This window comes from Phenylobacterium sp. (assembly GCF_030693405.1).
In the GTDB taxonomy this organism is placed as follows: Bacteria; Pseudomonadota; Alphaproteobacteria; order Caulobacterales; family Caulobacteraceae; genus Phenylobacterium.
This window is the reverse complement of sequence record NZ_JAUYAW010000046.1, coordinates 1-54,117: the sequence shown is the minus strand read 5'-3', so window position 1 is coordinate 54,117 and position 54,117 is coordinate 1. Positions and strand designations below refer to the sequence as shown.

Sequence of the window (54,117 nt, the reverse complement as noted above, 5' to 3'; positions counted from 1 at the left end):
CCAGATGCGGCGGTAGCTCGCATAGAGCAGGCCGGCGAAGATCACGAGATAGATCATCGCGCCGAACCCGAAGGCCTTGCGCTCTTCCATCTTGGGCTCAGCCGCCCAGTACAGGAAGGCGGCCACGTCCTTGGCTTGCTGGTCGATGGTCGACGGCGTGCCGTCGTCGAAGGTCACCTTGTCGGGCGCCAGCTGCGGCGGCATGGCGATGAAGCCGCCCTCCGGCGCATGGCCTTCACCCGTCCAGAACGGGGTCGTGTCCCCGGCCATGTAGGGGTTGTAGTACTGGCCCGGCGCCACGGTCAGGCCGGCCGGCGGTTCGCGATAGCCTGCCAGCAGGGCGTGGATGTAGTCCGGCCCATATTTGCGGGCCTTGGCCATCACCGAGAGATCCGGCGGCAGGGCGCCGCCATTGCCAGCCCGGGCCGCCGCCTCGTTGGGATAGGGGCTCGGGAAGGCGTCGGCGGAGGTGCCGGGACGCTGGATGATGTCGCCGGTCTCGGAGTCGATGTCGTTGACCTGATACTCCGCCGCGATGGTCTTCACGTACGGATTGTCGTTCGGATTGCTGTAGTCCGGGTCGTAGAAGGGCCCGCCCTTCTGGCCGAGGTTCCGGAACGAGAGCAGCTCCATGCCGTGGCAGGCCGCGCAGACCTCCCGATAGACCTTGTAGCCGCGCTGCAGCTGGGCCTGGTCGAACTTGCCGAACGGGCCCTTGAAGCTGAAGTCGACGGGCTCGGGGGTCTTGGCGTCCCCGGCGGCGAGCGCCGGGCCGCCCACAAGGGCCAGCCCAAGCGCCGCCAGAGCGATACCTTTACGCAGCATCTGGGCTCAACCCTTCTTTTCAGGCGCAGCGACTGCGCCGGCCGGCATACCCGCCGGATGGGACAGGACAGGCGTGGAGATGGATTCCGGCTGGGCTGTCGGCGTCTCGGTCAGCCCAAGAAGCGGCAGGATCACCAGGAAGTAGCCAAAGTAGTAGAGGGTGGCCAGGCGCGAGAGCCAGACCATGCTGTTCAGGTCCGCATCGATCAGGATGAAGGTCGACAGGCCCGGGATGACGTGATTGTCGGGCAGCTGGCCGCCGCAATAGCCGAGCACCAGGCAGGCCACCACGAAGATCATGAAGTAGAGCTTGCCGGTGGGGCGATAGCGCATGGACCGCACCTTGGAGGTGTCGAGCCAGGGCAGGACGAACAGCACCGCGATGGCGCCGAACATCAGGATCACGCCGCCCAGCTTGTCCGGCACCGCCCGCAGGATCGCGTAGAAGGGCAGGAAGTACCATTCGGGCACGATATGGGCCGGCGTCACCAGCGGGTTGGCGGGAATGTAGTTGTCCGCATGGCCCAGCGCGTTCGGATTGAAGAACAGGAAGGTGGCGAAGAGGATCAGGAACAGCACGATCGCGAAGCCGTCCTTCACCGTATAGTACGGGTGGAAGGGCACGGTATCGGCCTTGGACTTAACGTTCACGCCGGTCGGGTTGTTGTTCCCCGGCACATGCAGGGCCCAGATGTGCAGGCCCACGACGCCGGCGATCATGAACGGCAGCAGGAAGTGCAGCGAGAAGAAGCGGTTCAGGGTGGCGTTATCCACCGCGAAGCCGCCCCAAAGCCAGGTGGTGATGGCTTCACCGACGATCGGCAGGGCGCCGAACAGGTTGGTGATCACGACCGCGCCGTGGAAGCTCATCTGACCCCAGGGCAGGACGTAGCCCATGAAGGCCGTCGCCATCATCAGCAGGTAGATGATGCAGCCGAGGATCCACAGCACCTCGCGGGGCGCCTTGTAGGACCCGTAATAGAGGCCGCGGAACATGTGGATGTAGACCGCGATGAAGAACATCGAGGCCCCGTTGGCGTGCATGTAGCGCACCAGCCAGCCGTAGTTCACGTCGCGCATGATGCGCTCGACCGACGCGAAGGCGTGGTCCACGTGCGGCACATAGTGCATGGCCAGCACGACGCCGGTGACGATCTGGATGCCCAGGCAGACGGCCAGGATGCCCCCGAAGGTCCACCAGTAGTTCAGGTTCTTCGGCGTCGGATAGTCGACGATGCTGTCCCAGCCCAGCCGAACGATCGGCAGGCGGGTGTCGAGCCAGCGCTCGATCCCAGTCTTGGGTTCGTAAGTGGAATGTCCGCTCATGGTTCTCAGCCCACCTTCACAGTCGTGTCGGAGAGGAACTCATATTCCGGCACCGGCAGGTTGAGGGGCGCAGGACCCCGACGGATCCGGCCGGACGTATCATAGTGCGAGCCGTGGCAGGGGCAGAACCAGCCGCCATAGTCGCCGCCGGCGAAGGTCGGCACGCAGCCCAGATGGGTGCAGGCGCCGATCAGGATCATCCACTCGGCCTTGCCGGGCTTGTGACGAACCTCGTCGGCTTCTGGATCGGGCATGTTCGCGCCGTCATCGGCGACCGCCGCGGCGATCTCCGCCTCGGTGCGCTTGCGGATGAACAGGGGCTTGCCGCGCCACTTGATCGTGACCTGCTGGCCCAGCGCGACCTTGGACAGGTCGAACTCGACCGAGGCCAGGGCCAGGGTGTCGGCCGATGGGTTCATCTGGTCGATGAACGGCCAGGCCAGCGCGCCCACGGCGCCCACGGCCGCCGCACCTGCGGCGATGTGAATGAAGTCGCGCCGGTTCGGGTCTTCACCCGCGGCATGCGGATCGGGATTTTCGCCCACGACGGTGTCAGCCACCTTTAAGCTACCCTTCGGTTTTGAGGCCGCTGCTCCGGAAGGAGCCGCCGCCCGTTCGGACGCTCACGAAAAATGCCGCGACGCCCCGTCTGTCGGCCTAGCAGAAGCTCTGCATCAGGCCTGCTCTGGAACCCATATAGGGCCGAGAGAAAAGTCGCACTAGCCAAGCCGCCCATGTGCGGCGACAAGCCTCGCGATTCGTCCCACGCCCCAGCTAATTCCGTCGGTGGATCGCTTAGAATGCGTTTGGCCCTTTTTCAACCGGACATTCCGCAAAACGTCGGCGCGGCGCTTCGTCTTGCCGCCTGCCTCGATGTCGACCTCGAGGTGATCGAGCCCTGCGGGTTCCCGCTATCCGATAAGGCGGTGAAGCGCGCAGCCCTGGATTATGGCCGCCTCGCCCGCTGGACAAGGCGCGAGAGCTTCGAAGCCTTCATGGCCGCGCCGGAGCGCCAGGAGGGTCGGCTGGTGCTGTTCACCACCCGCGGGGCCCAGCCGCTGCACAGCTTCGCCTTCCAGCCGGGCGACACCCTGCTGTTTGGCCGGGAGAGCTCGGGCGTACCCGACGAGGTGCACGCGGTCGCCCAGGCGCGGCTCCTGATCCCGCTTGCGCCAGAGGCCAGGTCCCTCAACCTCACCGTTTCGGCGGCCATCGGTCTTTCGGAAGCGTTGCGCCAGACCGACGGATTCCCTAAGCCCCTTGTCCCATGACAGACGCCGCCACCCTCGCCGATCGCAACAGCCGGGCCCGGGCCTGGTTCGATTCCCTTCGCGACCAGATCGTCGCCGCCTTCGAGGCCCTGGAAGATGAGGCGCCCGCCGACCTCTATCCGGGCGCGCCGGGCCGGTTCGAGCTCACCCCCTGGGACCGCCCGGCCGGCGGCGGCGGGGTGATGGGCTTCATGAAGGGCGGCCGCTTCTTCGAGAAATGCGGCGTCCATATCAGCCTGGTGCATGGGACCTTCACCCCGGAAATGGCCGCGACCATGCCCGGCGCGGACGAAGATCCGTCCTTCACCGCAACCGGGATCAGCCTGATCGCCCACATGCGAAATCCGCATGTCCCGGCCGTGCACATGAACACCCGCTTCCTGGCCACCCGGCAGAGCTGGTTCGGCGGCGGGGCGGACCTGACGCCCACCCAGGACTATCAGCGGACCCAGGAAAACCCTGACGCCATGGCGTTTCACGCCGCCATGCAGGCCGCCTGCGACGCCCACGACCCGGCCTGGTACGCCCCCTACAAGGCCCGTTGCGACGAGTACTTCTTCCTGCCCCACCGCAATGAGCCGCGGGGCATCGGCGGCATCTTCTATGACCACCACAATTCCGGGGACTGGGAGCGGGACTTCGCCTTCACCCAGGATGTGGGCAAGGCCTTCGCCGAAGTCTATCCGGCGATCGCCCGGGGCCGCATGGCCACCCCCTGGACCGAGGCCGACCGGCAGGAGCAGCTGGTGCGGCGAGGCCGCTATGTGGAGTTCAACCTTCTCTACGACCGGGGCACCATGTTCGGCCTGAAGACCGGCGGCAACATCACCTCGATCCTCTCGTCTATGCCCCCCATGGTAAGCTGGCCCTGAGGGGGTCCGCGTCGATTTGCCTTATGCGGCTTGGCTGTGCGAGGGTCCCGCCATGCGAGCCCTGTTGAGTACCTTCGCGGCCGTCCTCCTCCTGGCGGGCTGTGGCCAGGAGACGTCAGAACCCCCGTCGCCAGCGCCATCGGCCCCGGCCGAGCGGCCGAAAAGTCCGGCCCTGGTCGGGCCGATCCTGATCACCTTCAACGAGACCGGCGCGGGCGAGATCAATGGCCAGACCCGTTTGAACGTCCGCAGCATCGGCGACGTCTTCCCGGGCGCCACGGTCGAACGGGCGTCCGAGGGCGAGGCCAAAGCGAAGGTCATCACCGTGCGCCGACCCGATGGCCTGATCCTCGATCTTCAGGCGGGGGTCGATCCGGAACGGGTCGGGCGGATCATTGGCCGGGGCGGACCGGTGACCGGCCCGATGGGCGAAGAGATCGGCGCCGGCTGGCAAGCCGCGGGCTTTGCATCGACCGAGTGTCGCCGGGGTCAGGACGATATGTCGCACACCCTGATCTGCCATCGGCCCGGGGCGCCGCTGCTGGGCTATGTGTTCGATCTGCCTGGGTTCGAAGGACCCGACGACCTGCTTCCGGAGGACGAGGTGCTTGAGCAGACCGCCCGGCTCAGCGCCTTCGTGTGGGTCGCCCAAGCGATCTGAAGGCGCCGGATCAGGTGAGATCGTCGAGCATGGCGACGAAGATCTCCGGCGACAGGGGCTCAGGATTTGCCGCCTGGGTCTCAACGCCCGCCACCATCAGGGCGGCGGCGGCGCTGGCCGCGACGATCATCAGCCGCAAGGACGTCATGGGCTTTCAGGCTCCCTGTTGAGCGGGCTGGGCACAGACCTAACCTCTGGCGGCCGGAAGTGTTGCGAGAAATGACGATATCCAGGCGCCCAGGGCGGCCCGGTCGTCAGGCGCCGCATAACTGGCCACTGCCTGGTCGGCCTGCTCGTCGGCATAGCGGCTGCCCCGGCGGGCCTCGATCAGGGCCTTGGCGTAGTCCGGCTCGAACTCCGGATGCAGCTGAATGGAGATGGCCGGCTGGTCGTCATAGGCGAGCATGCCAAACGGCGTGAAGTCGCTGGCCGCGAGAACCCGGGCGCCCGGCGGCAGAGCCACCACCTGATCCTGGTGCGAGGCCGGCGCGGCCAGGCGCGTCTGGTCCGTCAGGCCCGGCACAGACTCCCTGAGCGCGTAGGCGTGCAGCCCGACACCCCAGCCCTTCGGGGACTTGATCACCTGGCCGCCGAAGGCCTGGGCCATCGCCTGATGGCCGAAGCAGACGCCGACAAGTCCCGCCCGGCCCCTGGCGGCCTGCAGGAAGGCGATCAGGTCCGCGATCCACGGGTCGGCCTCATAGACGCCGGCCGAGGAGCCGGTGACCAGATAGGCGTCGCAGGCCTCAGGACTGGCCGGCCCCTCCCCGGCCGCCACATCGAAGACCGCATAGTCATAGGCGTCCTGCCCCAGCAGACGCTTGAACATGTCGGGATAGGAGCCGAACTGCGCCTCCAGCGGCGCCGGCGGCGCGCCGGTCTTCAGGATGCCGAGCTTCATCGGGCTCTAGTAGGCCAGGCCCTGGGCCACCGCCTTGAGCTTCTCGATGGCCGAGAACTTGTCCTCGAGGAAGTCGTGGTCAACCCACCAGTCCTCCACCTCCCGCAGCACCTGGCCGACCATGGGGCCCTTGGGCACCCCGGCATAAACCACCTCCTCCCCGCTCAAGGGGAAGGGCGGCGGCGTCCAGCTGTCGCAGAGCGCCAGCAGGCCGCGCCACTGGGCGGCTGTCGCCGTGCGGTTGGACTTGGCCCAGGCAAGCTTGATCCGGTCATGGAAGGTGGGCGCAGAGAGCGCATAGACCGCCCGGCGGGACTCCCGCGGGCTCATCCAGCTGGTGATGCGCGGGGTCTGTCCCTTGGCGGCGACCAGCCGGTCGCGCTCGGCGTTCGACAGGCGAAGGCGTTCAGCGGCCTGGGCGACCCCGATCTGGTCGGCCGGCAGCAGGCAGGCCAGGCGCAGGATGGGATCGCATTCGAAGAGCATCTCGCTCTCGATCTCCACGAGGGCCCCGAAGTCGTGAAGATCGCCGACAGGGGGCAGAATCACATCGAGAATTCCGGCGGACGCCATCTGGCGGATGCTGCCCCGCGGATCATCGGCGGCCAGCAGCTTGAGCAGCTCCTTGGAGACCCGCTCGCCCGGCCGGTCGGCCAGGGTGTCGCGCAGGGCCTCGCAGGCGGCCAGGGCCTCGGGATCGGCCTCGCCCCGGCCATACCAGGCCTGGAAGCGGAAGAAGCGCAGGATGCGCAGATAGTCCTCGGCGATCCGCGTGCGGGCCTCGCCGACGAAGACGATCCGCCGCGCCCTGGCGTCGGCCAGGCCCGTTCCCAGGGGATCGTGCAACGTCCCGTCGCGGTCGGCATAGAGGGCGTTGAGGGTGAAGTCCCGACGCTGGGCGTCTTCGGTCCAATCGGTGGTGAAGGCCACCACCGCGCGCCGCCCGTCGGTCTCCACGTCCCGCCGCAGGGTGGTGATCTCGAAGGTCTGGCCGTGGGCGAGCGCGGTGACCGTGCCGTGCTCCACGCCGGTGGGAATCGCCTTGAGGCCGGCGGCCTGCAGGGCCTCGGTGACCGCGTCAGGCGTGAGCTGGGTGGCGATGTCGATATCGCCCACCGGCGCGCCGATCACCGCATTGCGCACCGCCCCGCCGACGACCCGGGCGCAGCCTGCGCCGCCCTTGGCTTCCAGGGCGTCGAACACCGCCGCAGTGGCCGGCGCATTCAACCAGGGGCGTGATCCGAGGCTCTCGCTCATGGGGCGGGCGTTTCCTTTTCCTGGAAGCGACCTGGGGAGACCCGGCCGCCCTCTGTGACTTCCGCGGGCACATAGACCTCGCCGCGGTTGTCCGATTGGAACACGACCATGAACATCAGAGAAAGGCCAAACAGCACAGCTGAGGCCGTGGCCAGCCAGGCCCACGGGGTCGCCCCCATGGGGCGGCCATTGCGCTTGGCCCATTCAGCCCAGGCGAACCAGATTATGAAGGGCAGCGCGATCAGGATCGAGCGGATGAGAATGACCCTAAGCAACTGCGCCTCCATATAGCCGGTCGTACAGGGACCGGAGCATGCCGGCCGTGGCGCCCCAGATGAATCTGTTCTCGTGAGTCATGGCATAGAACCGACGTAGCTGACCCGCGAATTCCCGCTCATGTTCCTCGTGATTGGTGGGATCCATGAGAAAGCCGAACGGGGTCTCGAACACGTCGGCGACCTCGGCGGGGTTGGGCGTGAGCGTGAAGTCCGGCGCGATGAAGCCCACCACCGGCGTCACCAGAAAGCCCGTGCCGGTCCGATAGGGGGTCGAGAGCCCGCCCAGGGTGACCAGGCTGCGGGAGATGCCCACCTCTTCCTCGGTCTCCCGAAGGGCCGTCTCCCAGATGGTCTCGCCCGGATCACGGCGGCCACCGGGAAAGGCGATCTGACCGGTGTGACGGCGCAATGTGTCGGCCCGCCGCGTCAGCAGCACCGAATAGCCATGCTCGCGCTCCACCAGCCCCACCAGCACAGCCGCTGGGGTCAGGGGGGCAGGCTCGGCGGCAAGATCGGCGGTTCGCGGTCCGAAGTCGGATTCCACAAGACCATCAGCGGGCTCGCGGTCTTCAAGGGGATCCAGGCGCTGGGTGATCCATTCGCGCAAGGCCGTCATCGGCGCGTTGGGACTCACGAGACCGGCGCCTCCACAGGCCCGATGGCGAACCACGTCCCGCCCGACTCGACCCCCAGGGTCCCGTCCCGCTCCTGGGCCATCTCCACCAGCTCATAGAAGACCGGCCGACTGATCAGGGCCTCCAGCCCGCGGCGGACATGCAGATATGGACGCGGCTCGTCGGTGGCCGGGTCGATCTCCACCCGGATCAGGTGCTCTGGTCCCGCCTCGACCTCGTCGCCCACATTGGTGTTGAAGCGCAGGACCGGACGGCCCTCGGCGTCGGCGCCGGCGTCCAGGGCGGTGGCGATGAAGGGGGCGTCTTCGACGGTGATCTTCATCTTCTCCACCGGCGTCACCAGCCAGTAGCCGTCCGGGTCGCGGCGCAGGACGGTGGAGAACAGGCGCACCAGGGGGGCGCGATTTATGGTCGCCCCTTCATGGACCCAGCGGCCATCGGCGGTGATGACGATGTCGATTTCGCCGGAATGGGCGGGGTTCCACAGGTGCACCGGGGGCAGTCCGCGGCCGGGCGCCTGCTTGGCCGCAGCGATCACCCCGTCCAGACCGGGTTTGGAGTCGAGCTCTGTCATCGCCAGAAGGTAGGCGCGTGCGCGGGGCGCCTCAAGGCGCCGTTACGGCGCCCTGCAGGATGTTGGTTCCACCAGACTGACCCAGCCGCTTGAGCAGCAGGCGGCGGGGATCGACAGGGCCAGGCATCACAATCTGGCCGGTGGCCTCGGCGGAAAAGCCCAGCCGTCCGAAAAAGGGCGGATCGCCCACCAGCAGGACCTCGCCATAGCCAGCCGCCTCAGCCGCTGCAGAGGCGACCTCCACCAGCCGGGCGCCGGCTCCCAGGCGACGGGCGGCGGCGTCCACCGCCAGGGGACCGAGGAAGATCAGCCTGCGGCCGCCCACGGCGATCTCGGACTGACGCACCACCCCCACCAGCCGCTCGCCCTCCCAGATGCAGAAGGACAGGTCCAGGCGCAGGGGCGCGACCTCCCGCACCCGTTCGGAGGCCTTGGCGAAACGGCCAGGGCCAAAGGCGTGGTCCAGCAGGGCCTCGATGGCGCCTGCGTCCTGCGGCGTCTCGGGGCGGATGTCAGGGGCCGGACTCGCGACGGAGTCCGCACAGGATGCGACGGCGGCGGTCATTGAGGGAACTTTGCAGGCTGCGGGACAGACGGGCCCAGGCCCGCGAGGCTGCGGGGCCGGGAGGCTCTAGAGGGCGCGGATCACGCGCCCGGTTCGTCGCAGCGCGCACATGAGCGCCCCTCGCAGTCGGCCTCGACGATCATGTCGCCGAAAACGCGCCGATAAGGCGCAAGCTCCGCCAGGTCAATGGAAACCGAAACGGGCGTTGCGGGTCGCCGCCGCGCGGGCCAAGTTCGCCGCCCATGTCCCAGGTCCCCGACTCAGAGCCTCTCCCCTCCGCCCGCGCTCTGTTGAGCCAGCGGAGCTATCTGCTGTTCTGGGGGTCCCGGTGGGCCGGATCGCTGGCGGTGCAAATCCAGAGTGTGGCGCTCGGCTGGCACATCTATGAGCTCGCCCGCCAGACCATGAGCGTGGCCGAGGCCGCCTTTGTGGTCGGCATGGTGGGCCTGGTCACCTTCATCCCGGTCTTCCTGCTGACCCTGCCGGCCGGCGAGGCCGTCGACCGCTATGACCGGCGCAAGATCCTGATGATCTGCTACGGCGTCGAGATGACCAGCGCCGGCGTGCTAGCCGTGGCCACCTGGCAGGGCTTCGCCTCGGTGACCCTGCTGCTCTGTGTGGCCGCGGTCTTCGGCGCCGGCCGGGCCTTCATGTCGCCGGCCGGCACGGCGCTCGGGCCCATGCTAGTGCCCCGCAGCCTGCTGCCCCGGGCCATCGCCTGGAATTCGCTCGCCTGGCAGACCGCCTCCATCATCGGCCCGGCCATCGGCGGCCTGCTGCTCGCCCGCTCCACCGCACTCGCCTACGAGACCGCCTTCTGTCTTTACCTGGCCGGCGCCACCCTGACCTTCTTCATCAACGGACGGACCAAGCCCGATCTGCAGCCAGGCTCGCGCCTGGCCCTGATCAAGGAGGGGCTGGTCTATGTGTGGCGCCAGAAGATCGTCTTCGGGGCCATTTCGCTCGATCTGTTCGCCGTGCTGCTGGGGGGCGCGACGGCCCTGCTGCCGGTCTTTGCCCGGGACATCCTGCATGTGGGCGAGGAGGGCTTTGGCCTGCTGCGCGCCGCCCCGGCCGCCGGCGCCACAGTCATCGCCCTGATCCTGGCGGCCCGCCCGATCCGCCACAACGCCGGCATGACCATGTTCGCGGGCGTCGCGGTCTTTGGCCTGGCGACCATCGTCTTCGGCGTCTCCCAGTCGCTCTGGCTGTCGGTGGCCGCGCTCTCCATCCTCGGCGGAGCCGACATGCTCAGCGTCTATGTGCGCCAGACCCTGATCCAGCTGGTCATCCCAGACAATATGCGCGGCCGGGTGGCGGCGGTCTCGACCCTGTTCATCGGCGCCTCCAACGAACTGGGGGAGTTCAGGGCCGGAGTCTTCGCCCGCTTCATGGGGGTGGTGGCCGCCGCCGTGGTGGGCGGGGTCGGCACGTTGATCGTGACCGGCCTTTGGGCCAAGCTCTTTCCCGACTTGCGCAAGGCTGACCGCCTCGAATAACAATCCGCGCAATATTCTTTTAGGGAGATAGATCCATGGGCGTATTGGAAGGCAAGGTTGTCCTCGTCACCGGCGGCGGCAACGGCATTGGACGTGAGTGCGCGCTGATTGCGGCGCAACAGGGCGCCAAGGTCCTGGTCAACGACCTGGGCGGCGGCCTGAAGGGTGAGGACGAAGGTTCCGCCGGTCCGGCCGAGCAGGTCGCCCAGGAAATCCGCGCCGCCGGCGGCGAAGCGGCGTCGAACTCCGAGAGCGTCACCAGCTACAAGGCGGTCGAGGGCATGGTCGAGCAGGCCATGGACACCTTCGGCGGCCTGCATGCGGTGATCAATCCGGCCGGCATCCTGCGTGACGTGATGTTCCACAAGATGTCGGAAGACGACTGGGACAAGGTCATCGACGTGCACATGCGCGGCTCGTTCAATGTGGCCCGGGCCACGATCGAGCTGTTCCGCAACCAGAACGACGGCGCCTACATGTTCTTCACCTCGACCTCGGGGCTGCTGGGCAATATCGGCCAGGCCAATTACGGCGCGGCCAAGATGGGGATCGCTGGCCTGTCGCGCATCATCGCCATGGAAGGCGAGCGTAACAACGTCCGCTCCAACTGCCTGGCGCCCGTCGCCTGGACCCGCATGACCCAGTCGGTTCCGGTGAAAGACGAAGCCGCCGCCAAGCGCCGCGAGGCCATGGCCGCCGCCATCCGCCCCGACCAGCCGGCCCGTCTGTCGGTCGCCCTGGTCTCGCCGGCTGCGGCCCACGTCTCGGGCCAGGTCTTCGGCGCCTCGGGTGAGAACATCATCCTCTACTCGCAGCCCCGTCCGATCTCGACCCAGACCAAGGAAGAGGGCTGGAGCGTCGACACCATCCTGTCCGAAGCCGTCCCGGCCATGAGCGACAAGTTCTTCCCGCTCTCGCGCCCGCCGCTCGCCAGCCAGGGCGCCGCCCCGGCCAAGGGCGCCTAAGCCCTAGCGGGGCGACCTGACTAGAACGACGAGGCCCCGGTTCGAAAGCGCCGGGGCCTTTTCGCATTTTTGGAGGGAGTCGGATGGTTCTCGCACCGGCGAACCCCAACGGCGATTGGACCTTCTACAACCAGCCCAACCGGATCCACAGTCCTCGCGTTTTCCGAAGCTTAGAGACTGGTCGCGTCTCCTCGGCGTGACCGCCATGCCTCCTGATTGAGCCGCCAGAACGCCGTCTCTCTGACACCCTCGACATACTCGCCGACGCTCATATAGAGGAGGATGAAGCCTTGCTTCTCCTTGATGCGTTGAGACGCCCGGTTGGCGCTGTTCGTGGCCACCTCGATGAAGGGCCAGTCCAGCACCTCAAACGCATAGGCGTTCACCGCGTCGGCCGCTTCCGTCATCAGGCCGCGGCCCCAGTATTCCTGAGCCAGCCAGAAGCCACGCATGGCGCCGACGTCGGCGTCTGGCCGCAGGTCGATGCGGCCAATCAGCTCGTCGTCTCCGTCCTTGAACGTAATCGCCCAGTAGAACTGCTCGCCGCGGGCGCGTTTCTCCAGGCACGCGCGGACATGGGTTTCCGCCCCATCGGCTGGGTATGGCCAAGGCGTTTTCGCCACGAGGTGGCGCACCATCGCCCAGTGCGGGAAATGACGCTGAACAGCCGGAATGTCTTCGACCTTCAAGGGCCGGAGGACTAGTCGGTCCGTCTCCAGACGGGGCGTTTCGGGAAGAGGCAGCAGGAAGGGCATGTCGAAGGTCTCTCGAGTTGGGAGGCCGGGATACATGCTTTCAAAGAACAAGCCCCAGCCGTCCTCGGCGGGGCTTGGATCGACGGCTAGGTGTCGCGCACGCAGCCGGCTCCACGCCCCGCAAGGGGGATGCAATTGGTCGCGGCTGAAGTCATGGCGAAACGAACCATGCCTTCGCAAATACCAAGGCCAAGCCTTGAGATCTATGGAAAATCCGCGTTGGGTCGACGGCGATAAGCAGTGCGTCTCGGGCTGGCGCGGTTCTTGCTTAACGGCGGGAGCCTCAACAGCCCCGGAGCGCTCCCATGGTCGCCAGCATCGGCGCGTCGAACCCCTTCGCAGCTCTGGCGGCGTCGAACCCCTTCACCCGCGACAAGGCCCGCGCGGACCAGCCTCAGGGGCCCAGCTTCACGACCGAGATCGGTCAGGCTGGCGGCTTCTATGAGTGGCAGAAGAAGGTGAAGCGCGAGAAGCTGGAAGCCATGGTCCGGGCCCAGGTGGAGGCCGAGTTCGCCGCCCGCGGCGGCGACCCGCAGGCGCTGAAATCGGCCATCGCAGACGAGATCGCCAGACGCCTGCGCGAGGCCATCGAGCAGGAAGCCAAGGCGGCCGCCCAGTCCGGCGAGGCCAAGGGCGCCATCATCGACATCGCGGTCTAGGCGAGGTTCCGCGCCTCCCCCTCCGTCATGGTCGGGCTTGACCCGACCATCCATGAACACCGGCACGTCCAGTGTGCATGGGCCCTCGGATCAAGTCCGAGGGCGACGGCGACTGAGGTTGGGGGTGAAGGTTGAGCGCTCAGCCCTCGCGCCCGGCCCGCCAAGCCTCCCGGGTCAGCTCCCAATAGAGGCTCCGCCGCACCGACCCATCGGGCCGCACCGTCTCCCGCTCGCCCATGCGCACGAAGCCGGCCCCGTCGATCGCGGCGATGGAGCGGACATTGTCCAGGGCCGCGGTCAGGCCGATCAGGCGCACGCCCAGGGTCTCGAACATGAAGGTCGCGGCGTTCGACACCCCGCCGCGCCCCCGGCCGGCGTTCTGGCGGTCGGCCCGGGCGCCGCCGGCGATCTCGGCCGAAGACCGGTCGGGCCAGACGCTGATGCGGGAATAGCCCGCCACCTCTCCGGCCTCGTCCAGGGTCACCGACAGGATGCACTCCCCGCGATCATGGGCGCCCCGGCTGTCAGCCACCCATTGGGCGACGCTGTCGTGGGTGAACGGTCGCGGCAGGTCATAGATCGGGTCCGACACCCGGGGATCGAGGAAGAGGGCCAGCAGCCCCTCCACATGCTCCGGTCCCGCCAGCACCCGGTCGTTCACCGCCCGCACGGCTGCGCGGATGGCGGCTTCTTCCTCCGGGCTCGCCTGCAGCACGGTGACGGGCGGGGCGCTCATGGCCCTGCGCCCTAGCCGATCTTCACGCCCGGCGGCGGAACGGAGTCCTCCGGCACGAAGAAGTCCGGCATCAGGGGGGCGGTGGGGTCGACCCGGTACTTGTCGAAGTCCCGCTCGCCCTCGCCATAGAGGAAGGTGTCGTCGATCAGGAAATTGCCGCTGAAATCGCGGGAGCGCTTGTTGAAGATGGCATAGGCCGCATCGGCCATGATGTCGGTGGTGCGGCAGCTCTTCATGCCCTCTTCGCCGGCCAGGGCGAACTGGATGGCGGCGGTGGCGATACCGGTGCGCGGCCAGAGCGCATTGAAGGCGATGCCGTCCTCGCGGAACTCCTCGGCCATGCCCAGCACGCACATGCTCATGCCGAACTTGGCCATGGTGTAGGCCACATGGCCCTTGAACCAGCGGGGGTTCATGTCCAGCGGCGGCGACAGCATCAGGACGTGCGGGTTGGCGCTGCGTTTCAGGTGCGGGATGCAGGCCTTGGAGGTGAGGTAGGTCCCTCGCGCATTGACCTGGTTCATCAGGTCATAGCGCTTCATGTCGGTGGCCAGCGTACCGGTCAGTTGGATGGCCGAGGCGTTGTTCACGCAGATGTCGATGCCGCCGAACTTCGCCGCCGCCTGCTCGACGGCGTCCATCACATTGGCCTCGTCGCGGACATCGACGATCAGCGGCAGGGCCTGGCCGCCGGCCTTCTCGATCTCCTCAGCCGCCGAATAGATGGTGCCGGGCAGGTGCTTGTGGGCCTCGGCGGTCTTGGCGGCGATGGCCACATTGGCGCCGTCGCGGGCGGCGCGGAGCGCGATGGCCAGGCCGATGCCGCGGCTGGCGCCGGTGACGAAAAGGGTCTTGCCTTGCAGGCTCATAGGGTCGCTCCCACGGTTTCTTCTGACAGGATCCACAGGCGTTCAGCGGCTTCGGGATCCAGGGCGTGATCCATCACGCCGTGATTGGGCTTGTCCTTGGTCCAGGGCATGGCGACGGAGCAGTCCTCCAGATAGAGGCCGCCTTCGCCTTCCAGCTCCTCGGCCACCGCGGCCCAGACGCTGGTGGACGCGCCCTGTTCCGGGGTCTTGAAGCCCTCGACGGGCTTGCCGTCCTCGTCCAGCCAGCCCATGGCCGCCATCTCCTCGAGGGAGAGGTAGCGCTGCAGCGGCGTCATGATGCCGCCGGGCATGACCGCATTGGCGTTGATCCCGTGCTCGGCGAACCGCTCGTCAAAGGCCACGGCGAACAGGGCGTTGGCGGTCTTGGACTGACCATAGGCCTCCCACTTGTCGTAGGGGCGGTTGCGATAATGGATGTCGTCGAAGTGGATCGGGCTGCGCCGGTGGCCGATGGAGGACAGGGCCACGACCCGGGCGGCGCGGTCCTCGTCGGCGGCGTTCATCAGCGCCCGGGCCAGGCCCACGTTCAACAGGAAGTGGCCAAAGTGGTTGACCCCGATCTGCATCTCCAGCTCGTCGGAGGTGTAGGCCTGCGGACAGGCCATGACGCCGGCATTGTTGATCAGCACGTCCAGGGGCGCGTCCCCCCAGGCGTCGACGAAGGAACTGACCGAGGACAGGCTGGCCAGATCAAGGGTCCCGGCCACCACCTTGTCGGCGCCGATGCTCTCATTGATCTGGACCGCGGCCCGCTCGCCGGCGGAGCGGTCCCGGACGGCCAGCATGACATCGGCGCCGGCCCCGGCGAGCGCCCGGGCGGTCTCCAGGCCGATGCCGCTGGCGCCGCCGGTGACGATGATGTTGCGGCCGTTCAGGTCATGCTCGCCGGCCACGATACGGGCGGGGGTGAAGGCGCCGAACTTCACCGGCCGCCAACCTTGGCGAAGTCGGGCGTCCGCTTTTCGGCGAAGGCGGAAAAGGCCTCCTTGGCCTCGGGCGACTTGAGCTGGTCGGAGAAGTGACGGCCCTCCCGGTCCATGCGCTCGGCCAGCGCCACCGGATCGCGCATCAGGGCCTTGGTGATGGTGACGGCGGCCGGCGGCCGGGCGGCCACGGCCAGCGCCGCCGCTCGCGCCCGGGCGCGCAGCTCGCTCCGGGGCAGAACCTCGTTGGCGATGCCCCAGGCGAGCGCTTTCTGGGCGTCGACAGCCTCGCCCAGCACGAACATGGAGAAGGCCCTGGCATGGCCGATGCGGTCGGGCAGGGTCAGGCTGGAGGCGGCCTCTGGCACCAGGGCCAGGTTGACGAATGGCGTGGTCAGCACCGAATCCTCGGTCAGATACACAAGGTCGCAATGCAGCAGCATGGTGACGCCGACGCCCACGGCCCGGCCGTTGACCGCGGCCACCAGGGGCGTCTTGGCCCGGGCGAGCGCGGCCAGCAGGGGATTGCCGCCGCGGCGGGCCTCATTGGCCGGCGCCTCGCCGGCGTTGACCGCGGCGAAGTCGGCCAGGTCGTTGCCGGCGGTGAACATGTCGCCCTCGGCCTGGATCAGGACGCAGCGGACGTCCTTGTCGAATTCCGCCCCATCGATGGCGTCCCCCAGGGCCTGATACATGTCCCGGGTGAGCGCGTTCTTCTTTTCCGGACGGTTCAAGGTCAGGGTCAGGACCCCATCGGACGTCTCGGCGATGACATGCTGGCTCATGTCGGTCCTCCCAATTTGTCTTACTCCGTAAATTCTAGGCCGGTCTGCGACGAGCGTCGACGGGCGAATGCGGATTCCGCTCGCGCCCATGGGGCTCCCGACACCTTGCGCGAAGACAGGGCCGAGCCCAGTCAGTCGCCGTTCATCTGGCAAGGTCGATGGTGAGTTCAGACCAAACGACTGGCGAATTCTATATAGTGAAGCTTGCAACCAAGCCGTTCGCCGGGGCGCCACAGTTCGGTCGTCAAAAGACGCGACCTTGACCCCAATGGTTCGCGGAGGCTTATCTCCGCGCAGAGGAACCACCCCCAGGAGATGAGCTTATCATGAGGCGCAAGACAATCGGGCTCGCCGCAGCCCTGGCCCTGGTCGCCCTGGCGCCGGCCGCTGTGATGTCGCAGTCCCGCGACGCCGGCGTCACCGAAAAGGCGCGCACCCAGGGCATGGCCGAGGCCCCGGCCGTGGCCCAGGCCGCCGGCCTGAACTGCCAGGTCGTCGACGCCCGCCTGATCGGCAAGAACGAGGATCGCCGGGCCAAGACCTCGACCTCGTACTACGAAGTCGACTGCCAGGAAGGCATGGGCTTCGTGATCGAGGCCGTGACCGGCGGGGCCACCAACCTCTACACCTGCATCGAGGCCGCCGCCCCGACCGCCGACGGCAAGCCCTCGGCGCTCGCCTGCCAACTGCCCGGCAACCAGAACCCGCAGGCTGAGCTGGCCAAGCTGGCCGCCAAGGACGGGGTGACCTGCCCCATCGTCAACAGCCGCTCCATCGGCCGTTCGGCCACCAACACCTTCTTCGAAGTGGCCTGCGAGGATGGCGTCTCCGGCTACATCCTGAACACCGGCTATCCGGCCACCGCCGACACCAAGGTCGACGCCACCAACTGCCTTGTCTACGACCAGGCCGAGACCAACATCCGCTGCGAGCTCGGCGACGCCGCCTCGCGCCTGCGGATCGTGGACCAGATGGCGACCGCCGACGCCAAGAGCTGCGCGGTCAGCCAGCGTCGCTTCGTGGGCGCCACCACCGATGGCTCCAACTACTTCGAAGCCGCCTGCGAGGACGGCAAGGGCTACATCTACAAGGTGGCCAGCACCGGCCAGCTGGCGGAATCCTGGGACTGCGCCCGCGCCCTCGGCGTCCTGGGCGGCTGCACCCTGACCGACGCCCGTGAGGCGGCCACCGAGCAGGCTGCCCTCTACACCCGTCTGTCCAAGGCCGCGGGCTTCGACTGCGACGTCGACAAGTATGCGGTCTTCCCGGCTTCCGGCGGCAAGGACGTGGTCGAGCTGGTCTGCAAGGACGGCAAGCCCGGCGGCGTCGGCGTCTTCGAACTCAACAAGAGCGCCGTCTACAACTGCGCCTATGCGCCGATCGTCGGCTATCGCTGCGGCCTGAACCCCGAGAACAGCGCCTATGCCGCCCTGACCGGCGACCTGAAGAAGCTTGGCCGTGACAGCTGCGTCGTCTCGGGCCAGCGCCTGGTGGGCAAGACCGCCGACGGCTCGGCCTATGTCGAGGTCGCCTGCGCCGACGGCCTGGCCGGCTACATGATCGAGTACAAGCAGAACCCGATCAATGCGGTGGAAGCCATGGGCTGCGCCTTCGCCAAGGGCATCGCCGGCGGCTGCAAGCTGCCGGGCAACACCTGATCGCCTCGATCAGACGGCACGAAGAAGGGCCCGCGGCGCAAGCCGCGGGCCCTTTGCTTTGCGCGGCGTACTGATGGCTCAGGCGATGGCGGCCTCGATGAACATCGGCCCGGTCTGGCGCATGGCCGAGGCGAAGACGGTCTCGAAGGACTCGGCGGTTTCGCAGCGCACCGCCGGCAGGCCCATGGCCTTGGCCATGGACACCCAGTCGATCTTCGGATCGCCCAGGTCCAGCAGCTTGGCGGCGGACGGCCCCGCCGCCCCTGCGCCGGTCCGGCCAAGCTCGATACCCAGGATCCGATAGGCGTGGTTGGCGAAGACCACCACGGTGACGTCGAGATTTTCCCGGGCGATCGTCCACAGGCCCTGGACGGTGTACATGGCCGCCCCGTCGCCGTTCAGCGACAGGACCTTGCGGTCAGGACAGGCGACGGCCGCACCAATGGACAGCGGGATCGCCTGGCCGATGGCGCCGCCGGTCAGCGCCAGCACCTCGTGCGGCGCCGCCGTGCCGGTCTGGCTGGCCACGCCGCCGCCAGACGTCACCGAGTCATCGCAGATGATGGCGCCCTCCGGCAGGTGTCGGGCGATGGAGACCCCGGCCGCCTGGGGGGTCATCGCACCGGTGGGCGCAGCCTCCGGCCGCTTGAGCGGCTGGACGGGGCCGGACGCCGGGGCGCCCAGCGCATCGGCCAGGGCGCGCAGGCCCGCCACCGCGTCCTCGGCCCGGCTGACCAGGGTCATCAGGTCGCAGCCCTCCGGCACCAGCAGGCTTGGCCGGTCCGGATAGGCGAAGAAGGCCACCGGCTGGGTCGTGCCCGCCAGCAGCATCAGGTCGGTCCCGTCGAGGTCGGCCAGGGCCGCCTCGCCGAAATACTGCATGCGTCCCGGCTGGAAGAGGCCCGCGCCCCGACCCTGCCGGGCGACGAAGGTGTCGGCCAGGACGCGCACCCCGTGGGCCGAGAGCCGGGCGGCCTGGACCATGGCCTCGGCTCGACAGGCCTGACCGCCGATCAGCAGGACGGGTTTCTTCGCCCCGCGGACAGCCCGGGCCGCGGCGTCCACCGCCGCCCCCGAAGGGGCCGGCCGCTCAGGTTTCTTCGCCTTCACCGCGCCGGCCGTCGTCTCGGTCCAGGCGGAGTCGGCGGGCAGGATCAGACTGACCGGGCCGCCCGGGGGACCATAGCTGGCGGCGACCGCCTCTGCGGTCAGCGCAGCCACGTCGTGGGCGCGGTCGGCCGACTTCACCCACAGGGAGTTTGGCCCCACGATGGTCGGGATGTCGGAGTTCAGCGGTGCGTCGTACTGCCGGTGATAGGTGGCGTGATCGCCCACCACATTGACCAGCGGCGTATAGGCCCGGCGCGCATTGTGCAGATTGGCCAGGCCGTTGCCGTAGCCTGGGCCCAGGTGCAGCAGGGTGCAGGCTGGCCGGTCGGCCATGCGGCCGAAGCCGTCGGCGGCGCCGGTGGCCACGCCTTCGAACAGACAGAGCACCGGCCGCATCTTCGGCTGCCCGTCCAGGGCGGCGACGAACTGCATCTCGCTGGTGCCGGGATTGGCGAAGCAGGCGTCGACCCCATTGGCCAACAGGGTCTCGATCAGGGCGTCGGCGCCATTCATTGGTCAAACACCATCACGTCAGGGGGGACAGGTCGGGCGAAGAGGCGGGTGAGCGCCTCTGCGCGGCGGGTGCGGGCCAGGGCCTGGGCGATATAACCCTTGTCGGTGATCTCGCCGGACGCGCCGTCCGGTCCGTCAGGCAAGACCAGGGCGCGAGCGATGCGGCCGCCGCCGCGAGCCCTGGCGTTGTAGGCGGCGAGACCCGTGCGGACGGCAGCGTCCACCTCTTCTCGGGGCCGGCGCGGATCGGGATAGAACATCAGGCCGAGCGACGCCTGGCCCTCACCGCAAACCACCGCGTCGGTGACCGCGCCACCGACCGCCGACAGGGCCGCGATCCGCACCTCGCCGACGGCGACGAAGGTGCCGCTGGCCAGCTTGAAGTTCTCCGAGATGCGGCCGTCGAAGGCGAGCCCAGCCTCTGGCCGATCGGCCTCCACCAGGCGCGCCGCATCACCGAGGATGTAGAAACCGTCCTCGTCGAAGGACTGGGCCGAGAGTTCGGGACGGCCCAGATAGCCCGGGGTGATCTGCGGCCCCTTAACCCGGAACTCCAGCTTGCCGGCCACAGGAACCAGCTTCACCGCCGTGCCGGGCACGGGCAGGCCGATGAGGCCCATGCGGTCATTGGGCCAGTGGACATTGCAGGCGGTAGGGCCGGTCTCGGTGGCGCCATAGCCGCTGGCGAAGCTGATCCTCTCGCCCACCGTGCGAACGGCCACGGCCTGGATCCGGTCGCTGATGTCCTGGCCGAGGCTTGCGCCGCCATACTGCATCAGCCGCACCCGGGAGAAGAAGGTGCGCGCCAGCGCCTCGTCCTTCTCCAGCTCGTCCACCAGCAGCATCCAGCCGGCCGGCACCATGTTGTGATAGGTCGGCGCGACCTCGCGCAGGTTCCGAACGGTCTCGGCAAACCGCGCCGCCGTGGGCTGGCCGGCGTCGATATAGAGCGTGCCGCCCCGGGTGGCGGCCATGTGCAGGATGGAATTGGCCCCCAGGCTGTGGCTCCAGGGGGCGGAATTGACCATCACCGGCGGCTCGTCATCTTCGAAACAGGCCGCGATCTGGGCCGAGTTCAGAGCCAGAGCCTGCTGGGTGATGATCACCGCCTTGGGCAGGCCGGTGGAGCCGGAGGTCAGCAGATACTTGGCGTGATGTTCGGGCCTGGCCGTGGGCGACGTCGCCGCCCCATAGAGCTCGGCCGGGGTGATGTGGCCGGGCCGGCCGTGGCTGGCGGCGATCACCGGCAGGCCCGCCAGGATTTCCGCAGAGAGGCCGCTGGCGAAGCGTTCGGCGTCCTCGGTAAAGACCACCGCCGGCTTCAGAACCTCGCAGGCGTGGGTCAGCCGCGCGAGATTGGCCCCGGCCAGGCCATACTGGGGCGAGACCGGCGCCACCGGCGTTCCCTGGCTCATGGCCGCATACATCAACAGCGCGTGGTCGATGCCGTTGTGGGCCAGGATCAGGATCGGCCGCGGACCGGTCAGGCCCCGGGCGACCAGGCCGCCGGCCAGATGGGTCACCGCATGCCACGCCTCGCCATAGGTGAGCGTGCGCCAGCCCGCCCCGGCCCGCTCGGCCAGCCAGACCCGGTCAGGCGCGGCGGCCCGCCAGTAGTCTAGGGCGTCTAGCGCGGTCTGGAAGCCCTGGGAAAACGGGGTGGGATTGGCGAGCACCAGGGTCCCGTCAGGCCGCCGGTCCACCTCAAGTCGCTTGGGGGCGTAGCGGGGATCCCGGAAGGGGGCCGTCTCGATGCGAAGCTCTGCGTCCATGCAACTTTATGGACGCGAGCGACGGCGCCTGGAAAGGGGGCGCCGAAGGCGGCCGGTCGGAAAGGTCCCTCAGCCCGCCAGGGTCTCGGCGAAGCGGGCCGGCTCCCCGATCCCCTCGGCCACCACCTCGTCATCGCGCATGACCACCCGGCCGCGGATGATGGTGGCCATGGGCCAGCCCTTGGCCTCCATGCCGTCAAAGGGCGTCCAGCCGGCCCGGTTGGCCTGGGCGGCGTGGGTGATGGTCCGCCGGGCCTTCAGATCGACGATGGTGAGGTCGGCGTCATAGCCCACCGCCAGTCGGCCCTTGTCGGCCAGGCCAAACAGCCGGTTGGCGCCGTGGCTGGTCAGGTCCACGAACCGCTCCAGGGACAGACGCCCGTCGGCCACATGGGTCAGCATGACCGGCACCAGGGTCTGCACGCCGGGCATGCCCGAGGGCGAGGCGGGATAGGGCCTGGCCTTCTCCTCGCGGGTGTGGGGGGCATGGTCGGAGCCAATCACGTCGGTGACCCCGGCGGCCATGCCGCGCCAGAGGCCGGCCCGGTGGGCGGCGTCGCGGATCGGCGGATTCATCTGGGCGAAGCCCTTCAGCCGCTCATAGGCCTCTGGGCCTTCGAGCGTCAGGTGCTGGGGCGTCATCTCGACGCTGGCCACGTCCTTGTTGCGGGCCAGGATCTCGACCTCTTCGGCCGTGGTCACGTGCAGGACGTGGATGCGCTTGCCCAGCTTGCGGGCAAGGCGCAGCAGGCGCTCTGTCGACTGGATCGCGGCCTCGGCGTCACGCACCTCAGGATGGCTGGTCCAGTCGCCGGTCCGCGCCAGATGGCGCCGATCGGCGAGCCGGTACTCGTCTTCGGAGTGGAACGCCGCCCTTCGATTGATGTGGCGCAGCACCTGCTCGACGCCCTCGTCGTCCTGCACCAGCAGGGTGCCGGTCGACGCGCCCATGAACACCTTGATCCCGCAACAGCCGGGCAGGCGCTCCAGCTCGCCGAGGAAGGTGGCGTTCTCGTGGGTGCCGCCCACATAGAAGGCGTGGTCGCAATGCATCCGCCCCTTGGCCCTCGCCAGCTTGTCGGCCAGGGCGTCGGGATCGGTGGTGGTGGGCTCGGTATTGGGCATCTCGAAGACGGCGACCACGCCGCCCAGCACCGCCCCGCGCGAGCCGCTTTCGAGGTCTTCCTTCCACTCCAGGCCCGGCTCTCGGAAGTGGACCTGGGTGTCGATCACGCCCGGCAGGACGTGGAGCCCTGTCGCATCGAAGCGCTCGGCGGCCGAGGCCTGGGACAGGTCGCCGATGGCGACGATCTTGCCGTCGCGCACCCCGACGTCGGCGCCGCCACGACCGTCGTGATTCACCACCTCGCCTCCATGGACGATCAGGTCATAGGTGGCGGCCATGGCTCATCTCCGTCTGTTTCAGCAATTGATTAGCAGCCTGGGCCACCGTGTCGACGCTGAGATCCATCATATGGCAGAAGCTCTGGTTGAGGGCGGGGTCCTGCAGGCGAATCTGTTCGAAATCCCGGGTCCCGCGCACCACCCGGGTATGCGGCCCCCACGGCCCATACAGGGCGTCGTCGGAGGGGCCGAACAGGCCGAGCGTCGGGGCGCCGGCCGCGGCGGCCATGTGCATCAGCCCCGAATCATTACCGACGAACAGCCGCGCATGCCTCAGCGCCGCATAGCTGGTCAGCAGGTCGACCTTGCCCACCAGATCGATGAATCTCGCCTTGGGGACCACGTGCCTGAGGGAGGCGACGACGCCTGTGTCATCGGGCGAACCCAACACCATCAGCCGCGCGCCCTGCAGATCGCCGCCCTCACCCAGCAGGCGGATGGCCAGTTGGGCGAAGCGCTCCAGGGGCCAGGTCTTGCCCACCCAGTTGGCGGCCGGCGCCAGCGCCAGGATCGGCCCCTCGCCCTGGGTCAGGGCGGCGGCGGCGGCCTCGGTCTCCGGGCTGGTGAAGATGTGCGGGGCTGGCGGCTCATCCTCCAGCTTCAGCAGGCGAGCGGCCTCGATCACCTTGTGGACCGGTGCGCCCGGCTGGCGGCGGAAGATGGCCCGGCGCCTGGTGCGCACGAAGCTCGCCATGGCCGAGCCGCGCAGATCGACCACCAGGCCCCAGCGCCGGTGACGGACCCTGTTCCACAGGGCGAACCAGTGGCCGCCATTGCGGGACTTCTGGAAGACGATCACCTCATCCAGGCCCGGCGTGTCAGCAAACAGCGGGGCGGCCGCCGGCCCGGCGACGATGGTGAAGCGGGCGTTGGGAATCTCTTCGCGCAGCTTGGCCAGGAGGCCAGAGGCCAGCACCGCGTCCCCGATCCGGGTCGCGGTGATGAACAGAATGGGGAAGGACCCTTGCGTCATCGGCCGGTTATAGAGGGCCTCTGGCTGGCGCGCGAGCCGCCGCGATCCTAAGTGGTGCTGCATGGTCCACACCCTGAGCTATGTCCGCCTGCGCAGCCGCGCCCTCATCGCCCTGGGCGGGGCCGACTGGCGGGACTTCCTGCACAATCTGATCAGCCAGAATGTCGAAACCCTGGCAGAAGGCGAGATCCGCTTCGGGGCCCTGCTCACACCCCAGGGCAGGGTGCTCTATGACCTCTTCGTGATCGGCCGGGAGGACGGATGTTGGCTGGACGTGGCCGCCGAGCATCGGGACCTGATCCTGCAGCGGCTGACGATCTACCGCCTGCGGGCCAAGGTGACGATCGCCGCCAGCGAGGCCGAGGTCGCGGTGCTGTTCGGAGGCGGCGAGACCCCGGTCGAAGGCTGGCTCAACGACCCTCGGCTGCCGGAGCTGGGCTGGCGGGGCTATGGCCTGGCCGCGCCACAGGACGCGACGGAAGGAGATGAGGCCGACTACACCGCCTTCGCCCAGTCCCTGGGCGTGCCGGGACCAGCCGACTGGGGGGTCGAGCAGACCTATCCCATCGAGGCCAATTTCGACCTGCTGAACGGGATCGACTTCAAGAAGGGCTGCTTCGTCGGCCAGGAGACGACCTCGCGCATGAAGCGCCGCGGCACGGTGAAGACCCGGTTCCTGCCGCTCGCCTTCGACGGCGAGGCGCCTGCGCCCGGCGCCGAGGTGCTGGCCGGCGAGCTGCGGGCCGGACAGGTGCTCAGCGGCGCAGACGGCCTGGCGATGGCGTCGCTGCGCCTGGACCGGATCGAGGGCGCCGACCTCACCGTCGACGGCCGGCCGGTGCGCGTGGTGCGGCCTGACTGGTTCGAACAGGCGCTCAAACAATAATCACCGTCACCCTCGGGCTTGTCCCGAGGGTCCATGCGCACAGCCGCTCGCCGGTGCTCATGGATGGTCGGGACAAGCCCGAGCATGACACGTGAGGGAAACCTGCTCACCCTTGCGAGCCAACAAGGCCCCGGCGAGACTTCGCCCATGAGCAGCGACCTGATTCGATGCGGCTGGCGCGGCATGGCGGGCGACCCGCTGTACGAGGCCTATCATGACACCGACTGGGGCGTGCCGGAGTACGATCCTCGGGCGCTCTGGGAGAAGCTGGTGCTCGACGGCTTCCAGGCCGGGCTTTCCTGGATCACCATCCTGCGCAAGCGCGAGGCCTTCCGAGAGGCCTTTGCGGGCTTCGATCCCGAGATCGTCGCCCGCTTCGGCGAGGCCGACCGCGCCCGCCTGATGGAGGACGCCGGCATCGTGCGCTCCAACGCCAAGATCGATGCGGCCATCGCCAGCGCGCGGATCTATCTGGACATGCGTGAACGCGGTCAGGACCTGTCGTCCTTCCTCTGGGCCTTCACCGACGGCAAGCCGATTCAGAACCAGTGGAACGAGATAGGCCAGGTGCCAGCCCAGACGCCGCTGGCGGTCGAGGTGTCCAAGGCGCTCAAGGCCCAGGGCTACAAGTTCGTCGGCCCGGTGATCGTCTACGCCTTCATGCAGGCCGTGGGCATGGTCAACGACCACCTCACCTGCTGCTTCCGTCACGACGAAGTCGCCGCTATGAGCGCCTGATGGCCCGCAAGCCCGCCCCCCTGCTCGTCGTCCCGGACCTGCTGCTGGAAACCGCCTGCCCCTCCCCCGTCTGCGGCGTGGACGAGGCCGGCCGCGGCCCGTGGGCAGGGCCGGTCAGCGCCGGCGCGGTGATCCTCGATCCGGCGCGCCTTCCCGCCGGCCTCAACGATTCCAAGAAGCTGACCGCCAAGGCCCGCGAAGGCCTGGAGATCGAGATCAAGGCCAGCGCCATCGCCTGGGGCGTCGGCTTCGCCTCGGTGGAAGAGATCGGCGAGCTCAACATCCTGCATGCTGCGGGCCTGGCCATGTGCCGGGCCATCGAGGCGCTTGAAGTGACTCCGGTCTTCGCCCTGGTGGATGGCAACTACCCCTTCAAGCTGCCCTGCCCGGTGAAGACGGTGGTGGGCGGCGACGGCAAGTCGCTCTCCATCGCCGCGGCCTCGATCCTGGCCAAGGTCGCGCGGGACCGGCTGATGATCGAGATGGACGAGCGCTATCCCGGCTACGGTTTCGCCGGCCACAAGGGCTATGGCGCACCCGTCCATATCAGCGCCCTTGAACGTCTCGGCCCCTGCGAAATCCACCGCACCACCTGGGCGCCGGTGCAGAAGGTTCTGCGCGGGGAGCGCATTACCGCCGAATTCGAGGCTTAACCCCTCGTTCACCACGTTTCGAAACGGCCCCTTCACCACGATAGGGGAGGATTCCCTTCTGTGAGACCGAGGGGCGTTCATGAGCTTTCCCGCCGAGACCATCATCCAGGGCGATTGCATCGAGGAGCTGAAGAAGCTCCCCACGGGGTCTGTCGACCTAGTCTTCGCCGATCCGCCCTACAATCTGCAGCTGGGCGGCGACCTGCTGCGGCCGGACAATTCTAAGGTCGACGCCGTCGATGACGAGTGGGACCAGTTCGAGAGCTTCGCGGCCTATGACGCCTTCACCAAGGCCTGGATGGCCGAGTGCCGCAGGGTGCTGAAGGACGACGGCGCCCTGTGGGTGATCGGCAGCTATCACAACATCTTCCGGGTCGGCGTGACCCTGCAGGACCTGGGCTTCTGGATCCTGAACGACGTGGTCTGGCGCAAGACCAACCCGATGCCGAACTTCAAGGGCACCCGCTTCACCAATGCGCATGAGACGCTGATCTGGGCGGCCAAGTCCCGCGGCGGCCGGCGCTACACCTTCAACTACGACGCCATGAAGATGGCCAATGACGAGCTGCAGATGCGCTCGGACTGGACCTTCCCGCTGTGCACCGGCGAGGAGCGGATCAAGGACGCCAGCGGCGCCAAGGCCCATCCGACCCAGAAGCCCGAGGCCCTGCTGCACCGCCTGATCCTCGCCTCCACCAAGCCCGGCGATCTGATCCTCGACCCCTTCTTCGGCTCCGGCACCACGGGCGCGGCGGCCAAGCGGCTGGGCCGGCGCTTCATCGGGCTGGAGAAGGAGGACGAGTACATCGCCGTCGCCAAGACACGCATCTCCAAGGTGATCCCCGTCTCGCCAGAGGATGTCCAGGTGACCGGCTCCAAGCGTTCCGAACCCCGCGTCCCCTTCGGCCAGATCGTTGAGGCGGGCCTGCTGCGGCCGGGCGATGTGCTCTATTGCCCCAAGGGCGAGCGGGCCGCCCGGGTCCGCGCCGATGGCAGCCTTGCGGTGGGCGAGATGACCGGCTCGATCCACAAGGTCGGCGCCATGGTGCAGTCGGCGCCGGCCTGCAACGGCTGGACCTACTGGCACTTCAAGACCGATGCGGGCCTGGCCCCCATCGACGTCCTGCGGATCAAGATGCGCAAGGACGCCCCGGCGGTGGCCGCCTAGGAGACAAACCCTCCTCTCGTCCGTCACCCTCCGGCTTGACCGGAGGGTCCATGAACACCCTGGCGGGCCCGGCGTGCATCGATGGTCGGGCCAAGCCCGACCATGACGGCAATACAGACGGGATATGACCACCGCCTACAGCAGGTTCGACAGCCCCGCCCGGACGGCCTTCAGAAAGACGCTGGGCAGGGCTTCGATGTCCCGCCTCGCCGTCCAGATCACACCCTCGGCCTCGCCTTCGGCCCGTAGCAGCCGCAGGGTTAGGGAGAAGTGGGTGAAGACGTGCTCCACCTCGCCGGCGCTCCGCCAGCGGGCCTGGACAGGCGCATCGGCTCGCGCCTCCTCGTCAGACCAGGGCGCCGCACGCCAGTCGCTGGTAGGCAGGCCGAGCATCCCGCCGAGCAGGCCCTTGGGCGGCCGGCGGACCAGGGCGACCGCCTCGCCACGGGTCAGGATATAGGCCACCCCGTGGCGACGGGGCCGGACCGCCTTGGCGCTCTTGCGCGGATAGGTCTCCGGCGCGCCGGTGGCGAGGCCCGCACAGGCTCCCGTCAAGGGACAGCGGTCGCAGAGCGGCGACCTGGGCCGGCAGACCGTGGCCCCCAGGTCCATCAGCGCCTGGGCCCAGTCGCCGGGCCGCTCATCGCGGACCAGAGCGGCGGCCAAGGCCTTCAGTTCCGGCTTGGCGGCCGGCAGGGGCGTCTCGACGGCGAACAGCCGGGCCATCACCCGCTCCACATTGCCGTCGACCACATTGGTCGCTTCATCGAAGGCGATCGCCGCCACGGCCGCCGCCGTATAGGGGCCAAGCCCCGGCAGGGCGCGCAAGGCCGCCTCGGTGTCGGGGAAGACGCCGCCATGCTCGTTCGCCACCGCCCGGGCGCAGGCCAGCAGGTTGCGGGCCCGGGCGTAGTAGCCAAGCCCCGCCCAGGCGGCCATCACCTCGTCGTCCGGCGCGGCGGCGAGGTCCGACACGGTGGGCCAGCGGGCGGTGAACTTCAGGAAATAGGGCGCGGCGTGCGGCACGGTGGTCTGCTGCAGCATCACCTCTGAGAGCCAGACCCGGTAGGGATCGGAGCGAACGCCGCCCTGCCCGGCCGCCGGGCCCGTGCGCCAGGGCAGGTCCCGGGCGTGGGCGTCGTACCAGGACAACAGGCTGTGGCGGATCTGTTCAGGGGTCACGGCGCCAGACTTAGGGCCTCTTGCGCCCCTTGGGCAGGGGGACTCCGCGACAGGCGCGTCCGGGTGTATCCTTGGCCTCGACATGCCGACCCGCCCCCTGCCCGATCTGGAAGAGACCCGCCGCATTCTGGCCAGCCGTCGCACGCGGCCTGCGCCACGGCCGCCGCCGCCGGCTGGACGGGGATTGTCCAAGCTGATCCGTGAGCTCGACGCCCGTTTCGGCCAGGGTCCTGGCGCCCTGCAGGCCCGCTGGCGGGAGATTGTCGGCGAACAGATCGCTCGGCGCACTGAGCCGGTGAAGCTGGTCAAGGGCCGCAATGGCGCCGGCGCGGCCCTCGAGATCCGGGTGGCCGGCCCCGCCGCGGCCCTGATTCAGCATCAGGCGCCGGAAATCCTGGCCCGGGTGAACCTGTTTCTCGGCTCGGGCGCGGTGGAACGCCTGCGGATCGTCCAGGGACCGCTGCGACCCGCCCCGGCCAGCGCCACACAGCCGCCCCGCAAGCGGGAGGCCCCCCTCGACGCCGCCCAGGAAGCCGAACTCAGCCAGGGTCTGGCCCTGGCGCCCGACGGGCCCTTGAAGAGCGCCCTGCTGGCCCTGGGGCGCGGCGTTATGCGCAACGCCAGCCGCCGTTGACATTGTCGGTCCGGGGCCGTTCTTGACGTCAAAAGGGCGCCATGGGCCAAGCCTTGGGAATCGCGCTTTACTTCACAATCTCGACCTTCCTGCACAAAGGGCCGACCACCATGCCGAACCTCAGCCGCCGCCTCATGATGGCCGTCGCCGCCGCGACCCTCTTCCTGGGCGCCTGCTCGGGCCAGTCCTCGGCCGCCGCCGACGGCGATATGAGCCTGGGCGATCCCAATGCGCCGGTGAAGATGGTCGAGTACGCCTCGCTGAGCTGCGTCCACTGCGCGACCTTCAACAACGAGGTCTTCCCGGAGCTGAAGGCCAAGTACATCGACACCGGCAAGGTGCACTACACCTTCAAGGAATTCCTGACCCCGCCGGCCGAGGTGGCCGCCGCCGGCTTCCTGCTCGCCCGCTGCGCCGGCGAGGACAAGTACTTCAACGTGGTCGACGCCATCTTCCATAGCCAGCAGGAGATGTTCACCTCCGGCGACGTCCGCGGCACCCTGCTGCGCGTGGCCCGCTCGGCTGGCATGACCGAAGACCAGTTCCAGACCTGTATCTCCAGCGAAGAAGGCCTTCGCGCCCTCAACGCCCGCATCGAGAAGACCCAGCGCGACGCGCGCATCACCTCGACCCCCACCTTCATGATCAATGGCAAGCTGGCCAAGGAAGGCGCCATGAGCATGGCCGAGATCGACGCCGCCATCGCTGCGGCCCAGAAGTAGGGCTGAGGGGGACCTAGGCGCCCGTGCGCTTCCAGCGGCTTCGGCTCACCGGCTTCAAGTCCTTCGTCGATTCGACGGAGTTCCGGATCGAGCCGGGGCTGACGGGGATTGTCGGGCCGAACGGCTGCGGCAAGTCGAATCTGCTGGAAGCCCTGCGCTGGGTCATGGGCGCCAATTCCGCCAAGGCCATGCGGGCCGGCGGCATGGATGACGTGATCTTTGCGGGATCGGGCAAGCGTCCGTCCCGCAATCATGCCGATGTCACCCTGACCATCGACAACGCCGACCGTCGCGCCCCGGCGGCCTATAACGACCACCCGGTGCTGGAGGTGGTGCGGCGGATCGACCGGGGTTCGGGCTCCACCTACAGGATCAACGGCAAGGAGGTCCGGGCCAGGGACGTCCAGCTGTTGTTCGCCGACGCCTCGACCGGCTCCAACTCCCCGGCCCTGGTCCGCCAGGGGCAGATTTCCGAACTCATCGCCGCCAGGCCGCAGAACCGCCGACTGATCCTGGAAGAGGCGGCCGGCGTCTCTGGCCTGCACTCCCGCCGCCATGAGGCCGAACTGCGGCTAAGGGCGGCCGAGGCCAATCTCGCCCGCCTCGACGATGTCGCCCAGGAGCTAGAGGGGGGACTCGCCCGCCTGCGTCGGGAGGCCCGACAGGCCGAGCGCTACCGCCGGCTGTCGGCGGAGATCCGCACCCTGCAAGGGGCTGTCCTCTACGCCCGCTGGAGCCAGGCCGCCCAGGCGGCTCAGCAACTGAAGATCGAAGCCGGCGAGGCCGCCCGCCACGTCGAGACCGCCACCCGCACGGCCGCTGTCGCCGCCACCGCCGCGGCGCAGGCTGACGCCGCCCTCGCCCCCTTAAGGGAAGCCGAGGCCGTGGCCGCCGCCGTGCTTGGCAAGCTGGCCATCGACAAGGACCGCATCGAGCGCGAGGCCGAAGCGCTCGCCGCTGAGGTCGCCAGGGGCGAGGCCGAGATCGCCCGCATCGACGCCGACCGGGGCCGCGAGAGCCAGATGGCCGAGGACTCCCAGGCCGCCCTCTCCCGCCTGGTCGAAGAGGTCGCGGCCCTTGAGGGCGCCGTGTCCGGCGCCCCGGAACGCATCCCTGAGCTCGAGGCCGCCCTGGCCGCCGCCGAGGCCGCCCGGGCCGAAGCCGACGCGCAGGTCGAGCGCCTGGCCGCTGCGGCCGCCGCCGAGGAGGCCCGCCGCCGGGCCGCCAGCGCGCGGATCAGCGAGGCCGAGGGCCGCGTGGCCCGCGCGAGGCGCACCCTGGAGCAGACCCGCGCCGAGCGCACGGCCCTGGGACCGCTGGAGAACCCACAGATCGCTGTGGCCCGGACAGCCTTCGATGATGCCCTGGCCGCCCTCACCGCCGCCCGCCAGGCCCAGACCGCCGCCGAGGAGGCGCAAGGCCAGGCCCAGGCGCGGGAAGCCGAGGCCCGCGAGACCGCGAGGCGCCAGGACGAGCAGATTTCCCGCCTGACCGCCGAGGCCCGGGCCCTGGCCCAGATCGTCGCCCCGCAGCTGCGCGGCGGCTTCGCCCCGGCGCTGGACGCCATGGCGCCTGAGCGGGGCCTGGAGATGGCCCTGGCCGCCGCCCTGGGCGATGACCTGGAGGCCTCGCTCGATCCCAAGGCGCCGGCCCACTGGGCAGGCGCGCAGGCCCCACCGCCCACCTGGCCCCCGGGCGCATCGCCGCTCAGCGACCTTGTGCAGGCCCCGCCACAGCTCGCCGCCCGTCTGGCCTATGTGGCCCTGGTCGACAGGTCCCAGGGCGAGACCCTGGCCAAGAGCATTCCCCCAGGCTGCCGTCTGGTCTCCCGCGAAGGCGACCTTTGGCGCTGGGACGGTTTCACCGCCAAGGCCGAGGCCAAGAAGCCGGCCGCCGTCCGCCTGGAGCAGAAGTCCCGCCTGGCCGAGGTGGAAGCCGAGATCGAGGCCCTCGCGCCCGCCGCCCAGCAGGCCCGCGGGGCCCTGGCCGCCGCTAGACAGGTCCTGGCCCAGGCCGAAGCCGACCAGAAGGCCGCCCGTCGCGAGCCGCCGGCCTGCGAGCAGCGCCTGGGCCAGGCGCGCGCTGCCCTCGAGAAGCTGGAGCGGGAGGACGCCCGCCGGGAAGCCCAGGCCCAGTCCCTCGACGACATGATCGCCCGGTTCGCCGTCGAACTGGCCGAGGCCGAGGCTGGTCACGCCGCCGTCCTGTCCGAGGTGGGCGCCGTAGGTGAGACCGCCGACCTCGGCGCCGACTTGGCGGCCGCCCGCATCGCCGCGGGACCGGCCCGGGAGGCCGCGGCTGCCGCGCGCTCGGCGCTGGAGGTGGAGACCCGCGAACGCGATGGCCGGGCGCGGCGCCTGGCGACCCTCACCCGTGAGCGCGACGACTGGTCCCGCCGGGCCGATTCGGCCGCCCGCCGCCTGGAGGTCCTGGAGGCCGACCGGGCCCGGGCGCTCCGCGCCCTCGATCTCGCCCGGGAAGCGCCGCAGCAGCTCGAGGGCCGGCGCATCAGCCTGCTTGACGCCTTCGCCGCCGCCGAGACCCGTCGGGCCCAGACCCATGACGCTCTGCAGGCCGGCGAGACCGCCCGCGGCGAGGCCGAGCGGGGCCTGCGGGCCGCAGACGCCGCCGCCGCCCAGGCCCGTGAAGGCCGGGTCGCCCTGGACGCCCGGCTGGAGGCGGCGGTGGAACGCCTGGCCGAACTGGCCGAGCAGATTCGCGAGGCCGCGCGGGTCGAGCCGGAGGATCTCGCCCGCCAGCTGACCGACGAGGCCGTGGCCATCCCCGCCGACGCCGGCGGCATGGAGGCCCATCTGGCCGCCCTTGAGCGGCAGCGGGAGTCCATCGGCGCGGTCAATCTGCGGGCCGAGGACGAGGCCCGCGAGAGCGCGGCCCGGCTGGAGACCATGCAGACCGAGCGCGCCGATCTGACCGGCGCCATCGCCCGCCTTCGCCAGGGCATCGACGAGCTCAACAGCGAGGGCCGCGAGCGGCTGACGGCGGCCTTCGAAGTGATCAACGGCCACTTCAAGACCCTCTTCCAGACCCTGTTCGAGGGGGGACAGGCTGAACTGCGGCTCGTGGAGTCTGACGATCCCCTGGAGGCGGGGCTCGAAATCTACGCCTGCCCGCCCGGCAAGCGCATGGCGACCATGAGTCTGATGAGCGGCGGCGAGCAGGCGCTGACGGCCGCGGCCCTGATCTTCGCAGTCTTCCTGGCCAATCCCGCCCCCATCTGCGTGCTGGACGAGGTCGACGCCCCCCTGGACGACGCCAATGTGGACCGCTTCTGCAACATGCTCGACGAGATGCGCAGCCGCACCGAGACCCGCTTCATCACCATCACCCACAATCCGGTGACCATGGCCCGCATGGACCGGCTGTTTGGGGTGACCATGGCCGAGCGGGGCGTGTCGCAACTGGTCTCGGTGGACCTCCGCCAGGCCGAGGCCCTGGCCGCGGAATAGGCGCCGCGGCGGCCGAATCGGGCGGCTAAGCCGATACTCAAGACAAATCAAACAATTAGACACAGGCGCCAGCGCCTTGACGCTGTACCCTCGCCCCTTTAGGTTCCGCCGCGATCGAACCAGGGGCGCCGGCTGGCCGCCCTCGCCCCCGGAAGGCGCCATCCGCTCATGTCGCAACCGTCCGATCCGCACCACGAGGCGCTGAAACGTCTCGACGCACAGCTGGACGCGGTCGATGTCCAGCGGGCGGCGCGGGACCGGAAGGGGAAGTTCGACACCGGCGCAATCGGTTCCGGCTACAAGCTGGTGGCCGAGCTGATCGGGGGCGTTCTGGGGGGGCTCGGCCTTGGCTGGCTCTTCGATCAATGGGCTGGAACCTCGCCCTGGGGCTTGCTCCTGGGCGTGCTAGTGGGTACCGCCCTGGCGATGTTCTTGATCTCGCGTTCTGCGGGACGCATGAGCGCGCAGGCGGCGGCGAAGGCCGGACCGGTTTCCTCGGTCCCCTTCGACGATGACGAAGATGACGACGACGGCTGGCCCGCGGGGCCTGGCCAGAACAAGAGGGACTGAGGCGTGGCCGATCCGATGCACCAGTTCGAGATCCAACAGGTTCTCGAACTTCCTGCTGTTGCGGGCTTCGATCTCTCGATCACCAATTCGGCCCTGTGGATGATCATCGCCGCGGCCAGCGTGACCCTGTTCTTCGCCGCGGCCTCGGCCAAGGCCGCCGTGGTGCCGGGCCGCCTGCAGTCGGTAGGCGAGATGCTCTATGAGCTGATCCACAACCTGACGGACTCGATCATCGGCCACGAAGGCAAGAAGTACTTCCCCTTCGTCTTCACCCTGTTCGCCTTCATCCTGGCCATGAACCTGCTGGGCATGGTCCCCTATTTCTTCACCTCGACCTCGCAGCTGGCGGTGACCGCCACTCTGGGCCTCCTGGTGATCGCCGTGGTCATCGCCGTGGGCTTCGCCCGCAATGGCCTGGGCTTCTTCAAGCTGTTCGTCCCCTCGGGCGTGCCCTTCTTCGTCCTGCCCCTGGTGGTGGTGATCGAGGTCATCTCCTTCCTGGTGCGCCCGGTGACGCTTGCCCTTCGACTGTTCGGCAACATGGTCGGCGGCCACGTCGTCCTGAAGGTCTTCGGCGGCTTCGTGGTGTCGCTTGGCGCGCTCGGCGCGCTGGGGATCGTCGGCGCCCTGGTCACCCTGACCGGCACCGTCGCCATCACCGCCCTTGAGTTCATGGTCGCGTTCCTGCAGGCGTTCGTCTTCGCCGTGCTGGCCTGCGTCTATCTGAACGACGTCGTGAACCTGCACAGCCACTGATCACGACCGACTGCTCACCCCGTTTCCCGACCCCATCGCTTACACGGAGCACTTTCGATGGATCCCCTTGCAGCTAAGTACATCGGCGCCGGCCTGGCGATGCTGGGCATGATCGGAGCCGGTATCGGCCTCGGCACCATGTTCGGCCAATACCTCAACGGCGCCCTGCGCAACCCGTCGGCCTCGGCCGGCGAGCGCCCGATGCTCTTCCTGGGCATGGCCCTGACCGAAGCGCTGGGCATCTTCGCCTTCGTGGTCGCGCTGCTGATCCTGTTCGCCGCCTAAGGCGAGACTATCCGTGCGTTGGGGGGCGGGCTGGAGAACAGCCCGCCTTTCGCATGGCCCGCCCTGCGGAGGGCCCACACGCCGCATGGACCTGAGCAGACTCAACGGAGCGCCTTGATGGCCCAGACCACACCAGAGCTCGAGCCGGGCGGGGCGATCGTCGAGACGCCGCCGACCACGCTGAGCCACGATCTGCACGAAAGCACGGAAGCCGCCGAGCACGGCTCGTCTGGCCTGCCCCAGTTCGAGTTCGGCTACTGGCCGGGCCAGATCTTCTGGCTGCTCATCGTTTTCGCCATTCTCTACGTCATCCTGTCCAAGCTGTTCCTGCCCCGGGTGGGCGGCGCCATCGAGGCCCGGGCGGCGAAGATCGAGGGCGACCTGGCTGACGCCCGCATCGCCCGCGACGAGGCCGAGCGCCAGTCGTCTGAGGCCGCCGCGGAGCTGGCCCAGGCCCGCGCCCGCGCCCAGAAGACCGCCGCCGACGCCAAGGCTGCGGCCAAGGCCGAAGCTGACACCCGCAACGCGGCTGAAGAAGCCAAGCTGCACGAGCGTCTGGCCGCCGCCGAAGCCGGCATCCAGGCTGGCCGTGAAAAGGCCATGTCGAACGTGCGCAACCTGGCCGCCGAGACCGCTGAAGCCATCGTCGAGAAGCTGAGCGGCCAGGCGCCGACCCGCGCCGAGGTGGACGCCGCGATCGCGCGCAACGCGGCCTGAGGAGAGAGACGAGATGTCCTTTTTCGTGACCCCCGAATTCTGGGTTCTGGTCGCCGTCCTCATCTTCTTCGGGCTGCTGATCTATCTGAAGGTGCCCGCGGCCATGGCCAAGGCGCTGGACTCCCGCGCCGAGCGGATCCAGGCCGAGCTGGATGAGGCTCAGAACCTGCGCGCCGAGGCCGAGCGTCTGCTCACCCAGATCAAGGCCCAGCGGGAAGAAACTGAGGCCCTGGCCGCCGACATGCTGGCCCAGGCCAAGGAAGACGCCGAGCGCATGCGCAAGGACGCGGCCGTGAAGCTCGAGGAGCAGATCGTCCGTCGCACCGAGATGGCCGAGCGCAAGATCGCCACCGCCGAGGCTCAGGCCATGGCGGACGTGAAGGCTGCGGCTGCCGAACTCGCCGCTGAGGCCGCGCGCACCGTTCTCGCCGGCCGTCTGGCGGCTGCGACCACCGATCCTCTGGTGGACAAGGCCATCGGCCAGATGGCGTCTAAGCTACAATAGTCGAAGACCTGCGGCGGCGCCGGAACAGGCGCCGCCCGCGGACCCCCACCCGGTAGCGCCGTGGGACCAGCAGGCGCTCAGTTCTCAGCATCATCTGCCACATCACCGGGACCACCTGAGGCTTGCGCCGCAGCAGGCGGCGGAAGGGGTGCAGGGTCTTGGGATGAGCCCGCCGCAGACGCACGAAGGCCCGGCGGGCCTTGTAGGAATTCCGCAGGATCAGGATCAGGCCCACCGTCGCCACCGGCAGCCCCATGGGTCCCGGCAGGGGCGCGATGAGGACCCCGGCGATGACGATCAGTCCGCCCAGAACCGTCAGCCCAAGGCGAAGCACCCGGCGAGACAGCCGGCCATGGGCCCCTGGGGCGGCGGTGCGGCCGTGCGGCCGCGCAGAGAGGGCGAGAGACACGCTGGGAAACCAGGGATGACGCGCGGGTGGACCCATCCGGGGAGGCGAGGCTCCCGCGCGTCTTCCTCATATGTGCAGCGCCAGTCTGAAAGTAAGGCGACAGACGGGCCCATTTCAGGCCCGGCCGTTGCTATTCCGCGGCGAGCGGCGCCGGCGCCACACCTGGCTCCGGTTTCCAGGTCAGGCGGGGCTTGCGGGCCGCCAGGGTCTCGTCCAGCCGGCGCATGGGCGCCAGATAGGGCGCGCCCTTGAAGCGGTCCACATCGCCGGCCTTGGCCGCCGTCGCCAGGGCGATCAGGGCCTCGCAGAAGCGGTCGAGCTCTTGCTTGGACTCCGTCTCGGTCGGCTCGATCAGCATCGCCCCATGCACCACCAGCGGGAAGTACATGGTCATCGGGTGGAAGCCCTCGTCGATCATCGCCTTGGCGAAGTCCAGCGTGGTGACGCCGGTCCCCTCCAGCCAGGAGTCGTCGAACAGGGCCTCGTGCATGCACGGGCCTTCGGGAAAGGCCGGAGTCATCACGCCGGAGAGGCGGGCTTTGATGTAGTTGGCGTTGAGGACGGCGTCCTCGGCCACCTGCCGCAGCCCATCGGCGCCATGGCTGCGCATATAGGCGTAGGCGCGGACGAACATGCCCATCTGGCCATGGAAGGCGCTCATGCGGCCAAAGGCCTGGGCGGCCTCCTCGACAGTCTCCTCCACCAGGGTCAGCCCCTCAGGGCCATGCACCACCCAAGGGGCCGGGGCGAAGGGCGCGAGCGCTTCAGACAGCACCACCGGCCCAGCGCCGGGACCGCCGCCCCCATGGGGGGTGGAGAAGGTCTTGTGCAGGTTGATGTGCATGGCGTCGACGCCCAGGTCCCCGGGACGGACCCGGCCGACAATGGCGTTGAAGTTGGCGCCGTCGCAGTAGAAATAGGCCCCGGCCGCATGGGTCAGCCGGGCGATCTCGATGATGTCGCGCTCGAACAGGCCGCAGGTGTTGGGATTGGTGACCATGATGGCCGCCACGTCCGGACCAAGCTTGGCCTCCAGGTCGGCCAGATCCACCCGGCCGTCGTCGGTCTGGGCGATCTCGGTCACCGAATAGCCCACAAAGGCCGCCGTGGCCGGATTGGTGCCATGGGCCGAGGTGGGCACCAGGACCCGGCGACGGGGATCGCCCTTGGCCTCATGGGCCGCGCGGATGGCCAGCAGGCCGCACAGTTCGCCATGCGCCCCGGCCTTGGGCGACAGCGCCACGGCCGGCATGCCCGTCAGCGTCTTCAGCCAGTGCGACAGCCGGTCCATCAGGGTCAGGGCCCCCTGGATCGTCGGCAGGGGGGCCATGGGATGCAGGTCGGCGAAACCGGCCAGCCGCGCCATCTTCTCGTTCAGGCGCGGATTGTGCTTCATCGTGCACGAGCCCAGGGGATAGAGGGCCAGGTCGATGGCGTGGTTCTTCTGCGACAGGCGCACATAGTGGCGCATGGCCTCGGGCTCGGACAGGCCAGGCAGGCCGATCGGGCTTGTGCGGACCAGGTCGCCGAGATCATCGGCGGCGGCGTCTACAGCCGGCAGGTCGACGCCGGTCTTGCCCCAGCCGTCCCGCTCGAAGATCAGGGCCTCGTCCTGCAGCAAGCCGCGACCGCCGGTCAGGGAGGCGAAGCCAGAGTCGAGAGGCTGAACGTCCTCGGGCCGGGTGGGCCGGCCGACAGTTTGCATGGTCATCAGCCGATTCTCCGGGACAGGGCCTGGGCGAAGGCGTCGATATCCTCATCCAGGGTGGTTTCGGTCGCCGCGCACAGCAGCACGTCGTCCAGGCCCGCGGCCGGGTCGAGCCTGGAGAAGGGCACGCCGGCGACGATGCCGTCCTCCAGCAGCGCCTCGACCATCTGGGTCGCGTTCCCCGGAAGCCGGATGGCGATCTCGTTGAAGTAGCGCTTGGTCAGCACCTCGACGCCTGGGATGGCCGCCAGCGCCTTGGCCAGACGCTGGGCCTTGGCGTGGTTGATCGCCGCCAGCTGTCGCAGCCCCGTCTCGCCGAGCAGGGAGAGATGGACGGTGAAGGCGAGCGCGCAGAGGCCGGAATTGGTGCAGATGTTGGAGGTCGCCTTGTCCCGGCGAATGTGCTGCTCGCGGGTGGACAGGGTCAGCACGAAGCCCCGGCGCCCGTCGGCGTCCACGGTCTCGCCGCACAGGCGGCCCGGCATCTGCCGGACCAGTTTTTCCTTGCAGGTGAACAGGCCGATATAGGGGCCGCCGAAATTCAGCGCATTGCCGATGGACTGGCCCTCAGCCACGGCGATGTCGGCGCCCATCTCGCCGGGCGACTTGAGCAGGCCGTAGGAGACCGCCTCGGTGGTCACCACGATCAGCAGGGCGCCGGCCGCATGGGCGGCCTCGGCGATGGCCGTGACGTCGGTCGCCACGCCAAAGACGTTGGGGGTCTGGACCACCACGCAGGCGGTCTCTGAATCGATGGCCTCGATCACCGCGGCCTCGGCGTCGATGGCGACGGTCTGACGGACAATATCCATGCCCTCGGCATGGGCGATGGTCTGGGTGGTGGCGGCGTAGTGGGGATGCAGGCCGCCTGACAGCACCGCCCGCTTCCGGCGGGTGACGCGCCTGGCCATCATCACCGCCTCGGCGCAGGCCGTGGAGCCGTCGTACATCGAGGCGTTGGCCACATCGAGGCCGGTCAGGGCCGCAACCTGGGTCTGGAACTCGAACAGGACCTGCAAGGTGCCCTGGGCGATCTCGGGCTGGTAGGGCGTATAGCTTGTCAGGAATTCCGAGCGCTGGATGATGTGGTCCACGGTCGCCGGGACATGGTGGCGATAGGCGCCCGCCCCACAGAAGAACGGCCCGGCGCCGGCCGCCCGGTTCAGGCCGGCCAGGGCCGACAGCTCACGCTCGACCTCCAGCTCGCCGGCATGGTGTGGGAGGTCGAAGGGCTCGGACTTGCGGGCGGCGGCCGGCACGTCGGCGAAGAGGTCGTCGATGGTCGCAGCGCCGATCACGCCCAGCATCTGGGCGCGGTCGTCGGGCGTGAGCGGCAGGTAGCGCATGGGGCTTACAGGGTCTCCAGGAAGGCGTCGTAGGCGGCGCGGTCCATCAGCGCCTCATAGGCCGAGGCGTCGGCGATCTTCACCTTGGCGAACCAGCCGTCGGCCTCCGGCGCCTGGTTGACGGTCTCGGGGGCCTCGGCCAGGGCGGCGTTGGCCTCAAGCACCTCTCCCGTCAGGGGGGCGTAGACATCCGAAGCGGCCTTGACGCTTTCGACCACGGCCAGGCCTTCGCCGGCGGTGACGCTCTTGCCGACCTCAGGGGTTTCGACAAAGACCACGTCGCCCAGCTGCTCGGCGGCATAGGCGGTGATCCCGATGGTGGCCACGTCCCCATCCAGGGAAACCCACTCATGATCCTTGGTGAAGCGCATTTCGGGACGTTCCTTCTCTAAACCTTGCGCACATAACGATGGGCGACGAATGGGGTGGCGACCACCTGGGCGGCCTGGGCCCTGCCCCGGACGATCACCTTCAGCTCCGTTCCCGCCGCGGCCAGGGCCGGCGGCACGAAACCCAGCGCGATGGGATAGCCGAGGGTGGGGGAAAAACCGCCGGAGGTGATGACGCCGACGACCGCGCCCTCGGCGTCGGCGATCTCGGCGCCTTCCCGGGCCGGCGCGCCCTCGACCTTCAGGCCCACGGCCTTGCGGGTCACGTCGCCACCCAGTTCGGCGGCGATGCGGCGGGCGCCGGGGAAGTCCCGGGCGTCACGGCGCTTCTTGGAGACCGCAAAGCCCAGGCCCGCCTCGATAGGGGACACGGTCTCGTCCAGGTCATGGCCATAGAGCGGCAGCCCGGCCTCCAGGCGCAGGCTGTCACGGGCGCCCAGGCCGATGGGTCGGACCCGCTCGTCGGCGAGGAGAGTGTTCCAGATGTGCAAAGCCGCCTCGCCCGGCACGGAAATCTCGTAGCCGTCTTCGCCGGTGTAGCCCGAGCGCGAGATGATGGCGTCGACCCCGAAGGCCTGGAGGGCGGCGGTCTCCATAAAGGCCAGTTTTGCGGCGTCCGGCGCATGAATGGCCAGCACCTGCGCAGCCTTTGGCCCCTGCAACGCCATGAGCGCCCGGTCCTCCAGGCGATCGATTCGCACCTGGCCGGCCAGTTCGGCGTCGATGACCTTGAAGTCGTTCTCCTTGCAGGCGCCGTTGACCACCACGAACAGGCCGTCGTCATCGGGCCGGCCGGCCATCAGGTCGTCGATGATACCGCCCGTCTTGTTCAGGAGAACCGAATAGCGCTGCTTGCCGGGCTTCAGGCCGATGAAATCGCCTGGCGTCACCTCCTCGAAGGCCGACAGGGGCGAAACCCCGCGCAGCCGGGCCTGGCCCATATGGGAGACGTCGAACAGGCCGGCGTGCTCGCGGGTCCAGAGGTGCTCCTTGAGCACCCCGTCCTTGTACTGCACCGGCATGGCGTAGCCCGCGAAGGGCACCATCCGCGCGCCGGCCTCCACATGGGCGGCGTAAAGGGGCGTATGCTTTAGCGTCTCGTCCGACACGGCGGGTCTCCGGCTGATGTTGCGACGCGCCGGGGGCCTGGTCGCCCATTCCCAACACGCGCCCCCGCTGTCCCTGAGCCTGAGAGATTTAGAGGCGGACAAGCGAGTCCGCGCCCATTGCTCCTTCGGCGAGCCCTACCTTTCGGCGGGCTGCTTTCCAGCGTTCATCAGCTCTTCGCGGTCCGTTTGCCTGAGCGTTTCCGGGGCGGTTGCGCCTTCGGCGCCGACCCCGTGAAGGGCCGGTCTCTCCCGCGAGGAGATGAGCGGAAACTCCGCGATCGCCGGGCGGGAGTCAACGCGCAAAGTCAGCGCAGCCTCCCGCCCGGCGGAGGCGCCTCAACAGCAGGCGGGGACCGGCTCAGCCTTGGCTGGCGCGCCGCAACAGGCGGCCGCTGCAGGGTCCAGAGCCATGGCCGGAACATCGTCCTCGCCATAGGTGACCGCCTCGCCAAAGGTGTGGAAGGTCTCCCAGCGCAGGCCAGCCGGGTCGCTGACCCAGGCCTTGTCCGACCGGGCGTAGCAGCAGGTGGCGGCTTCCTGGTCGAAGGTGGTCTCGCCCGCCGCCTTGAGCCGGCCAGCCAGTTCGGTCAGCTCAGCGGCCTCGTCCACCTGGATGCCCAGATGGTCCACGCCGGCCTGGGCGCCGTGGGTGGAGATGGCGAAGTTCACCCGCGGATCCTCCAGCATCCACTTGGCATAGTCGTCCTTCACCACCGCTGGCGCGGCGCCGAACAGGGTGGCGTAGAACCCGATCGAGCGGTCGAGGTCCTCGACCGAGACGTGAACATGCAGACGCTTCATGGCAGGCTCCTGGATTGCGGTCGCAGATGGGAAGGCTCCCCCGCGCCCTTGTTTCGATAATTCCTATATTATGGAAACATAGACCCTCGTCAAGCTTTTCAGACGACGGGCTGACGGGGGCCAAACAGGATGATGGCCGCCCCCAGCAGACAGACCAGGAGACCGACCAGGTCCCAGCGGTCCGGTCGCACGCCCTCCACAACCCAGAGCCAGGCGAGCGCAGAGGCGATATAGACTCCGCCATAGGCCGCGTAGGTGCGGCCGGCATGTTCAACATCGGCGAGAGTCAGCAGCCAGGCGAACAGGCCCAGCGCCGCCAGCCCCGGGATGAGCCAGAGGATGCTCTGCCCCTGGCGCAGCCAGGCCCAGAAGGCGAAGCAGCCAGCGATCTCGGCGACCGCGGCGCCCACATAGGTCAGCAACCAGAACTTCATGCGCCCCCCTTGATGGAGGTCCGAGCCTACATGCGTTCGGGGGTCTCGATACCCAGCAGGGTGAGGGCCAGCTCCAGCTGGCGCAGGGTGGCCGAGGCCAGGGCGAGGCGCGAGGCCTTGACCGGCGGCTCGGCGATCAGGATCGGGCAGGCTGCGTAGAACCGCGAGAAGGCCTGGGCCAGCTTGTAGGCATGGTCGGCGATGAAGTTCGGCGCCTTGCGTTCATAGGCTTCGGCCAGGGCGTGGTCGAAGGCGTCCAGCAGCAGAGCCAGCTCCCGCTCGGCCGGCTCGCCGATAACGATCTCGCCGGCTTCGGCGCCCTCGTCGGCGGCCTTGCGCAGCACCGATTTCACCCGAACGGCCTGATAGAGCAGATAGGGACCGGTCTTGCCCTCGAAACTGGTGAAGCGGTCGAGGTCGAACACATAGGAGGTGCCGCGGAAGTTCTGCAGGTCGGCGAACTTCAGGGCCGCCACGGCGACCTTGTGGGCGGTGTCCTCGAAGGTCTCCGCATCGAGCCCGCCGCCGAGATCGGCCTCCTTCAGCCGCTCGCGCGCCTTGTCGCGGGTCATCTCGATCAGGTCGTGGAGCTTCAGCACGCCGCCTTCGCGGGTCTTGAACGGCTTACCGTCGGTCCCGTTCATGGTGCCAAAGCCGATATGCTCGAGGCTGCCCTCCTGGGCGTAGCCGGCGAGATAGGCGGCCCGGAAGACGATCTCGAAGTGATCGGCCTGCCGCTGGTCCACCACATAGAGGACGTGGTGGGGATCAAAGCTCTGCTTGCGGTCCAGGATGGTGGCCAGGTCGGTCGTGCCGTACATGGCCGAGCCTTCGGAGGACACCACCAGCAGGGGCGGCAACTCGCGCTTGTCCCCCTGGCGGCTCACGCGGATGATGCGCGCGCCCTGGTCCTCGACCAGCAGGGCCTTGGCCTCCAAATCCTTGACCATGTCCGGGATCAGCGGATCGGCGTCGCTCTCCCCTTTCCAGAGGTCGAAATCCACGCCGATGGCGTGGAAGTCCCGGGCCAGGGCCACCTGAGTCACCCGGGCGAAGTGCCGCCACAGGAGGTGATAGCCGCGATTATGCGCCTGCAGCTCGGCGGTCAGCTTCCGGGCCCGATCGCGGTAGTCGGGGTCTTCCTTGCCCTTGGCCGCAGCGGCCGGATAGAGGCGGTCGAGATCGGCCAGGCTGATCCGCTCGTCCAGGGCGGCGAAGGCCTGGGCCTCGTCGTCGGGCGTCAGCGGTGTGGACCGGGCGTTGACCTGCTCGACCAGCTTGGCGACGAAGGCGTCCTCATCGCAGACCGCGCCGATCAGCAGGCCCATCTGATAGCCCCAGTCGCCGAAGTGGGCGTCGCCGACCACCTCGTCGCCACGGAACCGGTAGAGCCGCTTGATCGCCTCGCCGATGATGGACGACCGCAGATGGCCCACATGCATCGGCTTGGCCACATTGGGACCGCCATAGTCCACCAGCACCCGCCGCGGCTCGGCCACCGCGCCGGCGCCCAGGCGCGGATCAGCGGCAATCTCATTGGCCCGGGCCGACAGGGCCTCGGGCGCCACGCGCATATTGATGAAGCCGAGCCCGGCGATTTCCACCGAGGCCAGTCGCGGGTCCTTGGCGAGTTCGGCCACCACGCCGGCGGCGATCTCACGGGGATCGCGGCGGGCCTGCTTGGCCGCAGCCAGGGCGCCGTTGCATTGAAAATCGGCCAGGTCGGGCCGGTCGGACGGCGTCACACGGCCAAGCTCGGCCGACAGACCCGCAGAGGCGAAGGCGGCCGAGACCGCCTCCCCAAGTCCCCGCTTAAGATCGGTCATTGGCTGGCTTGGGCGGTCCCAGCGGCGCCGCTGACAACGTCGATACGGAAGCGCTTACCGGCGCGGTTGAACTCGGCCATCTGCGGCGTCACGTCGAAGCCGATCAGGATCTCGAAATTGGCCCCGCTGGTGGTCAGCTGCGCGCGGGGAATGACGATCCCCTCGATCATCTGGCGCGAATAGGTGCGGTCAGCGCCAGGCGCGAAGGTGACAGGCAGGTCGAAATACTCTTTGGCGATGACCGCGTCGTTGCGCTTGGTCACGGCCACCCAGTAGCGATAGGTCTTCTGCGCCCCTTGGGCGGCCGGCCCACGGCCCAGCTCGAACAGGACCTCCATGGCCACCTGGATCGGCTCATCGTCCTCATAGGAACAACCGGCGGAAACCCCCTGGATTTCACCGGAAAAGCCCACGGCGGCCGAGGCCTCACGCCCGCCCTCGAACTCCACATAGCGGCCGGCGTCATAGAGCACCTTGGCGAAGGGGCACGGGCCGGCGTTGCGCAGCTGCGGCAGGGGGGCCTGACGGTCGCCCCATTCGGATTCGCGGCGGCGGCGATCCGAAGCCTGCGCCTGGCCGTCGGCCTCCTGGCCGCGTCGGTTCTGAGCCGCGCTCTCCAGGGGGAACGAGGTGACGGCGAGCGCCAGGGCGAGGACCGATAGCAGGGAACGGCGCATAAAACGTCCAACTCTGTCGGCGCGGTGGGACCGCGCATGAGATGCCTCTACTAATGGTTCTCGATTGAGGCCGCAACGCGGCTGGCGGCGTGGGGCCAGAACCCTTAGATTTCGCCCCATGAGCATCGCCCCCGCCCGCCCGCCCCTCACCGTCCTGCTGGCCGCCCCCCGGGGGTTCTGCGCCGGCGTCGACCGGGCCATCCAGATCGTCGAGCGGGCGATCGAGAAATTCGGGGCGCCGGTCTATGTCCGCCACGAGATCGTCCATAACCGCCATGTGGTCGACCGGCTGCGGGCCATGGGCGCCATCTTCGTCGAGGAACTGGACGAATGCCCTGACGACCGTCCCGTCGTCTTCTCGGCCCACGGGGTGCCCAAGTCGGTGCCAGCCGAGGCCGGCCGTCGGCAGATGCTCTATCTCGACGCCACCTGCCCCCTGGTCTCCAAGGTCCATGTGGAGGCCCAGCGCCACTATGAGGCCGGCAAGGAGATCGTGCTGATCGGCCACGCCGGCCACCCCGAGGTCATCGGCACCATGGGTCAGCTGCCCGATGGCGCGGTCACCCTGATCGAGACTGTGGAGGACGCCCAGGCCTTCACCCCCAAGGACCCGGCCAATCTGGCCTTCGCCACCCAGACGACCCTGTCGGTGGATGATACGGCCGGCATCGTCGGCGCCCTGCGCGCCCGCTTTCCCCTGATGGCCGCCCCCCACAAGGAGGACATCTGCTACGCCACCACCAACCGCCAGGAGGCGGTGAAGTCGGTCTCGACCCGGGCTGATCTCCTGCTGGTGATCGGCTCGGCCAATTCCTCCAACTCGGTGCGCCTGGCCGAGGTCGGCGCCCGGGCCGGCTGCCCCGCCCACCTGATCGACGACGCCCAGGCCCTGGACTTTGCCTGGCTTGAGGGGGTCCGCACGGTAGGAGTCACCGCCGGGGCCTCGGCCCCTGAAGACCTCGTCCAGGGGGTGATCGACCGCCTGGCCGAACGCTTCGACCTGACCATCGAAATGGAGGAAGCCGCCCGCGAGGCCGTGACCTTCAAGCTGCCCCGGCTGTTGGCCGAGGCGGAATCCGCCTAGCCCCGCGCAGCTAAAAATCGAGACCGCACCCTCCGCCGTCTTGACCGCGCCAGCGGCCTCCCCCATGCCCGCCCCATGGCCGTCTATACCGACATCTCCGATGAAGAGCTCGCGCAGCTGCTCGCCCGCTATGACCTGGGGGAGGCGCAGACCTTCAAGGGCATCGCCGAAGGCGTGGAGAACTCCAACTTCCTGCTGGAGACCGATCGCGGCCGCTTCATCCTGACCATCTATGAGCGCCGGGTGGACCCTGAGGATCTGCCCTTCTTCCTGGGTCTGATGCGCTGGCTGGCCGATCACGACTACCCCTGCGCCACGCCCATGCCTGGCCGGGATGGCGAGCTGATCCAGACCGTGCGGGGCAAGCCTGCGGCCATCGTCAGCTTCATGTCGGGCCTGTCGGTCCGCCGGCCAAGCGCAACCCACTGCCGGCAGGCCGGCGAGGGCCTGGCGCGGCTGCATCTGGCGGCCGAGGGCTTCCCCATGGGCCGGGCCAATGATCTGGGACAGGCGGCCTGGGCGCCGCTGTTCGCCGGACTGAAGGGCGCCGCCGAGGACCTGAAGCCGGGGCTGGCGGCCACCATCTCCGCCGACCTGGACCATCTGGCCGCCAACTGGCCGGCTGATCTGCCCCGCGGCGTCATCCACGCCGACTATTTCCCGGACAACGTCTTCTTCCAGGGCGACCAGTTCGCCGCGGCCATCGACTTCTATTTCGCCTGCGTGGATGCGCTCGCCTACGACATCGCCGTAGCCCTGAACGCCTGGTGCTTCGAGGCCGACGGCAGTTTCAACATCACCAGCGCCCGGGCCCTGGTGGCGGGCTATGAGGCCCACCGACCCTTGAGCGATGCGGAACGCGACGCCCTGCCGATCCTGGCGCACGGGGCGGCCATGCGCTTCTTCCTGACCCGGCTGAACGACTGGGGGGCCACGCCCGCGGGCGCCCTGGTCCGTCCCAAGGACCCGCTGGAATACGAACGCAAGCTGGCGGTCCATCGCAGCGCCGCTGACCTCGTCCTGTTCGGGGCGGACTCGTGACGCCCAAGGTCACGGTCTTCACTGACGGCGCCTGCAGCGGCAATCCCGGCCCCGGCGGCTGGGGCGCCATCCTGATCTTTGGGGACAAGGAAAAGGAGATCTGCGGCGGCGAGCCGGCGACCACCAACAACCGCATGGAGATGATGGCCGCCATCCAGGCCCTGGAGACGCTCAATCGTCCCTGCCATGTGGAGCTGCACACTGATAGCCAGTACGTGATGAAGGGCATCACCGAGTGGCTGCCCGGCTGGAAGGCCCGCGGCTGGAAGACCGCCGCCAAGGCGCCTGTGAAGAACGCCGACCTCTGGGTGCGGCTGGACGAGGCGCGCCTGCGCCACCAGGTGGACTGGCGCTGGGTCAAGGGTCATGCCGGCCACGTCCTCAACGAGCGGGCCGACGCCCTGGCGGGCAAGGGCCTGCGTGAGGCCCAGGCCGCCAGGGTTTGATCAGGCCGGCCTCAAGTCAGGCCAGGGCCAGCACGCCCACATAGGCGATATAGGCGATCAGGAAGGCCACGCCCTCCAGCCGCTGCAGGCCACCGCCGGTGCGCAGGAACACCGCCAGCAGGCCGGTGGCGCCCAGCAGCACCCAGATGTCGAGGCTGGCGATCTCCGGCGGAATGCGGATCGGATAGACGATCGCCGTGACGCCCAGCACGCCGAGCACGTTGTAGATGTTCGAGCCGATCACATTGCCCACGGCCACGTCAGAATGGCGGCGAAGGGCGGCGATCACACAGGCCACCATTTCCGGCAGCGAGGTGCCGACGGCGACAATGGTCAGGCCGATGATGGTCTGGGAGACCCCGAAGCCCTCGGCCAGGTCGATGGCGCCGGACACCAACAGGCGGGCGCCCAGGACTGTGAGCGCAATGCCCGCCACCGACATGGCGAGGAACTTCCCGACCGTGACGAGATCCGCCTTGGGACGCGCGACGTCAGAGGCTGCATCCTCAGCCGCCATCCGGCCGCGTTCGCGGACATAGGCGTAGGCCACATAGGCGATCAGCGCGAAGACCAGCAGGCCGCCGAACCAGCGGTCGATGAAGCCGGCCAGCACCGCCAGCAGGGCGGCGGCCGACGACAGGCCCAGCACGATCATGTCGCGGCGGATGGCGGACGGCCGGATCATGATCGGCGAGATGACCGCGGTTACGCCCAGGATCAGCAGAATGTTGGCGATATTTGAGCCGACCACGTTGCCCACGGCTATGCCGGGAGAATGCTGGAGCGCGGCCATCAGGCTGGTGACCAGCTCCGGGGTCGAGGTGCCGAACCCGACAATGACCAGGCCGGTCAGCAGGGGCGACACCCCCAGGGTGCGGGCGACGCCGACGGCGCCCCTCACCAGAGACTCGCCGCCCACGGCGAGCAGGATCAATCCGCCAAGAATGAGCAGGGCGATTATCATCGGGGTCGCATGTCTCCATGGGGGCCCACAGGCCCCGTTGCGATTCTGGCGCCCGCGCTGACGGAGCGGCGGACATCGCGATCCAACGCATATGGCGAAGAAATCGGTCCGAGCCCAGGCATCGAGCACCCTCGATGCGGTCCGACATCACAGTCACCATGACTGTCAGAGGGGCCCGGCCCGCAGCGCCCAAATTGGGAGCTGAACCTCACCTGTCAAGGTCGGTCGCGCCAGGGGCGAAGCCGATGGCCATCACGGCCGCAGGGACAGGTCCTGCTCAATCGCCTCCATCTCCAGCGCCTTGCGCCGGGCCTCGGCCTCGCGGGGATCGACCCGGTGGCGGACCGAGGCGAGGCTGGCGGCCAGAGCCTGGCCCCGGCGGGCGGCGGCGGCCTCGGCGATGCGGCTGGCGCGGCTGCACTCAGGAAACTCCGCCCGGCGGCTGGCGAAGCCGGAATTGAAGGCTTCCTTCAGCCGGCGATCCAGGGCCGCGTCCGGCGCCTCGGTGTCGGTCACCCCCATCATGCGATCGCGCCAGTACTGGTCATAGGCGCCCTCGCAGGCCTGCCGCAGGGCATGGCTTTCGCCCAGCACATAGGCGATGTCCGCCAGGGTCTGGCGTTGCGTCGGCGTCCGCTCCTGCGCCTGAGCAGGCAGGGCCAGACTCGACAGGAACAGAGCAAGGATCAGGGCGGCGGGACGCATGGCGGCAATCTAAGGGGCTGAGGCCGAGCTTGTCACGGGCGCGCCCCTGAGGGGCGAAAGCTCGCGCGGGCCGGGCGCTTCTGCTAGCGGATCAGGGGACACTTCTGGGGGACGAGATCATGCTGCAACTTCACCTCGCCAAGAGCCTGGCCATCGGCCTGGCGTTCACCGTCGCCGCCGGGGCGGCCCAGGCCCAGGCGCCGGCCCGCGACCCCAGCACCCTGATCGCCGTCCTGGCCGGCATGGGCGCCCGGGGCGAGATGGAGGGCCGCGACGGCGGCCAGGTCCGCCTCAATGTGGTGACGCCAGGCGGCATCTTCGGCGCCGAGTTCATCGGCTGTGACGAGGCCGGACGCGCCTGCCGCGCGCTCGGCTTCTCCGCCAGCGTCGAAAAGCGCGCGATGACGCTGGAACACCTCAACGCCTTCAACAGCCGCGACATCCTCTGCCGCACCGTGATGCGCGGCGAACAGGCCGATATCCGCTATGGCCTGCTGCTGGCCGACAGCCAGACCGAGGGCGACCTGCGCGACCAGGTCGCCGTCTGGCAGCGCTGTCTGGGCGCCTTTGCGGGCCTCGCCAATGACCCCGAAGGCTTCCTCGGCGCCCCCTGACGCCAGGCCGCGCCAAGCCGCATCAGGCCGGGACCAGACCCCGCAAGCGCGCCATCCGGTCGATGGCGGCCTCGGCCTCGGCGACCATCTCGGCGACGATCTGGGCGGCCGGCTTGATGTCGTGGACGCCGCCCGCCGACTGGCCCATGGCGAAGCAGGAGCGGTCGGGGTCCAGGCCCTCGATCTGGCCGCCGATGCCCCCCATGACCCCGGTCTGGGTCGAGTGCATGGCCTGCAGGGGGAAGGGCTGGATTTCCTGGGGCCGGCTCTCCCAATCGGCCACATAGGGGTTGCTCATCACCCGCATGGGCTTGCCCGAATAGCAGCGGGTCCGCACCGTATCGACGTCCTGGGCGGCCACCACCGCCTCGCGATAGGCCTGGCCCGCATGGGCCTCGGTCGAGGCGATGAACCGCGTGCCGATCCAAACCCCTTGCGCGCCCAGCGCCAGCGCCGCCGCCAGCCCCCGGCCATCGGAAATGCCGCCGGCGGCGACCACGGGGATCTTCACCGCCTCAACGGCCTGGGAGACCAGCGGCAGGGTGCCGACGAGGCCCGTATGGCCGCCGCCTTCCCCGCCCTGGCAGATGACGGCGTCGCAGCCGGCCTGCTCGGCCTTGACCGCATGTTTCACCGCCCCGCAGACCACCATGACCTTGAGGCCCGCGGCCTTCAGCTTCTCCATGATCGGCATGGGCACGCCCAGCCCCGCGATGAAGGACGAGGCGCCCTCTTCGATGATGATCTCCACCGAGGCCGTCAGGCTCTCGGGCGAGGCGGCCAGCAGGTCGACGCCAAACGGCTTGTCGGTCAGCTTGCGGACCTTGCGCATCTCCTCGCGGATGAAGTCCGGCGAGCGGCCGGCCATGCCCAGCACCCCATAGCCGCCGGCCTCACAGACCGCAGCCACCAGCTCGGCATAGGCGACCCCGCCCATCCCGGCCTGCATGATCGGATGCTGGACGTCCAGCAGGTCGCAAAGCGGCGTGTGCAGGGTCATGGCGTCGTCTCCCGTGGTGTTCTCTTTGTCCCCACCATGGCGCCGACGACCGCGCCCGCAAACACTGACCCTGCGTCAGGACGCCCAAGACCCCCGATCAGAAGACGCCGTAGCCGCCGTCGATCAGGAAGGAGTCGCCGGTGTGGAAGCGCGAGGCGTCCGAGGCCAGATAGACCGCCATGCCGCCGAAGTCCGCAGGCTCCCCCCAACGGCGCATGGGCACGCGCTTGATGACGTTCTCGTTGAACTTGTCATTGTCCTGGGCCGCGGCCGTCATGTCGGTGGCGACCCAGCCGGGCAGGATCACATTGGCCCGCACCCCATAGCGCGCATGCTCCACGGCGATGGCCCGGACCATGGGGATCAGGGCGCCCTTGGTGGCCGCATAGGCCTGGTTGCGCGCCGCCCCGTCCAGGGCCGACAGGGACGAGATCGCCACCAGCGAGCCCCCCTGCCCGTCCCCGCCCCTAGCGACCATGTGCTTGCACGCCTCGCGGAAGGTGAAGAACACCCCGTCCAGATTGACCGACAGCACCTTGCGATAGGTCTCGGTGGGAAACTCCGAGAACGACTTCGCCCCGCCGCCGATGCCGGCATTGGCCACCACGGTGTGCACCGCGCCCATCTTGGCCACGGCGGCCTCCATGCCGTCAGCCACCGCGGTCTCATCGGCCACATTGACCACCTGGGTCAGCACCCGCACGCCGGTGGGCTTCAGCTTCTCTTCGGCCGCCCGGTTCTTGTCGGGATTGGAGCCCCAGATGACGATATCGGCCCCGGCCTGCGCCATGGCCTCGACCATGCCAAAGCCGATCCCGCCATTGCCGCCCGTGACCAGGGCCACCTTTCCAGTCAGGTCGAAGGGTTTATAGGCCACGGCGTCCTCCTCACTTTCAAACACTTGTTGGGCGTGAAGAGAGGCGGGCGAAGGCGGGAGGTCAAGGGCGAGGGTGGGGGTGGGTGCGCCGGAGCGTCTGAGATGGGCTCCTAGGCGACCTTCCGAAGGTCTGCTTTCGGAAAGAGGCTGGACGCTTACCGGACGCCTTGGGCATGGTCGCTCCAGTCTCCGCGGCCAAGATCCAAAGCGGGAAAGCTCTAGCCCACCCATCTCGTTTTCCGGGGTTAGATCTGGGCCGAGGAACAGCCGGAAGGGATGAGGGGCATGATCACTCGCGAGCTACTATCAACGGCGCTCGCTGTCGTCATTGGCCTCGGAACAGCCGGTTGTGCGGATCGATCAGGATCACTTCGGAACCACTTCGACAAAGCTGAAAGCCGAGCGTTGATCGAGGCCGCCTGTCGAGGAGATAGCGCAGCCGTCGGCAAGGCGGTGGCCGCGGGCGCGAAGCCAAACGAACTTGGGCGAAATGGGCTGCCGCCGCTCTTCTGGGCAATGAGATTCTGTGACGAGCGCGGCGTGGAAGCGCTGCTCGGTGCTGGGGCGGATCCTAACGCCAAGTACGCTGCGGGCGGGCTGAATTGCGGTGCAGTTTGGGTCGCAGCGAGGAATCCAAATCCAAAAATTCTTCCTCTCCTGTTAGCGCACGGTGGAGATCCCAACATGACGTGCGATGGGAGTTCGGAGACGCCGCTTATGCGGGCGTTCGCATTCGGAATCGAGCATGAGGACATGCAGAACTATCAGACACTTCTAAAGGCAGGAGCCGACATCAATCAGGAGCAAGAGGGGCGCACTATTGCGACTTTTGCCGCGGCGCTTGCGCGATTTGAGGTGGTTCAAGACATTCTCGACCGCGGATATGATAACAACCTGCAACATCTGACCGACATTGTTGAATTGGGGCAGGTGTACAGTTCGGAGCAGGCTGAGGCAAAAGCGAGGCTGCTGAAGAGACTTAGCAACCGCGGGTTCTGGCCAGATGTCTAACGAGACACCGTCACGGTGATGAAACTGGGGGTCGATGCTTGATCAGTCCTAAGCAGCGCGCGGTCCTGCGCTATTTTCTCGAGCCATCACGACTGGCCGGCCAGGGACTTCGACCAGATACGCCCTGTGCCCCCGACTAAAGCCAGTAATTGCGTTATGCCCGCAAACTGCGGCCGGAGCTGGCGGTTCAGCCAATGTCAGAATATCGGCCGCGGGCCTGGGTCCGGAACTGGCGCCAATCTGACATCGATCGCCCCTGCCGCGCACAGGGTTAGTTGAGTGCCTTTCCGATGACGAGCACCGGCTGACGCTCCATGCCCAACTCCTCGTAGAGGCTCAAAGCTGCAGCATTCGACTCTCGGACCATGAGATTGAGCCTCGGTGCCCCCCGCGCCCGAGCCCACTGTTCGGCTGCGCTCATCATGGTCTTTGCCAAGCCTTGGCGCCTGAATGTCGGCTCGATGGCCAGAAAGTACACCCAAGCACGATGACCATCGAAGCCCACCATCACCGTCGCCACGAGCACGCCATCTAAGCGTCCGATCAGCACAGCTGCGTTGGGCGAGCCGACGCACCGGCGGAAGTCTTCGCCAGGGTCACTCGACGGGCGAGCAAGGCCGCAGCGCTCCCAAAGCGCGCCGGCGGCGTCAACGTCGCTGAGATTTGCTTCGGTTACTTCCACTGCGAAAACCTAGCAACCCACCTCATCTCCGCATAGCCTCGGAGGCCGCATAGCTGCCTGCCGAAAAGCCGACTGCCCGGAAGTCAGCGCGGGGGCGGACTCGGCCGTGGCCAGCGGGCCGGCAACCGCACATCCGTCTGGGCCGCGGAATGTCCGCATTCTGCCAACTCCCCAAGGCCAGCTCCTGGCGCAGCCCCGATGCCGCCGCGTAAGCTAGCCACCCCGCTCTGGGAGAGCCCGGCTCAGCCGTGGGATGAAAAGCCAATGTTAGTAGGGCCATGCTACTGCACGAGACATGGCACCGTGCTCCTCTGACTCCTTCCTCATCGGGCCACCCTGGTCGTTCGCGATTGGAGTTGTAGCGGCTCTAGTGCTCGCGGTACTCGGGTTTGGCTTCAGATGGCGCTCGATCCTGGCGGCTGGCGGCTTCCACCTCATTACAACATGTCTGCTAGTCGTCGGACCCGAGGGCAGGGCTGGAGAATTGGTGCGACTGGGCGTGGCCACCTTCTTCCTGGTGGCGGTCTGCCTTGGAATGAAGACCCGTTTTGACCCAACCGGCATCCGCAACAGCAGGAAATACAATCCCCGCAACTGGCGCCTGTGGCCCATTCGTTGGTAGCCGGACCCCGGAGAGTGCAGCCCGACAACAGGCTTCGCCGTCGCCACAGGGGGTAAATTAGTCTGTCGCTCACCGGCGCCAACGCGACTGTACGCATGGTCTCGAATGCCCGGATGTGGGCCGCCAGGTAGAGTCCGGAACTGTTGAGGGTTTCGGATGCCGGCCCCAGCGCATGCTGATGGGTCCGGCTGCGGGCCGGCGTCCGGAAGCCTTCAGGGGAGGAAGCCGCGGTCAGCTGGCGGAGCGCTGGTGATGCTGGACGCGGCTATGGGGATATCGCCC

Annotated in this window: 58 protein-coding genes and 1 riboswitch (1 of these 59 only partly in view); of the genes, 24 read left to right on the top strand and 34 right to left on the bottom strand. The window is 68.5% G+C overall.

Going from position 1 to position 54,117, the window contains the following annotated elements; translation table 11 throughout:
• The 3 genes in view from Q8N19_RS09485 to petA are tightly spaced (at most 6 nt apart) and all read right to left on the bottom strand, a layout consistent with a single transcriptional unit that may run on beyond the window.
• On the bottom strand, nt 1–825 hold the 5' portion of the coding sequence (locus tag Q8N19_RS09485) for a cytochrome c1 (protein ID WP_305590047.1). The gene continues 18 nt to the left of window position 1, outside the view; only the first 825 of its 843 coding nucleotides appear in the window; it begins with the start codon at nt 823–825; its stop codon lies off the left edge, out of view.
• A 6-nt stretch (nt 826–831) separates the two neighbouring features.
• Nucleotides 832–2,151: a cytochrome b/b6 gene (locus Q8N19_RS09480; protein WP_305590045.1), complete on the bottom strand. Its 1,320-nt coding sequence runs from the start codon at nt 2,149–2,151 to the stop codon at nt 832–834.
• Nucleotides 2,152–2,156: 5 nt separating this feature from the next.
• The gene (gene petA, locus Q8N19_RS09475) at nt 2,157–2,711 is read right to left on the bottom strand and encodes a ubiquinol-cytochrome c reductase iron-sulfur subunit (RefSeq protein ID WP_305590043.1); all 555 of its coding nucleotides are present in this window, start codon (nt 2,709–2,711) and stop codon (nt 2,157–2,159) included.
• Between the two features lie 240 nt (nt 2,712–2,951).
• On the opposite strand from petA, the gene Q8N19_RS09470 reads away from it, so the two are divergent.
• The 3 genes from Q8N19_RS09470 (at nt 2,952) to Q8N19_RS09460 (ending at nt 4,955) form a co-directional block, all read left to right on the top strand.
• Nucleotides 2,952–3,422: a tRNA (cytidine(34)-2'-O)-methyltransferase gene (locus tag Q8N19_RS09470; protein WP_305590041.1), complete on the top strand. Its 471-nt coding sequence runs from the start codon at nt 2,952–2,954 to the stop codon at nt 3,420–3,422.
• Complete coding sequence (hemF, locus tag Q8N19_RS09465; protein WP_305590039.1) at nt 3,419–4,294, top strand: oxygen-dependent coproporphyrinogen oxidase; 876 nt, start codon at nt 3,419–3,421, stop codon at nt 4,292–4,294. Before Q8N19_RS09470 ends, hemF begins: the two co-directional genes overlap by 4 nt.
• A gap of 64 nt (nt 4,295–4,358) precedes the next feature.
• Nucleotides 4,359–4,955 carry a DUF1131 family protein gene (locus Q8N19_RS09460; protein WP_305590037.1) on the top strand — a complete coding sequence of 199 codons (597 nt, stop codon included), beginning with the start codon at nt 4,359–4,361 and terminating at the stop codon, nt 4,953–4,955.
• 10 nt (nt 4,956–4,965) lie between these two features.
• On the opposite strand, the gene Q8N19_RS09455 is transcribed toward Q8N19_RS09460, so the two are convergent.
• The 7 genes from Q8N19_RS09455 to Q8N19_RS09425 are packed head-to-tail and all read right to left on the bottom strand — an operon-like array spanning nt 4,966 to nt 9,165.
• A complete protein-coding gene (locus Q8N19_RS09455) occupies nt 4,966–5,103 on the bottom strand; it encodes a hypothetical protein (protein WP_305590036.1) in 138 nt (45 codons plus the stop codon).
• Nucleotides 5,104–5,142: 39 nt separating this feature from the next.
• The gene (locus tag Q8N19_RS09450; RefSeq protein WP_305590034.1) at nt 5,143–5,856 is read right to left on the bottom strand and encodes a type 1 glutamine amidotransferase; all 714 of its coding nucleotides are present in this window, start codon (nt 5,854–5,856) and stop codon (nt 5,143–5,145) included.
• Between the two features lie 6 nt (nt 5,857–5,862).
• The gene (locus tag Q8N19_RS09445) at nt 5,863–7,113 is read right to left on the bottom strand and encodes a CCA tRNA nucleotidyltransferase (RefSeq protein WP_305590033.1); all 1,251 of its coding nucleotides are present in this window, start codon (nt 7,111–7,113) and stop codon (nt 5,863–5,865) included.
• Nucleotides 7,110–7,388: a hypothetical protein gene (locus tag Q8N19_RS09440; protein ID WP_305590031.1), complete on the bottom strand. Its 279-nt coding sequence runs from the start codon at nt 7,386–7,388 to the stop codon at nt 7,110–7,112. Before Q8N19_RS09440 ends, Q8N19_RS09445 begins: the two co-directional genes overlap by 4 nt.
• The gene (locus Q8N19_RS09435; protein WP_305590156.1) at nt 7,381–8,007 is read right to left on the bottom strand and encodes a CoA pyrophosphatase; all 627 of its coding nucleotides are present in this window, start codon (nt 8,005–8,007) and stop codon (nt 7,381–7,383) included. Before Q8N19_RS09435 ends, Q8N19_RS09440 begins: the two co-directional genes overlap by 8 nt.
• A 14-nt stretch (nt 8,008–8,021) precedes the next feature.
• Complete coding sequence (locus Q8N19_RS09430) at nt 8,022–8,600, bottom strand: DUF1285 domain-containing protein (protein ID WP_305590029.1); 579 nt, start codon at nt 8,598–8,600, stop codon at nt 8,022–8,024.
• A gap of 31 nt (nt 8,601–8,631) precedes the next feature.
• Entirely contained in the window at nt 8,632–9,165 is a 534-nt protein-coding gene (locus Q8N19_RS09425) for a GNAT family N-acetyltransferase (RefSeq protein WP_305590027.1), read from the bottom strand.
• Between the two features lie 242 nt (nt 9,166–9,407).
• Between Q8N19_RS09425 and Q8N19_RS09420 the strand changes: the two genes are divergently transcribed.
• A complete protein-coding gene (locus Q8N19_RS09420) occupies nt 9,408–10,664 on the top strand; it encodes an MFS transporter (RefSeq protein WP_305590026.1) in 1,257 nt (418 codons plus the stop codon).
• 35 nt (nt 10,665–10,699) lie between these two features.
• Nucleotides 10,700–11,629 carry an SDR family NAD(P)-dependent oxidoreductase gene (locus Q8N19_RS09415; protein ID WP_305590025.1) on the top strand — a complete coding sequence of 310 codons (930 nt, stop codon included), beginning with the start codon at nt 10,700–10,702 and terminating at the stop codon, nt 11,627–11,629.
• Nucleotides 11,630–11,799: 170 nt separating this feature from the next.
• On the opposite strand, the gene Q8N19_RS09410 is transcribed toward Q8N19_RS09415, so the two are convergent.
• Nucleotides 11,800–12,384, bottom strand: coding sequence for a GNAT family N-acetyltransferase (locus Q8N19_RS09410; protein WP_305590023.1), 585 nt, complete (start codon nt 12,382–12,384; stop codon nt 11,800–11,802).
• Nucleotides 12,385–12,689: 305 nt separating this feature from the next.
• Between Q8N19_RS09410 and Q8N19_RS09405 the strand changes: the two genes are divergently transcribed.
• The gene (locus Q8N19_RS09405; protein WP_305590021.1) at nt 12,690–13,043 is read left to right on the top strand and encodes a hypothetical protein; all 354 of its coding nucleotides are present in this window, start codon (nt 12,690–12,692) and stop codon (nt 13,041–13,043) included.
• A 139-nt stretch (nt 13,044–13,182) separates the two neighbouring features.
• Here the strand turns inward: Q8N19_RS09405 and Q8N19_RS09400 are convergent, their stop codons facing one another.
• The 4 genes from Q8N19_RS09400 to Q8N19_RS09385 are packed head-to-tail and all read right to left on the bottom strand — an operon-like array spanning nt 13,183 to nt 16,377.
• The gene (locus Q8N19_RS09400) at nt 13,183–13,779 is read right to left on the bottom strand and encodes a GNAT family N-acetyltransferase (RefSeq protein WP_305590018.1); all 597 of its coding nucleotides are present in this window, start codon (nt 13,777–13,779) and stop codon (nt 13,183–13,185) included.
• Between the two features lie 11 nt (nt 13,780–13,790).
• The gene (locus Q8N19_RS09395; protein WP_305590016.1) at nt 13,791–14,648 is read right to left on the bottom strand and encodes an NAD(P)-dependent oxidoreductase; all 858 of its coding nucleotides are present in this window, start codon (nt 14,646–14,648) and stop codon (nt 13,791–13,793) included.
• Nucleotides 14,645–15,595: an oxidoreductase gene (locus Q8N19_RS09390; RefSeq protein WP_305590014.1), complete on the bottom strand. Its 951-nt coding sequence runs from the start codon at nt 15,593–15,595 to the stop codon at nt 14,645–14,647. The genes Q8N19_RS09395 and Q8N19_RS09390 overlap by 4 nt, the downstream gene beginning before the upstream one ends.
• Entirely contained in the window at nt 15,592–16,377 is a 786-nt protein-coding gene (locus Q8N19_RS09385; protein ID WP_305590013.1) for an enoyl-CoA hydratase-related protein, read from the bottom strand. Before Q8N19_RS09385 ends, Q8N19_RS09390 begins: the two co-directional genes overlap by 4 nt.
• A 326-nt stretch (nt 16,378–16,703) precedes the next feature.
• Here Q8N19_RS09385 and Q8N19_RS09380 point away from each other — a divergent pair, with 326 nt between their 5' ends.
• On the top strand, nt 16,704–18,035 hold the full coding sequence (locus tag Q8N19_RS09380; RefSeq protein WP_305590011.1) for a hypothetical protein: 1,332 nt from the start codon (nt 16,704–16,706) through the stop codon (nt 18,033–18,035).
• 78 nt (nt 18,036–18,113) lie between these two features.
• Here the strand turns inward: Q8N19_RS09380 and Q8N19_RS09375 are convergent, their stop codons facing one another.
• The 4 genes from Q8N19_RS09375 to Q8N19_RS09360 all read right to left on the bottom strand — a co-directional run bounded on the left by Q8N19_RS09375 (nt 18,114) and on the right by Q8N19_RS09360 (nt 23,870).
• Nucleotides 18,114–19,658: an acetolactate synthase large subunit gene (locus Q8N19_RS09375; RefSeq protein WP_305590010.1), complete on the bottom strand. Its 1,545-nt coding sequence runs from the start codon at nt 19,656–19,658 to the stop codon at nt 18,114–18,116.
• Nucleotides 19,655–21,430 carry a feruloyl-CoA synthase gene (locus tag Q8N19_RS09370; RefSeq protein WP_305590009.1) on the bottom strand — a complete coding sequence of 592 codons (1,776 nt, stop codon included), beginning with the start codon at nt 21,428–21,430 and terminating at the stop codon, nt 19,655–19,657. The genes Q8N19_RS09375 and Q8N19_RS09370 overlap by 4 nt, the downstream gene beginning before the upstream one ends.
• Before the next feature lie 69 nt (nt 21,431–21,499).
• On the bottom strand, nt 21,500–22,834 hold the full coding sequence (locus Q8N19_RS09365; RefSeq protein ID WP_305590008.1) for a dihydroorotase: 1,335 nt from the start codon (nt 22,832–22,834) through the stop codon (nt 21,500–21,502).
• Entirely contained in the window at nt 22,818–23,870 is a 1,053-nt protein-coding gene (locus Q8N19_RS09360) for a glycosyltransferase family 9 protein (RefSeq protein ID WP_305590006.1), read from the bottom strand. The genes Q8N19_RS09365 and Q8N19_RS09360 overlap by 17 nt, the downstream gene beginning before the upstream one ends.
• Here Q8N19_RS09360 and Q8N19_RS09355 point away from each other — a divergent pair.
• The 4 genes from Q8N19_RS09355 (at nt 23,869) to Q8N19_RS09340 (ending at nt 27,252) form a co-directional block, all read left to right on the top strand.
• A complete protein-coding gene (locus Q8N19_RS09355) occupies nt 23,869–24,693 on the top strand; it encodes a folate-binding protein YgfZ (RefSeq protein ID WP_305590005.1) in 825 nt (274 codons plus the stop codon). The two genes, Q8N19_RS09360 and Q8N19_RS09355, sit on opposite strands and share 2 nt — an antisense overlap.
• A gap of 147 nt (nt 24,694–24,840) precedes the next feature.
• Nucleotides 24,841–25,431, top strand: coding sequence for a DNA-3-methyladenine glycosylase I (locus Q8N19_RS09350; RefSeq protein WP_305590003.1), 591 nt, complete (start codon nt 24,841–24,843; stop codon nt 25,429–25,431).
• The gene (locus Q8N19_RS09345) at nt 25,431–26,084 is read left to right on the top strand and encodes a ribonuclease HII (RefSeq protein ID WP_305590001.1); all 654 of its coding nucleotides are present in this window, start codon (nt 25,431–25,433) and stop codon (nt 26,082–26,084) included. Before Q8N19_RS09350 ends, Q8N19_RS09345 begins: the two co-directional genes overlap by 1 nt.
• A gap of 79 nt (nt 26,085–26,163) precedes the next feature.
• Complete coding sequence (locus tag Q8N19_RS09340; protein WP_305590000.1) at nt 26,164–27,252, top strand: site-specific DNA-methyltransferase; 1,089 nt, start codon at nt 26,164–26,166, stop codon at nt 27,250–27,252.
• Nucleotides 27,253–27,387: 135 nt separating this feature from the next.
• On the opposite strand, the gene mutY is transcribed toward Q8N19_RS09340, so the two are convergent.
• Nucleotides 27,388–28,434 (bottom strand): A/G-specific adenine glycosylase, encoded by a 1,047-nt coding sequence (mutY, locus tag Q8N19_RS09335; RefSeq protein ID WP_305589998.1) that lies wholly within the window; start codon nt 28,432–28,434, stop codon nt 27,388–27,390.
• A gap of 82 nt (nt 28,435–28,516) precedes the next feature.
• Between mutY and Q8N19_RS09330 the strand changes: the two genes are divergently transcribed.
• From Q8N19_RS09330 to Q8N19_RS09295, 8 genes are all read left to right on the top strand, one after another.
• Nucleotides 28,517–29,068 (top strand): DUF721 domain-containing protein, encoded by a 552-nt coding sequence (locus Q8N19_RS09330; protein ID WP_305589997.1) that lies wholly within the window; start codon nt 28,517–28,519, stop codon nt 29,066–29,068.
• Between the two features lie 41 nt (nt 29,069–29,109).
• Nucleotides 29,110–29,790, top strand: coding sequence for a DsbA family protein (locus Q8N19_RS09325; protein WP_371133822.1), 681 nt, complete (start codon nt 29,110–29,112; stop codon nt 29,788–29,790).
• A 23-nt stretch (nt 29,791–29,813) separates the two neighbouring features.
• Nucleotides 29,814–33,257: a chromosome segregation protein SMC gene (gene smc, locus Q8N19_RS09320; RefSeq protein ID WP_305589995.1), complete on the top strand. Its 3,444-nt coding sequence runs from the start codon at nt 29,814–29,816 to the stop codon at nt 33,255–33,257.
• Between the two features lie 168 nt (nt 33,258–33,425).
• Nucleotides 33,426–33,827, top strand: coding sequence for an AtpZ/AtpI family protein (locus Q8N19_RS09315; protein WP_305589993.1), 402 nt, complete (start codon nt 33,426–33,428; stop codon nt 33,825–33,827).
• 3 nt (nt 33,828–33,830) lie between these two features.
• A complete protein-coding gene (locus tag Q8N19_RS09310) occupies nt 33,831–34,583 on the top strand; it encodes a F0F1 ATP synthase subunit A (protein ID WP_305589990.1) in 753 nt (250 codons plus the stop codon).
• A gap of 57 nt (nt 34,584–34,640) precedes the next feature.
• Complete coding sequence (locus Q8N19_RS09305; protein ID WP_293321260.1) at nt 34,641–34,868, top strand: F0F1 ATP synthase subunit C; 228 nt, start codon at nt 34,641–34,643, stop codon at nt 34,866–34,868.
• Between the two features lie 117 nt (nt 34,869–34,985).
• The gene (locus Q8N19_RS09300) at nt 34,986–35,585 is read left to right on the top strand and encodes a hypothetical protein (RefSeq protein WP_305589988.1); all 600 of its coding nucleotides are present in this window, start codon (nt 34,986–34,988) and stop codon (nt 35,583–35,585) included.
• Between the two features lie 13 nt (nt 35,586–35,598).
• A complete protein-coding gene (locus tag Q8N19_RS09295; RefSeq protein WP_305589986.1) occupies nt 35,599–36,090 on the top strand; it encodes a F0F1 ATP synthase subunit B in 492 nt (163 codons plus the stop codon).
• Here the strand turns inward: Q8N19_RS09295 and Q8N19_RS09290 are convergent.
• The 9 genes from Q8N19_RS09290 to Q8N19_RS09250 form a co-directional block, all read right to left on the bottom strand.
• Entirely contained in the window at nt 36,077–36,499 is a 423-nt protein-coding gene (locus tag Q8N19_RS09290; protein ID WP_305589984.1) for a hypothetical protein, read from the bottom strand. The genes Q8N19_RS09295 and Q8N19_RS09290 overlap by 14 nt on opposite strands.
• 130 nt (nt 36,500–36,629) lie before the next feature.
• Nucleotides 36,630–38,210 (bottom strand): aminomethyl-transferring glycine dehydrogenase subunit GcvPB, encoded by a 1,581-nt coding sequence (gene gcvPB / locus Q8N19_RS09285; protein ID WP_305589982.1) that lies wholly within the window; start codon nt 38,208–38,210, stop codon nt 36,630–36,632.
• Nucleotides 38,210–39,553 carry an aminomethyl-transferring glycine dehydrogenase subunit GcvPA gene (gene gcvPA, locus Q8N19_RS09280; protein ID WP_305589980.1) on the bottom strand — a complete coding sequence of 448 codons (1,344 nt, stop codon included), beginning with the start codon at nt 39,551–39,553 and terminating at the stop codon, nt 38,210–38,212. Before gcvPA ends, gcvPB begins: the two co-directional genes overlap by 1 nt.
• Nucleotides 39,554–39,558: 5 nt before the next feature.
• Nucleotides 39,559–39,924 (bottom strand): glycine cleavage system protein GcvH, encoded by a 366-nt coding sequence (gene gcvH, locus Q8N19_RS09275; RefSeq protein WP_305589978.1) that lies wholly within the window; start codon nt 39,922–39,924, stop codon nt 39,559–39,561.
• A gap of 17 nt (nt 39,925–39,941) precedes the next feature.
• Complete coding sequence (gene gcvT / locus Q8N19_RS09270; protein WP_305589976.1) at nt 39,942–41,051, bottom strand: glycine cleavage system aminomethyltransferase GcvT; 1,110 nt, start codon at nt 41,049–41,051, stop codon at nt 39,942–39,944.
• Nucleotides 41,052–41,219: 168 nt separating this feature from the next.
• Nucleotides 41,220–41,313: riboswitch (glycine riboswitch) on the bottom strand.
• Nucleotides 41,314–41,387: 74 nt separating this feature from the next.
• Nucleotides 41,388–41,852: an ArsI/CadI family heavy metal resistance metalloenzyme gene (locus tag Q8N19_RS09265; RefSeq protein WP_305589974.1), complete on the bottom strand. Its 465-nt coding sequence runs from the start codon at nt 41,850–41,852 to the stop codon at nt 41,388–41,390.
• 98 nt (nt 41,853–41,950) lie between these two features.
• A complete protein-coding gene (locus tag Q8N19_RS09260; protein WP_305589972.1) occupies nt 41,951–42,286 on the bottom strand; it encodes a YnfA family protein in 336 nt (111 codons plus the stop codon).
• 26 nt (nt 42,287–42,312) lie between these two features.
• Nucleotides 42,313–44,112, bottom strand: coding sequence for an arginine--tRNA ligase (locus Q8N19_RS09255; RefSeq protein WP_305589970.1), 1,800 nt, complete (start codon nt 44,110–44,112; stop codon nt 42,313–42,315).
• On the bottom strand, nt 44,109–44,789 hold the full coding sequence (locus Q8N19_RS09250) for a Tat pathway signal sequence domain protein (RefSeq protein WP_305589969.1): 681 nt from the start codon (nt 44,787–44,789) through the stop codon (nt 44,109–44,111). The genes Q8N19_RS09255 and Q8N19_RS09250 overlap by 4 nt, the downstream gene beginning before the upstream one ends.
• 118 nt (nt 44,790–44,907) lie before the next feature.
• Between Q8N19_RS09250 and ispH the strand changes: the two genes are divergently transcribed.
• The 3 genes from ispH to rnhA all read left to right on the top strand — a co-directional run bounded on the left by ispH (nt 44,908) and on the right by rnhA (nt 47,360).
• Nucleotides 44,908–45,873, top strand: a complete 966-nt coding sequence (gene ispH, locus Q8N19_RS09245; RefSeq protein ID WP_305589967.1) for a 4-hydroxy-3-methylbut-2-enyl diphosphate reductase — start codon at nt 44,908–44,910, stop codon at nt 45,871–45,873.
• 75 nt (nt 45,874–45,948) lie between these two features.
• A complete protein-coding gene (thrB, locus tag Q8N19_RS09240; protein ID WP_305589965.1) occupies nt 45,949–46,914 on the top strand; it encodes a homoserine kinase in 966 nt (321 codons plus the stop codon).
• Nucleotides 46,911–47,360: a ribonuclease HI gene (gene rnhA, locus Q8N19_RS09235; protein ID WP_305282921.1), complete on the top strand. Its 450-nt coding sequence runs from the start codon at nt 46,911–46,913 to the stop codon at nt 47,358–47,360. Before thrB ends, rnhA begins: the two co-directional genes overlap by 4 nt.
• Before the next feature lie 16 nt (nt 47,361–47,376).
• Here the strand turns inward: rnhA and Q8N19_RS09230 are convergent, their stop codons facing one another.
• Nucleotides 47,377–48,324, bottom strand: a complete 948-nt coding sequence (locus tag Q8N19_RS09230) for a calcium/sodium antiporter (protein ID WP_305589963.1) — start codon at nt 48,322–48,324, stop codon at nt 47,377–47,379.
• A gap of 252 nt (nt 48,325–48,576) precedes the next feature.
• Nucleotides 48,577–49,029: a TIGR02301 family protein gene (locus Q8N19_RS09225; protein WP_305589961.1), complete on the bottom strand. Its 453-nt coding sequence runs from the start codon at nt 49,027–49,029 to the stop codon at nt 48,577–48,579.
• A 119-nt stretch (nt 49,030–49,148) separates the two neighbouring features.
• On the opposite strand from Q8N19_RS09225, the gene Q8N19_RS09220 reads away from it, so the two are divergent.
• Nucleotides 49,149–49,643 carry a YbjN domain-containing protein gene (locus Q8N19_RS09220; protein WP_305589959.1) on the top strand — a complete coding sequence of 165 codons (495 nt, stop codon included), beginning with the start codon at nt 49,149–49,151 and terminating at the stop codon, nt 49,641–49,643.
• A gap of 22 nt (nt 49,644–49,665) precedes the next feature.
• Here Q8N19_RS09220 and Q8N19_RS09215 read toward each other — a convergent pair whose 3' ends face one another.
• Both Q8N19_RS09215 and Q8N19_RS09210 read right to left on the bottom strand, forming a co-directional pair.
• On the bottom strand, nt 49,666–50,643 hold the full coding sequence (locus Q8N19_RS09215) for a nitronate monooxygenase family protein (protein ID WP_305589957.1): 978 nt from the start codon (nt 50,641–50,643) through the stop codon (nt 49,666–49,668).
• Between the two features lie 97 nt (nt 50,644–50,740).
• Complete coding sequence (locus tag Q8N19_RS09210; protein ID WP_305589955.1) at nt 50,741–51,520, bottom strand: SDR family NAD(P)-dependent oxidoreductase; 780 nt, start codon at nt 51,518–51,520, stop codon at nt 50,741–50,743.
• 285 nt (nt 51,521–51,805) lie between these two features.
• Between Q8N19_RS09210 and Q8N19_RS09205 the strand changes: the two genes are divergently transcribed.
• Nucleotides 51,806–52,531, top strand: coding sequence for an ankyrin repeat domain-containing protein (locus Q8N19_RS09205; protein ID WP_305589952.1), 726 nt, complete (start codon nt 51,806–51,808; stop codon nt 52,529–52,531).
• A gap of 271 nt (nt 52,532–52,802) precedes the next feature.
• Here the strand turns inward: Q8N19_RS09205 and Q8N19_RS09200 are convergent, their stop codons facing one another.
• Complete coding sequence (locus Q8N19_RS09200) at nt 52,803–53,213, bottom strand: GNAT family acetyltransferase (protein ID WP_305589950.1); 411 nt, start codon at nt 53,211–53,213, stop codon at nt 52,803–52,805.
• Between the last annotated feature and the right edge of the window lie 904 nt (nt 53,214–54,117).

Bases quoted from the DNA above. Each gene is read 5' to 3' on its own strand.
- Q8N19_RS09480 (WP_305590045.1), bottom strand. From the start codon at position 2,151: ATGAGCGGACATTCCACTTACGAACCCAAGACTGGGATCGAGCGCTGG.
- Q8N19_RS09470 (WP_305590041.1), top strand. From the start codon at position 2,952: ATGCGTTTGGCCCTTTTTCAACCGGACATTCCGCAAAACGTCGGCGCG.
- hemF (WP_305590039.1), top strand. From the start codon at position 3,419: ATGACAGACGCCGCCACCCTCGCCGATCGCAACAGCCGGGCCCGGGCC.
- Q8N19_RS09455 (WP_305590036.1), bottom strand. From the start codon at position 5,103: ATGACGTCCTTGCGGCTGATGATCGTCGCGGCCAGCGCCGCCGCCGCC.
- Q8N19_RS09450 (WP_305590034.1), bottom strand. From the start codon at position 5,856: ATGAAGCTCGGCATCCTGAAGACCGGCGCGCCGCCGGCGCCGCTGGAG.
- Q8N19_RS09445 (WP_305590033.1), bottom strand. From the start codon at position 7,113: ATGAGCGAGAGCCTCGGATCACGCCCCTGGTTGAATGCGCCGGCCACT.
- Q8N19_RS09435 (WP_305590156.1), bottom strand. From the start codon at position 8,007: ATGACGGCCTTGCGCGAATGGATCACCCAGCGCCTGGATCCCCTTGAA.
- Q8N19_RS09430 (WP_305590029.1), bottom strand. From the start codon at position 8,600: ATGACAGAGCTCGACTCCAAACCCGGTCTGGACGGGGTGATCGCTGCG.
- Q8N19_RS09425 (WP_305590027.1), bottom strand. From the start codon at position 9,165: ATGACCGCCGCCGTCGCATCCTGTGCGGACTCCGTCGCGAGTCCGGCC.
- Q8N19_RS09420 (WP_305590026.1), top strand. From the start codon at position 9,408: ATGTCCCAGGTCCCCGACTCAGAGCCTCTCCCCTCCGCCCGCGCTCTG.
- Q8N19_RS09415 (WP_305590025.1), top strand. From the start codon at position 10,700: ATGGGCGTATTGGAAGGCAAGGTTGTCCTCGTCACCGGCGGCGGCAAC.
- Q8N19_RS09410 (WP_305590023.1), bottom strand. From the start codon at position 12,384: ATGCCCTTCCTGCTGCCTCTTCCCGAAACGCCCCGTCTGGAGACGGAC.
- Q8N19_RS09405 (WP_305590021.1), top strand. From the start codon at position 12,690: ATGGTCGCCAGCATCGGCGCGTCGAACCCCTTCGCAGCTCTGGCGGCG.
- Q8N19_RS09400 (WP_305590018.1), bottom strand. From the start codon at position 13,779: ATGAGCGCCCCGCCCGTCACCGTGCTGCAGGCGAGCCCGGAGGAAGAA.
- Q8N19_RS09395 (WP_305590016.1), bottom strand. From the start codon at position 14,648: ATGAGCCTGCAAGGCAAGACCCTTTTCGTCACCGGCGCCAGCCGCGGC.
- Q8N19_RS09385 (WP_305590013.1), bottom strand. From the start codon at position 16,377: ATGAGCCAGCATGTCATCGCCGAGACGTCCGATGGGGTCCTGACCCTG.
- Q8N19_RS09380 (WP_305590011.1), top strand. From the start codon at position 16,704: ATGAGGCGCAAGACAATCGGGCTCGCCGCAGCCCTGGCCCTGGTCGCC.
- Q8N19_RS09375 (WP_305590010.1), bottom strand. From the start codon at position 19,658: ATGAATGGCGCCGACGCCCTGATCGAGACCCTGTTGGCCAATGGGGTC.
- Q8N19_RS09370 (WP_305590009.1), bottom strand. From the start codon at position 21,430: ATGGACGCAGAGCTTCGCATCGAGACGGCCCCCTTCCGGGATCCCCGC.
- Q8N19_RS09365 (WP_305590008.1), bottom strand. From the start codon at position 22,834: ATGGCCGCCACCTATGACCTGATCGTCCATGGAGGCGAGGTGGTGAAT.
- Q8N19_RS09355 (WP_305590005.1), top strand. From the start codon at position 23,869: ATGGTCCACACCCTGAGCTATGTCCGCCTGCGCAGCCGCGCCCTCATC.
- Q8N19_RS09360 (WP_305590006.1), bottom strand. From the start codon at position 23,870: ATGCAGCACCACTTAGGATCGCGGCGGCTCGCGCGCCAGCCAGAGGCC.
- Q8N19_RS09350 (WP_305590003.1), top strand. From the start codon at position 24,841: ATGAGCAGCGACCTGATTCGATGCGGCTGGCGCGGCATGGCGGGCGAC.
- Q8N19_RS09345 (WP_305590001.1), top strand. From the start codon at position 25,431: ATGGCCCGCAAGCCCGCCCCCCTGCTCGTCGTCCCGGACCTGCTGCTG.
- Q8N19_RS09340 (WP_305590000.1), top strand. From the start codon at position 26,164: ATGAGCTTTCCCGCCGAGACCATCATCCAGGGCGATTGCATCGAGGAG.
- Q8N19_RS09330 (WP_305589997.1), top strand. From the start codon at position 28,517: ATGCCGACCCGCCCCCTGCCCGATCTGGAAGAGACCCGCCGCATTCTG.
- Q8N19_RS09325 (WP_371133822.1), top strand. From the start codon at position 29,110: ATGGGCCAAGCCTTGGGAATCGCGCTTTACTTCACAATCTCGACCTTC.
- Q8N19_RS09315 (WP_305589993.1), top strand. From the start codon at position 33,426: ATGTCGCAACCGTCCGATCCGCACCACGAGGCGCTGAAACGTCTCGAC.
- Q8N19_RS09305 (WP_293321260.1), top strand. From the start codon at position 34,641: ATGGATCCCCTTGCAGCTAAGTACATCGGCGCCGGCCTGGCGATGCTG.
- Q8N19_RS09300 (WP_305589988.1), top strand. From the start codon at position 34,986: ATGGCCCAGACCACACCAGAGCTCGAGCCGGGCGGGGCGATCGTCGAG.
- Q8N19_RS09295 (WP_305589986.1), top strand. From the start codon at position 35,599: ATGTCCTTTTTCGTGACCCCCGAATTCTGGGTTCTGGTCGCCGTCCTC.
- gcvPB (WP_305589982.1), bottom strand. From the start codon at position 38,210: ATGACCATGCAAACTGTCGGCCGGCCCACCCGGCCCGAGGACGTTCAG.
- gcvPA (WP_305589980.1), bottom strand. From the start codon at position 39,553: ATGCGCTACCTGCCGCTCACGCCCGACGACCGCGCCCAGATGCTGGGC.
- gcvH (WP_305589978.1), bottom strand. From the start codon at position 39,924: ATGCGCTTCACCAAGGATCATGAGTGGGTTTCCCTGGATGGGGACGTG.
- Q8N19_RS09265 (WP_305589974.1), bottom strand. From the start codon at position 41,852: ATGAAGCGTCTGCATGTTCACGTCTCGGTCGAGGACCTCGACCGCTCG.
- Q8N19_RS09260 (WP_305589972.1), bottom strand. From the start codon at position 42,286: ATGAAGTTCTGGTTGCTGACCTATGTGGGCGCCGCGGTCGCCGAGATC.
- Q8N19_RS09255 (WP_305589970.1), bottom strand. From the start codon at position 44,112: ATGACCGATCTTAAGCGGGGACTTGGGGAGGCGGTCTCGGCCGCCTTC.
- Q8N19_RS09250 (WP_305589969.1), bottom strand. From the start codon at position 44,789: ATGCGCCGTTCCCTGCTATCGGTCCTCGCCCTGGCGCTCGCCGTCACC.
- ispH (WP_305589967.1), top strand. From the start codon at position 44,908: ATGAGCATCGCCCCCGCCCGCCCGCCCCTCACCGTCCTGCTGGCCGCC.
- thrB (WP_305589965.1), top strand. From the start codon at position 45,949: ATGGCCGTCTATACCGACATCTCCGATGAAGAGCTCGCGCAGCTGCTC.
- Q8N19_RS09230 (WP_305589963.1), bottom strand. From the start codon at position 48,324: ATGATAATCGCCCTGCTCATTCTTGGCGGATTGATCCTGCTCGCCGTG.
- Q8N19_RS09225 (WP_305589961.1), bottom strand. From the start codon at position 49,029: ATGCGTCCCGCCGCCCTGATCCTTGCTCTGTTCCTGTCGAGTCTGGCC.
- Q8N19_RS09220 (WP_305589959.1), top strand. From the start codon at position 49,149: ATGCTGCAACTTCACCTCGCCAAGAGCCTGGCCATCGGCCTGGCGTTC.
- Q8N19_RS09215 (WP_305589957.1), bottom strand. From the start codon at position 50,643: ATGACCCTGCACACGCCGCTTTGCGACCTGCTGGACGTCCAGCATCCG.
- Q8N19_RS09205 (WP_305589952.1), top strand. From the start codon at position 51,806: ATGATCACTCGCGAGCTACTATCAACGGCGCTCGCTGTCGTCATTGGC.